We start from the raw sequence: 54792 nt of genomic DNA, 5'->3' as shown, positions 1-54792 counted from the left end.
TAAAGACGAGCACACCCGAGGGAAGAAGAGCACCACGATGGCCACCAACACGGCACGCACTGGCAGCAACAGTCGGAGCGCCCAGCGCCCGCTGGTCGCCGCCCGCAAGCCGCGACCCAAGACCATTGTGATCGATTCGATCGAGGAGGTCGAGGCTGCCGCTGTCGAGCGCCGGTTGGCTGCAAAGGTCGCGGCCGCAAACCGCAGCATTGGCTTGGTCGAGATCACCGACCTCAACGACGACGACACCTACAAGATGCTTTTCGGCGGATCGTGACCGACAAGACGCTCCCCGGAGCGGACCCCGGCGCCAACCTGGAGCCGTTGCAGGAGCCCCGGATCCGACCGACCACCCGCCGCGTCATGTATCTGCCGGATCTTGCCCCCGGGAAGCCGTCGTTCCAGACGTTCGGCAAACCGACCGAGGCTGACAAGCGCGCGGTCGTGGAGATCCTTCGCCGTATCCGCGCTGGAGAGCCGCTCGACCAGTTCTATCGCTCTGGCATCGACGACGGCGACGATGAACTGCTGGAGAAGTACGGCATCCTCCACCTCCACCTGGAGCATAAAGGCTCCAAGCACCTGCTCTACTTAGTCCAGTATGAGCATCCAGACGGTGATTACGTCGTCCTGCTGGAGATCAACGATCACAAGCATGTGAAAAAGCCGGTGGGTGAACTCATGCGCCGCCATCTGCCGGGGCTGAAGAAGCACCGCAAGGAGGCGATCGCTGCCGCTGTAACGATGACGACGACGCATGGGGTCGCGACGGGTGTCCAGGTAATCCATGTTCACGGGCCGACGGGCAGGCTCGTCGAGGTTGTTCGGGTAAAGCGTCGCAAGATGATCTACCGCAAGCCACCCGAGTAGCCTTTCATCCTGCCGCAGTCGGCGGCAGCGCCCCATACACCCGCAGCCCGTCCGACCTGTCCCTCATCGGCGCCCGGCCGGTGACGACCAGGCCGATCCCAGCCGCTTCCAGGGCCGCCACGGCGGCCTCGACCTCGGCCGCCGGCCCCATGAGCCGGATCTGGACGCCCTCGACGCCGCCGGCCGCCGGCTCCGTCTTGGAACGCCGGGAGCGGGCAGGGGAGCGCGCCGTCATGGCCGCCTCCCGAACACCGCCTGCCGGAAGCGCAGGGCCTGCAGCAGGGACGCCGCCGGCGTCACCGACCGCGCCTCTTCCAGGTCGGCCCGCCGGGTGAGGGCGGGCTTGCGCCGCTGCGCCGTCTTTCGGGCCTTCTTCATGGCGCCCACGGCCTCCTCCAACCCTTCCAGGTGGCGCAGCAGTTTCTTCGCGGCCTTGGCCTCGTCGCCGTTGAGGGCGCCGTTGGCGATGGCCGCTGCGGTCTTCTTCCGGAGATCGGCCAAGTAGGCCGCCTGGTTCTCGATGCTCGACCGTACCCGCCGGCGCTCCCCGTCCTGGCGGAGACCGAAGGCGGCCTCAAGGTCCTGCTGCCGGCGGCCACGCAGCACCCGTTGGCTTTCCTGGAAAGCCCAACTGCTCTCGTCCTGGCGGCGGCGCTCATCCGGCCACACGGTTCGCATGGCCCACTCCATCTCATCCTCCAGCCGCTCCGCCTCGCGCCGCGCCTCGATGGCGGCGATCTCCGTCTTGACCGCCGCGACGGCCGGCCCGCTCAGCCGCACCACGAGGTCATGCCGGCCACCGCCCGAACAGGCGCCGACGCACGCCTGGACGGCCACGCTGGCGTTGATCTGCGCCGAGAAGAGGGCCGCGTAGTCGTGCTCGCCCGTGCTGGCCGGCAGGTGGCCGAGCATCCACTCCGGTCTCGGGTCGCCGGCGAGGTCAGGCGGAATCGGCATCTCCGACGCGACCAGCGCCGCGGCGGTCAGCCAGATCTCCACGGCGTCTTCGTCGTATGGGTTCTCGGAGTTTCGCCGCAGCAGCAAAGGTATTCCCTGCGCCAGGCCGCCGTGAGCGGCCCAGAGCCGGTGATACTGCGTGCCCGCTGCCGTGATTTCGATTTCGTCGTCAAGAAAACATGTGGTCATAGCGCGTCTCATCGCCGGTCCATGCTGGACATACTAGGAGTCCGACGGCGGATTTGTCAACACATCGGAAGAGAAATACTTGAGGATTTCGGTTCTCGCGCACCCGATATTCGTTAGTTATTATTGTGCTACGCACAGGATAATGCAGAATTGCCCGGCGGTCCCCGCCATCCTATCCTGGCCGCAGCGGAAGCCCTTCCAGGAGGCGACGATGGCGCTCGACGATCTGCTCGATCCGTGGCGGGTGGACCTCGACGAAGAGGGCAGGGAACTCTACAGCGAGATGGTCGACGCCGAGCACGCTTGGGCTGCGGCGATCCCCGGCGTGCGTCTCTGGCAACTCTGGCGCTCCGACGCCGCCGGCGAGGGCGACGACTGGCGCCGCGTGTCGGTGCCAATGGGCTTCGGTGCCGGCGGCCGGCGCCGGCTCATCGCCGCCGTTCCGCCGGGAACGGTGCTGCCGGAGATGGCCGCCATGATGCAGTCCAGGGCATCCTTCGGCCGCCATGTCCGGGCGCGCGATCCCCGCGTCGGAAAGCAGTCGACCGCGGCGCCGAGCCTGGTCACGGTCGGCGGGCTGGTGTCCGTGGTGGAGGTCGACGACATTCCCGGGCCTGGCGCTCTGGCCGTGACATGGTCGTCGACGCAGGCGTGGCGGAGCGGCATCCTGACGATGGCCGAGGCCGAGATGGTGTTGGCGAAGCGCCTGGCCTCCCTGGAAAGCCACAGGGACACCGCGGAGCGCGCCCGGCAATGGACGCGTTACCGGGACGCCGAGAAGCGCATTGAGGAGGCCAGGGGCCACTTGGAGGCGCTGTGCGCCCTGCCTGGGAAGGGCAGCGATCTGGTTGGCCGGATTTCCAGTGGCACGGCCTGGACCCAGCGCGCCTGCTGGCCCCGCGACGTTGCGCTGCATGCGACGCCCTTCACCTGCCAGCATGTCGTCGTTCTGCCAGTTGTCGACGGTTTCGACGTCCTTCACGCGGCCAGCAGGAACCGCGCGGCCTTGAGGTGGGCCGAACCGTTGGCCGTGTTCGGATCGTTGGCGATCTTCAGGCGGCCAGCCGGCTGACCGGAACTTCATAGGCTATCCTGTTCGTAGTGGCGCACCTTCCAGGTGCTGGCCTTCAGCGTGCAATCACCCCCTCGGCTGGTGCATAAGCCGCCCAGAACAGGCATGCTTCGATGTCGTCGATCCGACCGAGGGCGATCTCGCCCGTGGCGGAAGGAAGCGGGAATGCATCCGCCGGGTCTCCGGGAGAGCGGCGTTCTTCGACGAGGTATGCCTTGACCGGATCCCTCCCGCCCATCGCCTTGAGCAGCCTCTGGCGCTTTACCAGCGGGGTGTATTTCCAAGTCGCGCCGGTGTCGGCAGTGCCCAGCCGAACGATGGTCATGATGACGTGCCGGCTCTTGACGCGTGGATGCTGGTACGCCTCCAGCCGTTCAAGGGTGCTCGTGATCTCTTCCTGAAGGCCGCGGTATGGAGGATGCTTCAATGCCCGGGCGCAGTCGAAATCGTAATACTGCTTGAGTTCAAAGAGGTGGAGCCCTTCGTCCTGGCAGGCCCCGCCGGCGATGGTGGCCTCTCCGTCGCATACCACAAGATCGACGTTCTGCTCACGGCCGTCGCCGGGACCGCGACCGCACTGCAGCCGCTTGAATGTGACCTCCCTGATGGCGCGGCGGCCCCGCAGGATGACGTTGATGCGGTCCCGGATCTTGGCGGCGATCAGCGCCTCAGCCTTGGTGTCGATGGCGTCGTACAGGATCTCGGCCCTTGAGGCGGCGTCGAGGGTGTCGATGGCTCTGGCGATGATGTCCAGCATCAGCGGGTCACCATGGCCGGCATGCCCGGCCACACCGCGCACGATGCGTGGGCGTGTGAAAGCAGGTAGCGCGCGGCCCATTGCTGGCGGCGGTGATCGTGCCAGCCGTATCCCATGCAGGAGGCGCCGCATTCGAGATCGAAGGCGGCCAGCATCGGGATTCCGTCGCCGCGCCAGACGCGGAACAGCAGGCAGTACCAGGGCGAGAGAAAGGGCTCGCGGCCGATCCGGACGAAGCGGGGCTCTTGCGTTTCGGAAACCCAGGAGAAGACGTCCAGCCGGTCGATGTCGGCCAGCATGATCTCCCTGTCGCCGGGGCGGATCGTGGCCAGCGTCTCGATGACGGCGATCGGCTCCACGTCGACGAGCACGGCATCAGGAGCGGAGAGGTCGTCTGAGCCGGCGTGCTGCAGGACGAGTTCGTCCCAATGTGCGTCGAGAAAGGCATCGCGCTCTGTGATGCTGGCGAAGTCGTCGACCGGCACGACGGGCGGCTTGGGGAGCAGGTTGGCTGCCGGGATGCGGCCGCTGTCGATGTGCTCGGCGGTGGCCATGGCACTCTCCACCGCGCCGAACATGTAACGCGTGTGGGCCGACATCAGGCCGCCGGAGACCGTGAACCAGCAGTTCACCTCCGTCGCGTTTTGGGTGACGGGCAGAACGTGGTAGGTGCGCTGCCGCCCCTTTACGGTCAGGCAACCGTGCTCATCATGGCGCCAGTCTTTAAGTGTCCAATTCTGTAGTGCGTCGTCGTCTGGCAGCGGCTGGGGCATGGTATCTCCTGGAAACGTATCTCGGATGCGAAACCCGGCACCGAGCGAACGGCACCGGTTTTGTCGGTGTGGTGGCTCAGTCGGCGGCGGTCGTCACCTGCTTACCCGGCCAAAGCAGCGCTTGACGCCGGTCGGCCGGATCGGCCTCGCGTCGCAACCAGCCGGTCTCGACCAGCACGTTGATGGCACGGGTGACGGCGGTTGCCTGCAACCCCGTCCGTCCTTCCAGGTCTGACCTCCTGACCGGCAGCACGGGCGCTGTCAGAACGGCGACGGCGACGATGAGCGCTTCCTGACCCAGCCAGCGTTCCGGCTTGCCCTCCGGAGCGAAGCGGTGCTGAAACAGCCGCATCAGCACGTCGGCCAGATCGAGGCCCTTCAGCGCGGGCGGAATGCGGGTGTGTTTCGTCATCAGCGTTCGCTCCCGGTGTTCGGAGACATTTTACTCCAGCGTAAATTAACGAACGGTCTCGGCAAAAGCCGAAACCGCTGCGATGGCTCGGTTTTCCGGATGGGATCGAGGAGGACGGCCGGCGAATTTATTTCGCTTGCCCGACGGGACGGCATTCCCGCGGCGCTCTCGCTTTGAGAAAATCGGCCTAGGCAATTTCATGGGCCGCCAGAACCCGCCAGAACAGGGAGTGAGACATGGACAGAACCACCATCTCCGCCGGCGACAAGGTTGCGGTGTACGGCCGCAAGGACGGCGAGATCGCGTTCCAGAACCGCGCCGTCGTGGCGCATGTGACGCCGAACCGCATCATCCTTACCAACGGCGCCGCCTACAGCGTGGAGACGTAAGGCGGCACCGGGCAATCGGCACCGTCTTCTCGATGGCGAAAATGAAAGGCCGGGCGATGAGCCCGGCCTTCGTGTTTTCACGATCAGCGCAGTCTCTCGATCTCGGTCCGCGTCGGCGCGTCCTTCGGGCCACGCTCGTAGCCCTCGATCCACTGGAGGCGACGCAGGCTGCCCCGAGGGCCGTGTGGCTGCATGCGGAAGAAGCCGTTCACGGTTGACCGCCAGCCCAGGCGCCAGGTCGTCTCGCCGGCCTGGCGCGGCCCGGAACGGCCGAAGCGGTCCTGCGGCGTCCGCAGATCGTGCGCGGAGAACAGCGACGCCTTCTTCACCCGCGCCTTCCAGTTGCGGTCGGCGAGCAGGGCCTTCGCCGGCGCCATCGGCACGTCCACGACCTGCGCCCTGTCGGCCACGGAGCGGTAGGCCACGACCAGCCTCACGAAGTCGCTCAACTGCCGCACAGCGGCCTCGGCATCGAACTCCGGCACCGGGGTGTTGAACAGCACCGCCGCGTTGGGATTGGTGAGGGACCAGCCCATCAGCGCCTCAATGCGGTTGGCGCCCGGCTTGGTGATGACCGCCAGGCCGAGAACCCCGCTCTGGTTCGGCGTCACGACCAGCGCCCGTGCCTGCAGCCCCTCGCCGATTATCAGGGAGCGCGGCGGCAGGTCGAGATACCACGACCCTGATGACAGCGCGTCTTCGACCTCAGGGGCCATTGGCGCCCGCGCATCCCGCAGATCGGCCACCAGCCCGGCGTCGATGCGCAGCGCCGCCGCGTCCCAGTAGGCATCGGGCATCGGCACGGTCTTCCGGGCGGTATCGACGCCGGCGCGGCTGGCCCGCGCCAGGAACGGGGCGATCGCCAGGTAGAGGTGGCCCAGCATCGTGTCGTAGCCGCGCGCCGTCTGCTCCGAAGCCGCCAGGATGTCCGCACCGGCGTGGAGCATCTGATCCAGGCTCAGAGAGACCAGCATGGGATCCCGGTCTTGCCACGCGTCGGCTATGGCCTTTCGGGCATTGTCCCGAAGGTCCCGCCCTAGGAAAGCCATGCTCTGCAGGGTCGACAGCATGACGAAATCGGCGACAGCGGCACCTCCGGCGCGTTGTGCCTCGGTGAGCAGGTCGAGCATCGCACGTTGCCGGTCCGTCAGGTACGGCTTGGCCTTCGGCGTGATGGCGACGGCGCGGAAGGTGTCCGCGCCGTCCTGGTACAGGGTGTTGACCGCCCAGTCGAGCCAGTTTTGCATGTCGGCATCCCGATCAGGCGTTCGTGCGGAGGGCAGCGTCGGCGCGGGCGGCCATCGCGCCCAGTTGCGCGTCGATGTACTCGGTCACCGCCTCAACCTCCTCGACCAGGTGAAGATCGCCACGGGGAATTGGAAAGATGTCGTCGGCCGAACACCCGAGCGCCGCGGCGATCTCGTCCACGGCCAGCCCGTTTTTCACCAGGTCTTTGGCCGCGGCCGCCACCACGTCGCTCCAGGAGGCGTCGGCGAAATCGCGGGCGTCGGCGACGGTGACGCGGCTTCGACCGGCATCGCGGGCGTTTTCGACCAGTACGTCCACATCATCCTGCGTGACGGCAGCGCGGCCGACAAAAGCGGCGTCGATGGACTTCTTGGCGGCGTGCTCGATGTCGGCGATGGTTTCCTCCAGGTGGGACAGGCGGCGGCGCAGTCCGTCGGCGGCGTTGCGAGCCTCCGGGATGAGTTCGACAAGGATGTTCTGCGGGACGGCGTGCCGGCCGGACGCCCAACGCTGCGCCGTCCGGAGGTCGACGGCGAACCGCTTGGCCATCGGCGTGATCCACTCGTCGCCGAAGATGGCGCTGCCGATCTCCCGCAGGCGCCGGCTCGGCTCGTCGATCAGGCGCTTCCGCCAGGACCAGTCTCCGAGGTTCTCCGCCATTTCAGCGGCGAGATCGACGGCCTTGGCCGACAGCCAGCCGCCCTCGTGGCCCTTGCGGGAAGCCGTGGCCGACCAGAGCGGCACGCCGCTCCCGTCGGACAGCCGAACGGCGCCGCGATCCTTGCCCTCGGCGTGCGCCCGCGCCATCACCACCAGGGCGTCGCGGTAGTCGTCCTCCTCGATCTTGGCCAGCGAGAAATACGGCGGCAACGGCCAGCCGGCTCGGTGCTCGGTGATCCACGCCTCCCAGGCCGCGCGGCGCTCGGCCTGCACCTTGGCGACATGATCGGGCTTCGCCTCGACGCAGGCGATGCCGTCTTCCGGGATCGGGGCGTTGATGAAGATCGGGGTGGTGATGGTGTTGGTCGTCATGCTCGGCCTCCTCGCCGTTTGCTGGATCGGCTGAGCCGATCCGTGTTCAACTATTGTCGTAATCTACGACATAGGATTGGCGACGTCAACGGGCCGGACCGATTTTCTGTCGATTTCGGCTGGCGTCAGTGCTTCCGCCCGGAAGATGAGGCCAAGCACCGTTAAGGGAGGACAGGTCAGGAGTTCGCCGCGTCGGCCGGGCGGGTCCAGGCCTGCAGGCGCCTGACGCTGACGGCGGCCAGGTCCAGGCTGGCGGCGATCTCCGATGTCGGCAGGCCGGAGTGGAGCAGCGCCACAACGTCGGGCGCCTGCCACCAGCCGGCCTCACGCTGGGTCTTGCCCAGGATCCGGATGCGGGCGACGGCGGCCGTGGCCTCCTTGACGCCGTGCTTGTCCGCAAATGCCGCGGCCGTCTTCCTGGCAGCCGCCCAGCCTTGCCGGCATTGCCGACGATCGCATAGCCTCCCGGGCGATGGCGGCAGAGTAGGTGGGGGCGATGACGGAGTTGGACGATCGCGCTCGGACCCTGGCCGACCCTGCTGTGCGCGACCAGCGCCGGGCCATGCTGGGCCTGTCGCACATGATCCCGCTGCGCGACTATGCCGCCGCCCTGCGGGAATCCACTGGGCTCGAGGTGCCGCACTTCGACCCGCTAGATGCTGGCACGGCGGCCGAAGTGCTGTTCCTCTTCGAAAAGCCCGGCCCCATGACGTCGGAGGCCGGCAGGAAAGCCGGGTCCGGATTTATATCCCGGGACAACGACGACCTGACAGCCCAGGCGACGCACCAGTTCATGCGGCGGGCGGAAATCCCGCGAAAATCGACCGTGATCTGGAATGTCATCCCCGCCTGGAACGGGACGCGCAAGATCACTCCCGCAGAGTGGCACCACGGCCTCTCCTGCGTGATGGATCTTGTCCGCCTGCTGCCGCACCTGCGGGCCGCCGTCCTGGTCGGACGGAGGGCAGGGCGGGCGAGGCCCGCTCTGGAACAGGCGGGTCTCGCCGTGATTGAGTCCGCTCATCCGTCCCCCATCGTTCGCGCCAGCAGGCCAGAACGGTGGAACGCCATCCCCGCGGAGTGGGCCAGGGTGCAGCCCTACCTGTCGCCCTGATGGAGCGACAGGAGGAAGCGACCCGAGATGCGGTTACAGTTTCCAACTGCCGCCGATCGACCGGCAGGCGTCCCCGATGGCATCTTCTTCCGTCCGGAACGGCCCATGAGTAGGAGGAGTGCCCGGTGCCCGATTGCCGTAGATGTGCTCCCACACCCAGCCATTGCCGGAAATCGTCGTCTGAACCGACTCCTCTTCGTAAATGGTGTTTCCGTTCTTGTCCGTGACGGCCACTTCAATCGTATGCACAGCCATGTCTTTATTCTCCAATTGGCTTGAGGTGAGGAAGAAAGCATACGGAAGTCATCTTCGAAAAGGCGAAATTCATGAGCATCAACCCTGCCATTAACTAAACGCATCGGATGCGGGATCGATTTATATTGACACTCCTGGCGCCGACACCGGTTCGCCGGCACCGAGACGTCGATGGCGTCGCCCCGCGATCGACCCTTCTGGAAACACGAAGGGCCACCCGGGGAGGCGGCCCTGTCGGGTTGAGGGCACGGTTGGAGTGGCCAGGCGGCGGCGATCTTGACAGTCATCCTGTCGGCGAACTGTCGTATCATCGTGTCCGGATCGCGTACCTTGGCCAGGATGCCGGATGCTGCAACGTGACAGGCGCCGGTCCCCGGCTGTCGCCAGTCATTTGCCCCCCGCCCGCCCTCGCGAGCACAATCTATACTAATATAGTGTGAGAGAGGACGCAGGAGATCACGAATGTTCGGAGGAGGTTCTGCAAGACCTGATGATTGTCGACGCCAATGCGTTCAAGATGCTGGAGCGTGCGCTGGACGTCTCGTGCTTGGGAGATGCCAGGACCATTTCTGGGATAAAGGGGGCGGCAGTCAAGCACGACTTGGACGCTGTGCGAGGGCCAAATATCCGCTCGAAGTTCTCTGCCACTCGAACTCTGTTCCAGTCTTTACGATAGCCGATAGAAATTCGAAGAATTCATCAGGCCACGCGGGAATTTTTCCATAGATTTGATCGGGTGGAACTTCACTCGGCAGCCCAAAGCCAGCGGCATGTCCTTGCAAAACCCACCTGAGCCATGCCGGCTTGACGAATACAGTCCATGGTATCTGCCGTTCGGCTTTTAGGGGGCCGCTCATTGGTGAACCGATCATCAGAATCCCGACTTCGCTGTCGTCTCCAATGTTTTGATCTTGGAGCATTGGAGTGAGGATCGACTTGTAAACAGGAGTCAGCGTTCGAATGATGACAAAGGCGTATTCCTGGGCAATTGATGAGGTTACTGGTTGAATCGAAGCCGAATTTCGAGGGACGCCTATCGAATTTCGTACGGATTCCTCATGGTTCCGCTTAATGCAATGAAGTTTTGTAGTTGTCCATTCGCTTCTGTCATCGTCGATTAACTTGGCATGGGTCTGGCAAAGCCAGATGGCATTCTCAATGCTTGAGCGCTGTTTAGGTGTCATCAAAATGTCATAGCGGGGACCCTTTTGCGAAGCAGCAGTAATGTGTGCAGCCACGCCGACGTTTACGACTGCGTTCGGCGCTTCAGCGCTCGCCCCAACTGTTACCGCCGAACAGATCGCGCATTGAAACGCTGAGCGCTTTGCCAACGCGGCGATAGTTTTCTCTGTGAAATTATCCCGGCGCCTGCCGGACCCGGAATTTTGAATTGTTTGACGTCGCACGTTTCTTTTTCCCTGTTGAATCTTGAGCATCCGAAAAATTTCGTAGCAGAAGTATAACCTATGGTCTGTTCCGACAAAGCGGGTATCTGATCACTTCCTTGTCGTCATCCCCTTTACCGCCGCATGGTCGGTGTCAAAATTAGCGACAACGTCCCCGTGTTCCGGTCGCGAAAGGGTGGGCTCGACGGTGAACAACACGGGTACAACGTCATCAAGGTGGCCGCGGTGCGCGCCGGCCCGAAGCCAAGCATCTCTATGCATTGGCTTCGTCACGCCCACGCCAGCCATGCGGTGAAACGGGCGCTGATCAACCTGATCCGCGGCAGCCTTGGCCACAGCAACGTCGCGGAAAGTGACGCCCATTTCGAAAACCATCCTTTCCGAGAGCGGCAGCGATTACTTGGCGCTGTGACCCTTGCGCGCGGCACCGTCACCCCTTGACCATCTTTACCACCCGGGCGAGCGTGCACGCCCGCAACCGCTGGTGACGTTAGGAGGATGGCATGGGGGACGATTGGAGTTCGCGCTGGCCAGGTCGTGTCGTGGGCGCTGTTACATGCTGGACGATGGTTTTCTTCATCTTTCAACAGTTGGGTCACGCGGGAGTTTACGATGGCGCAGATCCCGTTCATCGCCGCTTGCTGGAGGTGATGACACTCTGTGCGGTCACGATAGGTGCCGGTACGAAGCCTCCATACCCCTTCCTCATCGTCGTGATGACGGTTATGGCAACGATCGTCGCGGCTGCGGTTGTTGGTCTTTTCGAAGCCATGGGAGTTTACGTCCTGCATGGCTTCCAATGGCCCGATTTCCAGGTCACCGGGTTGGTGGCAACCATCTCCATCCCCATCCTCCTGGTCGCCATCATGATCATGATGCTCCGAGATGGATCGAAGAAACCGTCGATCCGCCGCCATCTGACTCGCATCTCGGCACTGTCGCTGGTCGTATCCGTTATCGGCCTGTTGATAACGGCGGCGCGCTACTGGACAACGCTTCAGCACAGCGGGGGCGGGTTGAGTATCCACTTTGGCGGCTGCGGGTAATTAGTTTCCTGTAGGATCGACAGCCGCACCACCCTGTGACCGCGTCGGTGCCGGCGGCCGTAGCGTCCGTCGGTTTTGAAACTGATCAACGGCGGAAGTGGCCTTGATGCACTGACTAATCCAGTCAGAGGCGGGTGTGATGCGGGAGCCGCTGTGCCGTCGTGCGACATTGACTACCACTGATTCTTTACGGAGAGGGCGGCCGCTTTGTCAGTATCCCGAACAAAAGAAGAACTGCGGCATTTCCCCATCGGGGAAATGCCGGCTCCGGCCCCGCTGTGAAAATTTGCACACCCTGAAAGTCAGTGCAGTTGCGGCGCTTCCAAGTCAGTTAACCTCCCGGCTTTTCCTATAGCCGGGGACCCTTCAGGCCCCTATGAACCCCTTCTTCGCCATGCATGCTTCTTTTGACGACTGCTCCTTGCTTCCATCCGGCAGATAGCAGGTTCCCTGGACCTGTAACGTTGTTCCCGCCGTCGGCGCCGAAACTAAACCAGGCGCCATGGGCGATGCGGCGCCGAAGGACGAGCCGCCCGCTGTCGGCGGTGTGATGGAGGCGATTGCTCCGGTCGCCGGTTGCTGCGGAGGACCGACATGGATCACCTTGCCGCCAGCCTCCTTGCACCACGTCTCATCACGGTATTCTTCCACCTTGCGGAGGCGGCAAAGGACGAGCGCCTGGGTAGGTGTGGGCGGTGCCGCGGAAACCATCGCTCCTGAGGCAGGTGCCGGTGATCCCGCCGGTGGCGACATCGCAACAACAACCTGGGCCGGATACTGGTATGCGGCTCCAGAGCCCATGTCGACTGCGGCACCAACGATCCCGCCGGCGATGATGTTGCCGAATGCTGCACCTGCCGTAGTCGAGTTGACCGATGACGATCCCGCATGCCCGACCTCACTCCGGCACTGCACCGACAGCGGGCCGTATGCCTTCGCGACCGTCGCCGCTCCGGGCGTCCGAATGACGGTCCATTGGCCCTTCTCGTTCTGCAGTGTGCAGGTGGCCTGCTGGACCGGTGTGGTGTCGACAGCGACGGACTGCGTGGTTCCGGTAGTGATGGATGCGCATGCCTGCATGCCGAGGCACAGCGCGAGCAGGGCGGCCGCCCGAAGGATCTTGGTCATGTGGGGTGCCTTCGGTTCAGCGGAACTGGCTCTTCAGGATCGGGTAAAAGCCCTGGTACTGCTCCTTCACCTGCTCTAGGAATTGCCGGCGCTTCGGATCCTTGGCAATGAGGTCCTTGTGCCAGGGGCTGCTGGCCCAGTTGCTCTCGCCGGCAGAAGAGAACCCGTAAAACTCTGCATTCAGCAATATTTCGTAGTTAATGTATGAATGCTCGTTTGCAACACGAAACAGTGTATCGATCATGACCTTGGGCATGTCGATGCCCTTTTCAGCCAATGCCTGCTGGATGTTCTTGCCATAAGTGGGAGTGTAGGTACCTGTTGGTGAAACAATGAAATGATTGATGCCCCAGCAGGCTTGCTCTCGCTGGTAGTCAGAATCGAACTGGAGGAAGTAGATGTCCTTACGGGAGCAGAATTTATGGGATTGCCAACCGTTTCGTCCGAGATCGACGTTCGTCGACACTGAGATGTACCCGAGCAGGCGCCCGTTGACGATGTTCGTCATCGTAACTGTGGCGTTGACGTTGAACTGATTATTGTTGCTCTCGTTAAGGGCCGTTACTGTCCATTTTCCTGGCGGCAAAGGAACCTGTGTCCGCGACACTTTGACGCTCCCCTCGTAGGTCGCGCCAATGGGCATCTCAGAGGCGATGCTGTCTGCAAAGGCTGGGGCGCTACTTCCTACCAGCGCAACCAGGGCGATAGTCCGCAGCGATTTCAGTAAGAAGTTCAATTTTTGTGTCCAATTCGCGGGGAAACCGGCCCAAAGGAGCCACTAACCAAACTTTTCCGCGAATTAGGGTGAAGTAAACACTATTTTGGTTACAAGGCTGAAACGGTGCTTTGATCAGCGATCTGGTACAGCACAATCAAAGATCGCCAAACCGTTAGGCCAGCACGACTGGGATCTCATCGTAACAGGTCGTTGGTATGGTGGCGACGCTCCCCCCGCGCTGGTCAGCGACCATCCTGGTCGGCAGCAACACGTCGGCGGAGGTGGCCGTGGACCTCTTTCAGGCTCTCCAGCCGGCCGCTGGCCATGCGCTCCAGCGGGCTTTGGCCGCCGAACGCTTCAGCCGGCGACCGCACCCAGGCCAGCACGTCGGCCGGATCGGCGAACAGCCGTCCTAGGTGATGGATGATGACGATGAGGGCGGTCAGCCGGGCGCTGATGCCGGGGTCGTCCAGCGCCATCTCGATGCCGATGCCGGAGCGCCAGCCGGCCAGAACACCATGCAGGCCGGCGCCGAGAATGGCTCTGGCCTGCTCATCCGTCGCGGCCCAAAAATCCAGGCCCTCAAGAGCCTTGGCCATGCTCTCGCGGGTGATCTCGAGATGCCGCGGCCGGGACGCGGCAACGATTTCCGCCGGCGTCGGGGCGCGATGCTCATGATCATCCCTCCACAGTTCGGCGAAGGTCGCGGCTTGGCTCTCGACCTCTTCGGCGGGCGGCATCGGCATCGGCAGGTCGGCGTTACCGAGCGCCACGAGCAGCGCGGCGTAGTCGCGCATCCCGAGGAGTCGGATGGCCTCGTCTCTGGCTAAGCGCCCCTGCGAGTACGCCTGCAACGCCGAACTACGGCGCAGGTCCCGGTCCTGATACAGCAGGCGGCCCTCCGTGACGGCGCGGTGAACCAGGGTGCCGCGCCGGCTCTGCTCGGCCAGGAAGGTCGACCACGAACACGGCACAACGTCGTGGCCGATACCACACGCGACCAGCGGCTCGGCCACGGCGCGGGGGCTGTAAGCCGACGCAGGGAAGCCATCTGGCATCACGGCACGATCCGGCAAGCCGTCGGGCAGGACCACCAGCAGGTCGAAGTCACTGTGCGGACCCGCGTCGCCGCGGGCGCGGCTGCCGAACAGCCAAATCATACGCGGCTTCAGCGTGGCGACCAGCCGGTCGCGGATGAAGGCAATTGCGGCCGCCTCATCGCGGAAAGGGCCGACCGGCGCGGCAGTAGCGCCGTCTTCTAGGCGCGCGGCGATCTCGGCCGCCAGCCTGTCGGCAATCCGCTGCATCAGGGTGTCTGGATTGGACACCTCCGCCAGGATGCCGCTCTCCAGCACCTCGCCAAGCGTGACCGGTTCCGCCCCCTGGTCGTCGACGTTGGAGGTCAGGATGACGTTGCGGATGATGTCGGTGATGCTGTTGCCGGCCATGTCCCCTCCCCGCCTCCTCGCGCGCGCGATCTATAATATGGAATGCGGGGCCGGCCGGAAGGCGACCATCCGCATCACTCCGCCGGCGCCGTCACGGCCGGTCCCACGGCCAGGGGCCGTAATACGAGACCCTCCGGCTGGCATCCAGCCGGGCGCCACCGATCGCGTCCACTTTGGACCGCAGCGTGTAGTCGGTCGCCTGCGGGTCGCTGTTCTGGACGATGGCCAGGGCATCGTCCGCATCGTTGGCGATCACGCGCCAGGCCACCGCCTGACAGGTGTCGTCGGGATGGCGGAAGCCGAGGACAGCGAATGTCGAATAGGGCGACGGCGTGACGGTCGCCTGCGGCCGAAGTCCACTGCTGCTCATGAATGCCTCATCCTCTTCGCCGACGGACATCGATCCCTCACCGCAGCATACGCCGCTGCGGTGTTCTCGGCCGTGCCTTCTTTTCACACCCCCTGCCCTGCCCGCTCCCGAAAATCTGGAAACGTAAACTGTGGAATCGGAGAGATGGTTTCGTTTCCGAATTGCTCGACGTGCCACTGACTGTAAATGCACATGGATGACGCGGGGAATGGTTGATGAAGCGGACGACCGAGAGAGCAAATCCCGTGCCAGCGAGTGCCATTTCCTGCCCACTCGGCTGTGAAATTTTATCCCTGAAAACCGTCCGGTTAAACGTTTGAGCGACACAAGAGAAGCCATGTTTTCTTGTGTTGCTCGACCATGCTACCGTGAACGTGGCCGGCGACCGGAAACTAAGAACTGTTCGCAACAAGGAGCCTTCCGTGAAGAGCAAAACCGTTGGCGCCGTCGACAATCACCAAGACCGCCTGTCCCGCGACCTCGCCGTCGCGATCCGCCGGGGCATGGCCTACGAAGGCATCCGCCTCACCATCGACCAGGTGCACACCGCCCTGCGCGATGAGGTTGACCTCATCCGGGCCATCGAGCAGCACAGCCTCGCGCATCCGGCCGCCATGCTGAGCATCCGCTTGGCCATCCAAAAGGCCATCGACGCCGGCGTCATCGAGGCGCGCGTCGGCATGCCGTCCTTCTGGACCCGCATCGGCTGGGCGGTGATGGATGTCTTCCGGTCACCGGAGCCAAGCGGAACTTTCGCCGTCGCCAACACGGTGATCGTCCCGAACCGCGCCTGGTGGAATTAAGCCTCAGAGGGGATCATGACCGCCACCGATCAGGACACCGGCGAGGTCATCGAGGCCGAGATCGTCACCGAAACGCCCGGCACCACGTCGGCCGGCACCGCGCTCACCGTCGCCGTGCCGGTCGCTACCGGCATTTCGACGACGCTCGCCGGTCAGGCCGACAACGACGACCACCTCGTTGACCTCTGGATCAACTCCAAGGGCAAGAAGAGCCGCCCCGGCTACGCGCGGGCGGCCCGCTTCTTCCGCGAGTTTCTGGCCGATCCCAGCCGGGAGGCGCCGGTTCACAGCCTCGCCCGCGTCCGTGTCGGCGATCTCCAGGCGTTCGTAGCGCACCTCGAAACCCGGCCGCCGGAGCACCCGAAACGGCCGGCCAAGCCCGGCGAGGTGCTCGGCGCCAACACCCGGAAGACCGTCGTCAACGCGGTGAAAAGCCTGCTGTCGTTCGGGCACCGCATCGGCTACCTGCCCTTCAACGTCGGCAGCGTGGTCAAGGGGCCGGGCACCGCCGCGACGGTCGACAAGCGAATCCTCTCCGTGGCCCAGGTCCACCGGCTGCTCGACGGCGGCCCGGAGGCGCGCAACCGCGCCATCCGCGCCCTGTGCCGCGTGCCGGGCATCCGCCTGTCGCACCTGACCGCGCTGACCTGGGGCAGCCTCACCGCCACAGACGGCGGCGGGCTGGCCTTCGTGAAAGGCCGTGGCCAGCGGCCGGTCGGCGCGCCGATCGACGAGGCGACCTGGAACCTCCTCATGGCACTCAAGGCCGAGACCCGCAACACCGGCGCCTACGATCCAGTCTTCCAGAACGAGCGCGGCGGCGCCTTGGAGACCGAGGAGGCCCGTCACCTGGTCGAGACGCAGCAAAGGGACGCCGCCCTGGTCAATCTTGCCTATGCGTGTGCAGGACGCATTTCCGAACTGGTCGGGTTGAAATACAAGGATCTCCGGGAACGCGACGGCGGTGCCGGCACCGTCCACCTGTTCGGCAAGGGCGGCAAGAGCCGCTGGGTCCGCCTGCCGAAGTCGACCTGGGTGGTGCTCATGGCGCTGCAGGAGGAAAACCGGTTGCGCGGCCATGATGTTGGCGACGAGGCGCCGGTGTTCCGAAGCAGGAAGGGCGGCCACCTGGACCCGAGCAGCGCCCATGCGGTCATCAAGGCCGCCGCGGCGCGCGCCGGGCTAAAGCCGGGGACCTCAATGCACTGGCTGCGCCATTCACACGCCAGCCACGCCCTGAAGCAGAAAGCCCCGGTCCACCTGGTCAAGGAAAGCCTGGGCCACAGCAACATCGCCACCACGGACGTCTACCTGCACATCGACACGGACGAGAGCAGCAGCGATTACCTCTCGCTGTAATGCCTATGAACTGGCGATCAGCACGTCAAAGACGTGCTCGACGTTGATCGCGGGCCGGTCATCCGCGATGATGGCGGCCCCGCCCGCCAGAGGAGCAGCCATGGTCGCCCTGAAGCATTCGGACCTGCTGGAGCAGCGCGGGATCCCCTACAACAGATCGGATCCTCTCCACAGTCACGTCGGGAAGTACGTCAAGGTCCTCCAGGCGGAGCGGGACCTGAAAGAGATGACGACTCAAATCATCAGGAACGCGATTGGCATATTCGACAAATTCAATCACATCCGGAACAACCGCTCCTTCGCCCACGACAACGATCTTCTCGATCAGGCGGAAGCGCGGTTCATCTACGATTCGGTGTCGGCTTTCCTGCGGTTCATCAAGGCGATCGAGCCGTCACGGTTTGGTGTCTGACCTCCGGATTGGGTGAGGACCAAGACACCTCAATCAGTCCGCTGGCAATCCGAGAGCCGCCATCTCTGCGCGTCGGCAGCGCTCCAGAAAACGGATGTAACGCCAACGCAGGGCAGGCTTCGACGGGTGCGCGGCCACATCCCGAGGCAGGCGGAGCGGCCGCATTTCCAGCATGGCGTATTCGGTACCAAGCAGGTCGCGGTGGACGCGGACGCCGAGATCGTCAGGATCGACGCCGAGCAAGTCGGCGTCGAACAGGGCGTGCAGGTCGGTGCGCAGCAGCAGGCCGTTCTGCACGATGTCGGTGGCGGCGCCCCGGTGCGGGACGATGTGCGCCGCCTCCAGGGTGACGGCGACGGTGGTGCCGGTGACGGTGCAGGCGCCGCCATAGGCAGCGATCAGCGCCGCTCCGAACCGCGCCTGCTGTGGCCGCACCGCGGTCACCTGTTCGACGAGCCGACGGGCGTCCTCCTCCGGCGGGATCCACTCCTCGCGAAGGTGCGGTTCGGGCAATGCCGGCGGAACTGGAACGTCGCGCTGGAGCGTGCCGGCGGCCGGCTGCTCACGAGGTTGACGAGGCATCTGTCGGTTGGCGGCCGGTGTCGTGCTCGTGGCCAGCGGAGTGGATGACGACCGCCCGCGTGTGATGCCGAGCGCCCGTCTGGCACGCCAGACCGATGCATCTGATCGTTTCGCCTCGCGCAGCACCACCTCGGCCTGCTGCAAAGCAGCCTTCCTCGTGGGTCGGGGACTGTTGCTCTGCGAAGCCATGACCTCACGAAGGCGTTGGTACACATAGACGGCGCCAAACAACTCTGGAAATCCGCGCAAAAGCCGGGCAGCGGCTGTCCAGCGACCGGCTTTGAGCAAATCGCCGTAGACGTTGCTGATGATCTCCAGGACATCCCTGGGGATCGGTGCCCGTTCGGCCGACGGCTCGGCGACCGGCGGCTCCTGGATGTGTGGTGCCGCTTCCCGACGCCGCATGTTGGACCTCACGTTATGCCGGCCATTTTCACCAGAATTCGTTTCCGGGAAATTTGATTCGCCAGGGACCGCCTCTATAGACTGATCTTCACGAACGATGAGGTCCCGTGCGATGCCCAACCCGCTTTTCGACCCGGCGGTCGTCCCTGCTGATGCGGCTTCTCCTGCTGGGGTGGCCGAGGTGAACGCCACCATCCAACAACTGCGCGATCGCCGTGTCGATCTCATCATCGTGCCCGAGCCGGGCAGCGGCTTCCGCCTTTCAAACATGATCCGCGCCTTCAACCAAGCCCAGATCCGGCGGTGTCTGCAACTGGTCGAGAGTGCTCACCGCAACGTCTACGCCGGTGCCGGCCTGACGGCGTTGATGGATGTTCGTGGCATCTACGAGACGGTGGCGGGTTTCCTGCACTTCGAAGCCAAACTCCAGGCTCTCCTTGAAGAAGGTGATCTTCAGAAGATTCATGACTTCGTGAGTGCTCGCTCATTCAGCACGCGCCTGGAGCATCTGATCGAGGTGGCTGGGACGAAGGACGTCCAGGCGACGTCTATCCTCACACAGGTCGATCGGATGGCAAAGGCCCGACCGGAATTCCGGAAGGAATATGATCATCTGTGCGAGTACACACACCCGAACTCGTTCGGCGCTTTTCTCTACTTCGCGCAGCCTAGCGACAGGGGCAGTGTCGTGACGTTCTCAGATGCTGGGCCGGATCCGAAGGAAGACTTGCGCTGGGTGCTGGTGGGTGGGCACCTGCTCTCCCACCTCGTCGAGGCCCTGGAGCGGATTGATGCCGCTCTCCCCGGTCTCAGCGATCGGGGTCGTGAACAGCGTCCTGGGCAGATCTGATGGACGCGATGACCGAGATCGTGGAGCCGCCGCCGAAGAAGCGCCGCGACACCTCGCTGGAGGCTGCCGGGGCGGAGTTCCTGGTCCTTGGGCATCTGCTCCTGGAACGCATTCCCGCCTACAAGACCTACACCAACTTCCCCGGCTACGATCTCGTCGCCACCAACCCGGAGCGCAACACCTCGGCCCGGGTACAGGTCAAAAGCCGGTTCGACACCGGGTTCGACGGCACCATCATCAAGAACTTCGACACTGACTTCGTCGTCCTCGCTGCCCTGAACCGAGGGTTCCGGACCGGCCCCAGAAAGGGCGACACCGGGGTCCGGCGCCCCGACTTCTACGTCTTCCCGATCGAGTACATCCTGCAGGTCCGCGACCCCAGCAACACCTGGGGGAAGATCGTGCGAAGCCGGCTGTCAGGGCTGGAGAACTACCGAGATCGGTGGGACCTCATTCGCGACTTCCTCGGCCGGTGATGATCGTGCTGATCGGCACCGACGACGATGATAGGTCATGCCGGCTTGAAGCCGCGCAGCACCCAGGCGATGGCCATGCCGACGACGAGCAGCACTGCTGGGGGGATGAACGCGAACAGGGTCACCGGCCACAGAGCAGAGGCGATCCGGCTCCACTTCGCCGCTTCGAACTTCGCGGCGATCTGTCGCACGTCGTCGGTCGAGCGCGGGTCGAGCAGGAAAATCGGTGGTCCATCCGGAATGGCGATGCTGGCCGGCACCGAGTTGCCGGTGGCTGGCGCGTTGTTCAAGCGCCGGATCGTCTCGACGTCCGGCTCTGGGCTGTAGTACGGCCGGTAGGCATCCTCATGTCGCACGTATATGTAGGAGCCGGCAAACGGCGGCCGTGCCAACGTGTCCGTCAGGTCCATGCTGCCGGCCAGCAGCACCCAGGCCGCCGATATGATCACCCACAGTCGCCAGAATCCCCGCCGCCACCGCATCCCAGACTCCTACGACAGTGCGGCGCCAACGTACCACCTGGGCGCGCAGTCGCGAAGATCCGGTCTAAGGAAGCGTTCACACGTCGTCGTGCTGATGGCGATGCCGATGACGAACAACACCATGGCCTGTACGATGATGCCGGCGTGACTACGGCACCAGGAGCCGCCATCATGACGATCTCGACACCGATCATCGGGGGCGAAGAGTCCCCGCGGGGCAACGCCCGTGACGTCAGTGAGCGAGGCCGTGCCATCATGCACCGGCTCAAAGCCCGTGCCGCGGCCAAGGGCCTGCCGACCCCCGATCTGACCAACGACCTCGACCTCCGGCGCCGCATCTATAAGGTGGCCCGGCGCATCGAAGACGCCCGAGCCCGGCGCGGTGACACGCGGCCCTACTTGCTGGACGAGGCCCCGGTGGTCACGGCTTTCCTCGGCCTGCCGGATCGCGACATCGCCGCCGGCAATGTCCAGCCCGCCGGTCCGCTGTTCGCCCGTATGCAGGGGCTGGTCGGCGACGCGCGCGTGGGTCTCGACGCGCCGCTGCCGGAAGAAGACGACGCTTAGGTTCAAACCGTGGCGACTTGATCAGGCCGTTGAACTGCATGTCGTCGTAGCAGCAGAGGCCCTTCGATCACGCAGTGCCCCGGCATCTGCTCGCCTCAGCGCCGCCCGTTCACCATAGGGAACAGCCGGTGTCGGCTCAGAACCGAGCCTTCATCGCGGCGATGCGACGCTCCGTCTCGGCCGCGCGGTACTCGCGGCGACGCTCAGCAATCTTTTCCAGAGACGGGGGACGACCGATGAACGGTCTTGAGACCGGCGCTCCGGCCAAGAAGGCGTAGTGCGGATCAGTTAGAAATGGGCTCACCTCGATGGTTTGTCCGTCGGATGACAGCGTAATCAGGTGCCTGTCGAGCAGACGGTGGACGTCCGAGCGTAACAGGACACCATTGTCGGGAGCGTTGTCATCATGGCCGTCGAGCACTTGAATGTGCGCTGCTTCGAGGGTTGCCCTGGTCATTGCTCCGGTGACCGCACAGGTGTGCTGGTAATGATTGAGCATCGTATTGCGAAAGCGCTCTTGCGCTGGTCGTCGCGTTCCCGTCGCCTTCACCCGTTCCGAGGTTCCCAGAGCATCCGCGGAAACCTCCCTGGGCTCAACCGTTTTCTCTCCGTCGGCGTCACCCACTTCGATGCCTGTCAGGTAGTCGGCCGCTTGGAGATCGACGGGAATCCACACGCGCGAACCGTTGAGCGCGAAACGGGCTCGCCCCTTGTCGATCTTCCGAATCCCGCCATTCGCGTCGCGGAAGATCCAGGGGACGTTCGGTCTTCCGAGATCCGCGACGATGTCGTCCAGCCGCTGCAGAAACGTATCCTGGTCATCAGAGTCCGCCGTCCCGTCACCGAAATCTTTGACGACATGAAAATGGTCGCGATTGACCACCTCCTCTGGATGGACTGTCCGGAAGCCGTTGTCCGCCTCCGGGATCGTAACGCGTGACAACTGGGGCACATGGTAGGTCCGAATCGATCCGTCCGCGAGGGAAGACAAAGCGTCCCGCATCACCGTTGAATGCGGGCTTCCGCGCAGCGGCGTTTTGAAGCGCCGGAAGTACGCAGCATACACCACGGCCTTGAGGTCGTAGAGACGCCCTTCCCAGAGGACGAAATGGCTGGACGCCCGATCTGCGCCAGCCGCCCGGTACTCGGCCAGGAACTGTTCTCGTCCGACTTTTCTGAACCAGTTTAGGACCCACTCGACGTTCGCAACTGTGAGGTCATGAATGTCTGGCATCGTTCATTCCAATTCTCGCACAACAACTATCCCCGCCGTCACCGCATATCCATCTCTCGGGGCAGTGCGACGCCACAGTACCACTTGGCCGCGCAACCGCGAAGTCCCGGACTGATCGGCGACGCTCGTGTGGACCTGACGCACCGCTGCCCGATGAGGACGACAGGGACGACGCTTAGGTTCTGCCCGCAATCGTCTCCCGCAGCCGGACGATGATGGCGTCGATCTCTCCGACCTCGTAGCAGCAGAGGCCCTTGAGCATTGCCCGCGCCGCGGCCTCGGCCTCCGGCACCAGGACGACGGCCGGCTCCCCAAGGGCGTATCGGCGTCCGTCATGCGCGATGGGCAACGCTCACCGCTCGACGGCCTGCCCGCTCGCTCCGGTGAGTGGCTTGACCTCCGCCATACCTACGCACCATAATCATGTCTATGGGGCACAGCATGTCGGTCAGTCAGGACAGCAAACCAAATGACCACGTGATCGACCGGGTGCGTCGAGTCCTCCGCAAAGGGCGGCGGAGCGTGTACGTGCTGACCGACTTCGCCGACTGCGGCACTCCCTCCGCGGTCCGCCGCGCCCTGCGCGACCTGGAACGGGGGGAGGAAGTGACGAAGGTTAGCCTGGGGGCTTGGGCAAAACTCCAGCCCTCGCGCTGGTTCTCGGGCGAGCGCATGCTGACCAAGGATCCTCACCGCATCGCCGTGGAGACGATGATGCGGTTCGGCTACAAACCGCGCCAGACCCCGGCCGAGCGAGACTACAACGAAGGCCGCAGCACCCAGGTGCCCACCGGACAGGTCATCGGGCTTGACCGACCGACGCGACGCAAGGTTGTCGTGGCCGGGATGACGCCCGCCTTCGTCGCCGTCCGGAAGGGCTGAGGCGCTTCCTGGACCCGCAATTGTCGCGCCAGACATGGGCCGTCTGCCGTACGACGGCCATGACCTGCTCATCGGGGTTGCTCACGCTCTCCTCCACCGCGCCTGCCCGTCGGCTGCGACATGCGTTATCATATCCAGGGTTTGATGGCGGAGAGGCAACGCAGGAGGACGTCATGCATCTGGACAGCGGCACGCCGGACAAGGCCACCCTGCGGGCGCTCCTGCTGACCGCCGTCGGCGCCGCGCGGGCACAGGGCATCAACGGCCGCGACGCCCTGCTCGACCACGCACAGGCCGCCGTCGCCCGTTGGGCGGATGAACACCGCCAGACCGTCGATCTGGCCCAGATCCGGCGCCGCATGCTGCACTTCGCCGGCGGGCCGAACGCCCGCTTCTGGGAGGAGCCAATCCCACCAGAGCAGGAGCCGCTGCCGAAAGGACTGGCGGCGCTGATCGACCACGCCTGGCGTTACCACGAGCCGGTGCTGTGGGCGGAAGACATCGATCGGGACGCTGATCCCCGTGCCGTCTGGCCGGCGGTCGCGAAGGCGGTGCGGGAGCGCGGAGCGCCCGATCCGAGGGCGATTTGGTTGGCCGACGCCATCGCGGCAGCCGCCATCGGGGAAGTGCGGCCGTGATACGGATCCAGATGACACTGGTACCCTTCGGGGACGACCGCCGACTCGGTGAGCATCCGTTGGTCACCGGCTCGATCTCGTCCACCACCGGCGCCGACGGTCTGCCGGCGCACGCGTACCGGATCGCCGTCCTCAATGCGGCCAAGCCGGCCCATGTCCTGGCCGGTGAGGTCGCCAAAGGCGCGTCCGGCCATCGGAATCCCTTGCACCTGCTGGCCGCCGTCGCGAAGGACATCGATCTCGCGACGCTGGGCAGCGAGTACGCCGCCACCCGGCTCGACTTGGCGTCCGACGATCCACGGCGCCTGAATGATCGCCGCCGGCGGATCGACGACGTGGCTACCGGCGCCATCGACGCCATCCGGACCCTGGCGGCTGCCGGCGGTTATGGCGCCGAGGCGCTCCGACGCATCGAGGCAGCGATGGCCGACGCCAGGGCTGGCCGGCTGGCGCCGCCGAACGGGCTGGTGACGGAGCCCGACATCATCGATGCGATCGCCGATGGCTACGCAACCGGCGCCGACGTTGCTGGAAGGAGATGGTGATGAAGGATCTGAGCAGTCTGATCCCGCGGCATCATCACATCAGCGTCGGCATCGCGTCCGAAGCCGAGATTGCTCGCATCATGGTGGACGTGATCGAAGAACCGCCGATCAGCGATCTCAATCTCTGGCGCCTGATCGCAATCCGCGGCCGAGATGAAGCCGGCAAACCAGTGGTGTCGCTCCGGTGCCTTGGTTTTGCGTATGGCGATTTCGCCGAGCCTTGGATCACGAGCGATGTCCTGGCGATCGCTCGCGATTTTTCAGCGATCCGGACGAGGCGTAGGGTGTATTCGCTCGGCAGGCCCGCCGCCTCTGGCGCGGAGATCCATCCAAGGCTCGTCGGCCTTGCTAAGCAGGCGCTTGCATCATGGGGATTCAGCGAGGCGCTGGGGCGGAGTGATCAATGACGGGGCATGATGAGCATCTCGGCCTCGTAGACCGCCTCCGGTACGTCGCTGACACCTTGCCGACCCCTGAAGAGGTGCGCCGCCGCGCTGTCAACACCGGCCTGGGCCTGGGCCTGCCACGCGTGTGGCTGCAGGCGCTGCCCACGATCAATCTGCTGCCCGAAGCGTACCGTGACGGTCCGGGCCTCGATGACCGGTACGGGCCGGACTCCTTCCTAAAGTTCAAGGGGCTGGAGCACGCCATCCGATCCGGTCGCATTGCCGATCTCAGCCTGGACGATCTTGATCTGATCGCGGAGGCACTGGAAAGCGAAAGCGCCGGCGATGGGCCCGGCTGGATGCGCGACCGGCTCCAGGACGTGCTGTTCTGTCTGGCGTGGCCGCGGCGCACATACAGCCTCAATGTCGACCTTCGGATCGCGGCCGAGGGCATCCTCGATGCGCTCGAAGGCTCGCCGTCGTCGCTGCTCTACGCTACCCCGCCCGACATCGAACAGGAGTGGCAGTCGACGATGCACCGGATCCTCACGCTCGATCCCGAAGTTGCGCTGCCGGAGACGTCGCCGTGGCCAGATCTGGCCGCTCTGCTGCGCGCCGCCGCTGAACGGATCGCTGAAGGACAGGAAATAGAGCGTGCCAGAACTTCCTGAAACCTCCGACATTGTAGGCCGGCATCGCGACTGGCGCCGCGGCGTCGACGTCACCGCCGACACAGATTTCCCCAATGGGGAAAAGCCGTAGTTCATGTATCGTTCTTTTTCATCCAGGAGCATGTCGATGAAGGTCGTCGTCATGTCGCAGCGGGCCGTTTTGGACGGCGCAGCCGAGGGCGCCGACGCAATCATTTCAATTCGCGGGACAGCGCCTGACGAAACGGTGCGGGACCTTGACCTTGCATGTCATCAGGCTGTCCTCGGTGATGTCGATGGTGTCCTCCGCCTGACATTTGAAGACACCGGGATCCCAACCTACGGGCTGTACACCGGTCCAACGATGAACGACGTGGTCACAGCCATTGATTTCGGTCGGCGGGTTCGGGACCAGCATCCAGAGGGGATGCTGGCGGTACATTGTCTCCATGGTCGGTCCCGGAGCACCGCCATCGCCCTGGCCCTCATCGCCGACACACTCGGACCGGGCCGAGAAGACGACGCCGTTCGCCTGCTGCTGGCGCAGGATGCCGAGAGTAGGATGCATCCCAACCCACTGATCGTGTCGATGGCCGACGCCGCGCTACTCCGGCTTGGCGCGTTGGATGAGGCGCTGTCGGCTGCATGTCCGCGGTATGTGACCTGGCGCGCTTTCTGGGCCGAAGCCCGGCTCGACCCTGAGGGGCACTGGGCCAAGACTCGCAAAGCGAAGTTCCGCAGGCGGGAGGAGCGGTGATGAAGCCACGCGATCGTGAACTCGCCGACCTGCTGTGGGAGGCTTTGCCGCTGGAAGGTCGGAAAGCATGGGCAGACATCTGCCAGATGCTCGGCCCGGATCGGCGCCAGGAAGAAGCGCATGATGTCGGCCGTGTCCTGAATGAAATTTCCCACGATGTCGCCGCAGAAGTTGGCGACTCTGCAGCGATCGCCCGTGCCGGCGAGAGGGACGATGCGCTTCGCCAAGCCGACGCGGCCGCTTTCCGCGGGGTGGACGCGCCGGAGGACGCCCGCGCCGCGGTGATCCGCGCAGCCATCGACGCCGGGTTGAGTGGCCTCCAGGCCGTCGCCTGGTATCGCGGCGCGGTCCTCGACAGCGGGCTGACGCCGGCGGAACTCGTCGCCCGCGGCCGTGTCGCGGAAGCCATTGCCGAGGCGGCTCGCACCAAGCCGGTCACTCCGTGACCGGCCTTCCACCACGACGCCCACCGCTGGAACTGCTGGCCGCTGCCGCCAGCACCCGCAGCGTCGACGTGGTAACGCCCGACGACCTGCGCGCCGCCTTCCAAGCGGTGCTGGCCGGCACCGCCGACGCCCTTGCGATCAGCCGCGTCCGCCGCGTCGTCGCTGACGGCGATCCACTCCTCCTCTATGTCCACCTCGGCCACCGTGAGACGGCTGTAGAGCGGTTGCTGGAGGCGCTGGTTCGGCTCGACCCGACGGCCGCCCGGCTCGCCGTCGTCGCCGGCATGCACCTCCGTCTAGCCCCCTCCCTGATCGCCGCCTGGGCGCGCCTGGGCGAAGGATCTTTGCCCAAAAAAAAACAATGAGAAATAGGCGAGGCCATCGCGCCAAGTCGTTGCCGCGCCAGCGTTTTTCGACACCGGAGAGACCAGATTTCCGAATTTATCTGTCGAAGAATTCTTCTGCAGTTCTGGCGTTCGCGCGATGTGCCGATGGGGCATTCGCGCGTTGTGCCGGAAGGTCAGCGGGCCTTGCGCGACGGCACGATCCGGAGCCGGGCACGCGACATGTCGAAGCCGGTGAACATGCTGTTGGCGCGCTGCAGTTCGGCCGGCGTGACGCGGCCTTCCGCAAGGGCGCGGTCGTCTTCATCGCGCCCGTGCTGCTTGCGCTCGTCGACACGCCGGATCTCGTCGTCTGAAGTGTCGCGGTAGGCCCGCATCTGCCCCTCCAGGTTGGCCAGGATGATGGTGGGCCGGCGCCGGCGGCCCGTCAACGACCGCCGGCGTCAGAACAGCGTGTACTGCCAGGAGGCTTCTTCGATTTCCTCGGCACGGCGCCGAGCCGCAGCCTCTGCCTGCTCCATCGCCATCGCCATCGTCGACGCCACGCCGTTGGCGATGTGCTCGCTGGCGCCATCGCCGACAACGGTGACGACCCATGCAAAGGAGTCGGATGAGGCCGCTGTGGCAGTGACAGTGAGCGTGCAGCCGTGGGCTGTTGTCCGTGCCGCCGTGTATGTCCACCGCACCCTCTTCGGCATCCTGCCCTCCGCTGTCATGCCCGCCAGCGGTGTTGTAGCGCAACCGCCGGATGGGAGGAATCCGGACGGTTGGAGCAAATCCTTAGCCCTGCCCCAGCATCGTGAACATTCCCTCCGTCGCTACGGTGATCTGGATGCCTGCCTCTACTGGCTTGCTGCTTGGCCGTCGTCGTCGGCCACCATCTGCTGGGCAGGTTGCGGCACCGTCGGGCGACGCGGGAGTTCCCGATCGAGGCCATGTCCCCGCCCGACCGGGAAAGGGTCTTTTTGGGGTGACACCGCCCTGCACGTCGCCGGCGGACTGATGCTGGGCGGCGGGATCAGCGGCACCGTCTTCGTCGCTGCCCTGTACGCGCTCTCCCGCTGACCGGCACCGGAGGCGCCGCCGCGATGGACGGCGCCCGCCGGCGACCGGTTAGGTCAGCGGACGGTCGGCGTTCGGATCCGATTCCGCTCCAGCCAGTCCAGGGCGTCTTCGATGCCGCTTCGGACGTCGGTCGGCTACCGGATGTTGACCGGCCCGTGGGCCAGACCCCGGACCCGTTCGGCCAGGGTGCGACGGTCCTCGGCCGACGCGTTCTGGAAGTCCCTGATGGCCTCCATAAGGGGGATGATGCGGTTCATCGTTCGTCACGCCTGCCGGAAGAAAAGCGCCGGTTCGCGGATCTGCCCATGCCGATCCAGGGGGAATATCAGGACGGTTTCGCGCGAATGGCGCCTCGCCGCCGGCACCGCTCAACGCGCGCATTGATGTCAGGGTTATCGACCGGGCCGGCGTACTTTTGGTAGCGCTTTCCTCCGCTTTCAGCGTCCGGGTTGTGGCCGTTGTAGTACCAGTATTCCCGCTCGCCCTTGACCCATTTTGCGAAGGAATCGTTCAGCGGGAACGCCTCGTCGAAATCGGCGTCAAGGGACCGCTGCTCCAGTTCGGCGAACATGGTCTGCAACTGCAGCCCAAACGGTCTCGGCTTCATGCGGTATTACCGCGATTTACATGTATTCTGTCATTTTGTATGTAAACCGCGGTGGTTGCAATACATCGCAAAGGGGATGCAGGGCTCCGAAATCAGGTTAATTTTTGCGAGCGGATTGTGAACGTCCCGGCCGTGATCAAGCGAATCAACAACCCTGAGGAATGCTGGTTCGCAGTGGGACTGGCACGGCTCGCTTCTTCGGTGTGACCCGTTAACCTGGGTTCGGAACCCTGTGAGGGAATGTCGTGGTTAGATCGTTCATTCCAACCCAACAGAGGGAAGAACAACCAAAGAGGGTTACATGTAAAATACCGCTTTGCATGTAAGAGCGCCGCATCTGAGCGGCGCCAGCGTGATTAAGTGGCGCTCAGCGCTCGTCACTATGATCGCCAACTTGCCCCGATGATGATCCTGAAAGTCGCTACTTTAACATTTCCGGCACCCGTTCATGATGTAATCGGCAAATGTCATTCAAGGGTCCAATGGTCAGGAGCAGTGTCCGACCAACACCCTTCAGGTGATCAGGTTCCGTGTCCCATTCGCGATTGACGATGATGCGGCGTAGCGTTTTCAGGGCACCTTTCCGTGCAAAAGCGAAGCGGTACTCGCTCTGGTCGGCGAAGTCAGAATGCTTCAGAAAAGGGATGTTCGCTCCGACCGATACGTCGACCTCGCAGGGCGCGTTCGGCCGGAAGTAGGTCACTGGTCCGTGCAGGAGTCCGAGTGGATCGATGAAGTTCAGCCGTCGAACAGCCGCCCGGATCCGCCTTGCGAAGGCGCCTATGTCAAGGATTTCAACGCAGCGATCAGCGCCGAAAGCCTGGTACAGCCCCTCGTCGTATGCACGCGCTGTGCAGTAGACGAAGACCTTTTCGTCGCGCACCGAATTCCGAAATGAGAACGGTCCTGAAAATGACCTACCGGTGGTGAGATTGGTCAGGACTACGTCATTGTCGGGATTATCGACATGGCATCCTTCGAGGACGTCTCCGCGGGCCTCGTGCTCCATCTGCTTGAACCGTGTCAAGTTGCTGAACAGCAGTTCGCCACGCTCCAACATAGAGCGGGCATGGATGGCAGGCAGGTACTTGTAAAGGCTGTTGTCGCTCATGGTGGCGCTCCAGTCTTCTCCGTGTTGGCGAAACTTCGGCCGACCATGCCCGTCCGCGTGTTTCTCCACAAGAGCGCGCTACCTTTAAGCGCGTCAAGTCGGCGCAACGCTCTGACATTGAGAATAAGGAGGACCTGCCCTAGCCTGCGCCTGTCGCGGTGGTCGGAGTAGAGCATGTCGACGACAGCAGAGATGGCGGTGGCTGAGACTCGGGGCGCTGGCGAGCCGCCCACTATCGAGCGGCTCCACGCGCTCGCCAGCCACGGGTACCGGCCGGACCTCGGCGCGACGGACACGCCCGACGTGATCTGGCTGGACCACCCAATCTCGGGGCAGCCCAGGATCATCGTCTATGGCGACGGCAAGATCGCCGTGCTGCCGCACGGCGCGGATTCGATGCAGATCCGTCCCGACGACAACGCCGGCTTCCGGAGATTCGTTTCCGGCGTGCCGGTTCCATCCTGGTGGCAGCGGGGCGCCGACACCAGGATCGGGGTCCTCTTCTACGCGGGGCTGGTCCTGGCCTGGGTCATGCTCTACGCCACGGGGGCCTGGGTATGGGATGTCGCACGGAGCCTGCTGTGAGCCCTACGCTCAACGACGGAACCGTCCTCGCCGCGCGCCGTGCCGTGGAAGACTGCCGTAATCGGCTCGGCCCAGAAATCCTCGCCTACAAGGGCGAGTTCGTGAACTCTCACCTCGGATCGATCCGCTCGGCACCGATCTACTTCCTCGGCCTGGATCCCGGGCCCATCCCGGATTTTCCAAACCTCGAGGCGCAAACAGTCGGACAGGACATCGAGGCGCTGCTGGCCGGAGCGCCACACAAATACCGCGCCGAGCAGTGGGGAAAGGGAAGGCAGAGCGATCTGCAGGATCAGGTCCCGGAGGCGATCCGTCGCGTCCTCAGCCTGCTCGACGGTCGGTTGGTGGACCTTGACGAGGCGTACGAGATCCCGATCAGCAACCTGTGCTTCAAGCGATACTGGAACGAGATCGCCGGCTCCAAGGCTCGATACATCGACCTTGCCCGACGGTGTTGGATGGCTCATCTTCGGCTTCTGGACGTCATCCGCCCGGTTGCCATCGTGGCACTCGGAACAGGGCAACGCACAAGCGCAGCCGCCTTCTTCGAGGCGCAGGCCCGCGAAGACGGACTGTTCTCGCGGACGCATGTGTTCCAGGGTGGAGCCGCCCGGAAATACGAGGTCGCGGTTCAAGGCACCCCGACGCCGGTTTTGTGCTTCCCGCACTTCAGTCGTGGCAGGGGCATTCCGCCGACGGAAGTGTTGGAGTGGGCCGTTGGTCAGGTGGCGCATTCCGCTGGCGGCTGAAGGTGCGGGGAGAGGAAGAAATGTGCGGCCCGCCACTGTTGTTCGTTCCTTTCCATCATATCCTGCGGCCGGAACCAGGAGATTCGGTCGTGGACGACAACGGGGAACGCGAAATCGACATCCGCCTGCACACCGGCGGGCCCCCTCTCCGCCCACCACGTCCTCCTTGGCTTGGCCCGAGAGCACCGCGTCGCGCTCCACGGGTCGCTGACGACAGCGACCACACCGACCTGGCGGTCGAGGCTCTGGAGATCTGGCAGACGACAGCAGCCATGGACGGCTCCCGGTGGCGATGGCTCCTGCTGTTCCGCGGTCACTTGATCAAGGAGCACCCTGTGATCCGCACTGGATGACCATGAGCATTGTGGGCAAAGTCATGGCGTCGGCGCAGGCACTCCGGTCTCGATCAGAATGCTGGGGTGGAACTGGTCGTCCATCCACGCCAAGGCGACCATCCGGGTGCCGCTGGAGGTACGCACTGTAAAGTCCGCTGGCCTGTAGACGGCGTGCTCCAGCGGCGAGCCCGGCTTGCGTCTGTACGCGTCGATCAGCAAAACGATAGAAAAACCAAGGATGCGGAGGTCGGCGCCCTTGACGGCCCCGGTCTCGGCATCGAAAAGCGGCCGCAACTCGATGTCGGCTGTTGTAGGAAAAACGTCGCCCTCCCGATGCACCAACCACAACCCGGCGCCGGGTGCCCATGACCGGGGATCTTCCAGGAGATGGGGCAGGTCGCCCGGCAGGCCAGCCGTTTCGACGCGCTGACCCTCCAGCATCAGGTTCTTCGACACCGTCAGGGCGACCAGGCTCTTGAGCAGCCATCGTTCAATGTCGTGACCGCTGACCACCTCATGATGGTTTCCACCTACACCGATCGCCTTCATTGCTGTGATAAAGCGGGTGGCGGCTTGGTCCAGTGGCGACAGAGCGCTGTTATGAACCCGGCACAGCACATTCGTGGTCAGGCTCTGGATGCCCACCGTCTTCGTCTCGCCCTTGAGCCAAGGAAACCCGCTGACCTGGATCTTGGGGCCTAGAGCGTCGAGAACGCCGCGGCTGATGTAGTGCTCGCTGCTCAGCGCCGTATGACAGGATCCCAGGTCATGCAGGTAGCAACCGTCTCGGTGCCCTTGCTGTCCGGTGTTTCGGACGCGAACTTCTGACCCGGGAAGGCGCCAATGGTTCGTGCCGCGCAGGCAGCAACGCTTCGCCTTTTTGCCTGACCCGCACAGGCAAGGTGCTTCTCGCATGATCGTTGGTCATCTCTGCTTGGTCTGGAGGCATGCTATCCGGTCTCCATCCGCATATGGGGGCACCGCAATCATTGATCCAGACGGCAGCCGGAGATGGGCGTTCAGCCGAAAAGCCCCTCAGCCATCGTGCCGGTCACGCGCTTGCCGCCGAACAGGATCTGACGGGCGTTCCGTGCCAGCATCTTGCCGCCGGTCACGTCGGTGGCGGCAAACAGGTTGATGTAGGGCCGGCGTGCGACGATCGCGTCCTCCGTGTGCAACGCCAGACCCTCCTGGTAGACGCACAGTTCCGAAAACCGGCCATCCTTGTAGAAGATGTACTTGATGAATTCGTTCGGCTTCAGGCTGGGAACCGGCAGGCGTCGGCCGCGGTCGAGCACCAGGCGCAACTGCTGTGCCAGATCGGGGCGCCGGAAGCCGAGCGCCTCCATCTTCTGCAACCAGAACGGATCGGAAAGTGCCACTTGAGGCAGTGTGCGGCCGCCGTGCGCGCCGAACGCGTCGGGCAGTGCGGATCAGGTCGTCAAGCCCAGCCCTCCTTGACGTAGCCTTGCGGTTTTACGGTCACCTTCACCACCGTGCCGCCGATCCGCTTGAACATCCAGATGCGACCGTAGGGTCGGCGGCCGAGGGCCGTCCGTGCTCGCCAGACGATGAACCCCTTGGCCGCGTACTCCTTCACCGCCCTGGTTATCGGTTGTCCGCCATGGCTTCCCCACGAGAACCACCGCAGGCGGAATTGCGCATAGAGACCGGTTTGGCGCAAAAAGCCTCTTTTGTTGCGCATAAAGGGACTTTGGCGTATAGATGGCTTTTTGTTGCGCATAGAGGCTAAGCGCAACAACGTATTTGCGCATAAAGAGGCGCCCATGCCAAAGAAGATTTCTGAGCAAGAGCAAGCAGAGATCGAAGATGTTCTGCGTGCCTATCCTGATGGCGCAACGTTGCAGGAGATAACATCCGCCATCCGCTTCAAAGCATTGCCTAAACGTACGCTCCAGCATCGCCTCAAGCAACTTGCTGGAGACGGGCGTATTATTAAAGAAGGCGATCGGCGTTGGACAAAGTACAGGCTACCGCCGAAAGATGGGAACCAGTCGATAGAATCGACATCAAAAAGCCTCGATCAAATACAAAGGGAGAGCGGCGGCGAATTCAGCATTCCGATCTCATCAGATGCGTCCATCATCCGGAGGCGTCTCCGCGCGCCAATCGCAGCCAGGACGCCAGTGGGTTACAATCGCGGCTTTCTTGAGCAGTATCGCCCAAATGACACTGATTATTTGACTCATACAGAGCAAGAACATTTGAGGAAGATCGGTCGTCCTGACTTTGCCGATCAGCCGGCTGGAACCTACGCGAAGCAGATCATGAGTCGCTTACTGATCGATCTGTCATGGAATTCCAGCCGTCTTGAGGGCAACACTTATTCTCTGCTCGACACGAAACGCCTGATTGAGTTCGGCGCAGAAGCAGAAGGAAGGAATCGTCTTGAGGCTCAGATGATCCTGAATCACAAGGATGCAATTGAATTCCTTGTGAATGAGGCGGAGTTGATTGGCTTCAACCGATACACTTTCCTGAATTTGCATGGAATGCTTGCAAACAACCTCCTTCCCGATGAAGCCGCCGCTGGACGGCTGAGGCTGATACCCGTTGGGATCGACTCGTCCGTTTACCATCCGCTGGCGGTCCCTCAACTAATCGAGGAATGCTTCGATCAAATCATGGCGACAGCATCAGCCATTGCTGATCCTTTCGAGCAGGCTTTGTTTGCAATGGTCCAGTTGCCGTATTTGCAGCCTTTTGACGATGTGAACAAGAGAGTATCGAGAATCGGAGCAAATATCCCGTTTATCAAAGACAATCTTTGCCCATTGGCCTTCACGGACGTCCCAAAGTCCGATTACACTGACGCCATGCTTGCCGTCTATGAGTTCAATGAGGTCAAGTTGCTAAAAGAGGTGTTCATCTGGGCGTATGAACGATCAGCACAACGCTACGCTGCAATGCGCCAATCGCTCGGAGAACCAGATCCATTCCGAATGAAACATAGAGACAATTTACGCCACGTTATTTCTGAAATAATACGAAACAAGATGGGCAGAAAAGTTGCCGTTGAATACATTGCAAATTGGGCAATGTCTAACGTCGATGAAGAAGATGCGGAAAAATTCCGAGAAGTTTCTGAACGAGAAATTCTTGGCCTTCATGAGGGAAACTTCGCTCGCTACCGGGTCAGGCCATCGGAGTTCTCCGCGTGGCAGGAGGTCTGGCGTCAGCATTAACCGATGTTTATCTCATCGATCGAACTTGGCATCAGCCGGCTTTCTGAACTCAAGGACTAAGGACTGTCGCACGGGCTCGGCAGATCAACCTATCCTGCCTGCTCGCTTTGCTATCAGCAAGTCGACGACTTGGAATTCCATGGGACTAACTCTCGGAACCTGTTGGAAGAGGCTATACAGAGAATCGCGACCGTTTATTTCTCCAATTTCTATGAGCAATTCGGCCAGACGTTCGACGAAATTCCAAACATGTCCTAGTCCAAGGAAATGGTGGGCAACAGCGACATAGGCCGTGAACTGTCCATCGTGTCCTAATTCATGAAGATGAACTGAAGCATTATTCTGATCTCCAAAGTAGCCTTCTGAGTCTTCCTTGTGAGCGACGCCGAGTTTTTCTGCGTGTAGACGATCGGCAGCCAAGCCGGCGGCCGCGACCAGAGCCCCGCCTCTGTGTGATTCCATCGTCGGAGGATTGGGGACCTCATACTCCGTGCGTCCCTGGCTGTCGGCGTTCGTGACGCAGGTGACCCTGGTCACCCTGAAGCCGTTTGCCATCGCCATCACCGCGTGACCGGCCTCGTGATAGGCTATGATGGCCTTTTGCTCTCTCGACATGGGAACTCTCCGGTGAACGCTGGTTGTGGGGGCATCAGTTGACGGGATTGCCGGGTTCGAAAGGCATCAGCCGGCTTCCTGCGCAGCAACCGTGAACCACTGCTCAAGGGGCATGCGCTCGCGGGATGGCCGGCCAGGCACCGTCAACGGTCCGCCCAGGATTGCCTCTCCCCGGCGAACCCAGCGATGTACCCTGAAGGTGGCCTGGCCGGAACCGATCCCGGGCCCCACCCAGTGCCGTTGCAACGTTTCCGCCGACAGCGTCGGCACGAGAACGCTTCCGCACCGGCTGCAGGTCTGCACCGCCACGCCATTGCGAACCTGGAACCATGGCAGTGGCAAACGTCGCTCGGCGCTGCGGCGAAGCGAGTCCGCGATGTCGAGCGGAAGGAGCCCCGCACCATCTTGCCTCGTGCCGAGGATCCGGGCGAAGGCGGGAGCCGGCCGGTCGGCCGCGGTCGCGGCACACCAAGGGGCGATGACCGAAGCGGCGCCGCAGTGGCTGCAGAAGACCCGTTCCAGCACCAGGGTCAGGGAGAAGGTCTGATCGGCGATGAATTCCCAGCCGCCTTCCAGGATGTCCTGGACAAAGTGATCGAGCGGAACGGAATCGTCAGGCGCCGGCAGAGCATAGGCGGCGTCTTCCAGCCACCCCAGCAGAATGGCACGACGCCTCTGGCCGTGTGGCAGAGGCGGGTCCGGTATCGTGGACAGCCAGACGGCCGTCTCGACGCCGGCCTCCTTCATTGCGGCGCTCGCGCTCTTGATCTCTGTCTCCTGCCGGCCGGCCGCCTCCGGCCCCGGCAGGCTCGTCAGAACGGCAATCGCCTTGCGGGCTGACTGGCTGTTCACCAGGACGATCCCGTCGTCGCACCGGCTTGCGTCCACCGGCCATCCCGTGGCAGCCGCACCACGGATGACGCTGTCGATCGCGGCCTTGCGCTTGCGAACGGCATCCCCGTCGGGTGGTGGCGACAGGGCCATGATGCGGCTCTTCCAATCGTCGGGCGTCGAAAGGCGACGCCCTTTGGCCAGACCGATGGCATTCGGCAGGCGCGGGAGGTCTCCCCGACGCAGCAGGGGGCCGACGGGGACCTGCCATCGCCCATGGCGCACCTGCAGGTCGCCGCAGGCATCCAGCACGCCTTCAGGTCCACCGGTCAACAGCGACGTTCCGCAGACGCACTCCGTCTCCCAGTTCCTTCCGATCCCGTATCGGGTCGCGACCGACTCCACGTCATCCTGGGACCAGGCTCTCGGCGCCGGCACAACAGCGATTCCGCGGCCGAGAAGACCATCCTCCTCCTCTCCAAGATGCAGCGCCGCTAGGCTTCCACCCATGCAATGCGGCCGCAGGAGGGGCAGGAGGCAGGCACCGGCAACAGCGTGTAGGGGAGGAGGGCTGATGTCCTCACGACGAGCGAGCCTCGCGTGAGGTCCGCAACGAAACGGGTGAGTGTCATCATCTCGCCGTTGACGGGGGGCGAGTAGCAGAGGAACGGAAAGCCTAGGTAAGCCCGGTCAGCGTCTCGGTGGGGTCTACACCGCCCCCGAGAGCCGTCTCGGAACGCCGAATGGAACCCTATCGAGGCGCTAAAAGCGTCTCATCGCCTCGCTTCGCTGGGGTCTAACCCAATGGAGCGACCAAGATAATAGAATGTTTCAAAATGTTATGGACCTCCTTGAAATGGCATAAATCCAAGCAGACATGACGGCTTGGGTTCCAAGAGCGGAGCTCAACATTCCAGAAACATTCTGGGTTATCAAGCTTAGGAGATTGCAATGTTTGGACTTTTTGGCGGTGGAATTGCATATTTCGGCGGAAAGCACCCAGCGGGAACGGCGGAAAGCGCCCGGGCAGAACGGTGAAAGCGCCCAGCCGTTTGACGCTGTCGGGCGCCATCGGCGGCAGCGACGGCCTGACCAAGACGGGCAGCGGCACGCTGACCCTGTCGGGCACCAGCTCCTACGCCGGACCGACCACCGTGTCGGTGGGGACCCTGCTGGTGACCGGGGCGCTCGGCGGCACCAGCGCCGTCTCGGTGGCGTCGGGGGCGACGCTGGGAGGCACCGGCTCGATCTTCGCCGCCAGCTCGTCCAACACGCTGACGGTCGCGTCCGGCGCCACCCTGGCGCCCGGCATCGCCGGGACCGGCAACGGCATCGGCAGCCTGACCGTCAACGGCAACCTGTCGCTGAGCGGCACCCTGGCGGTCGAGATCGCCGGCACCACCACCGCCGGCACCGACTACGACCAGGTGATCGTCAGCGGCGGCGTCACGCTGTCCAGCGGCTCCAGCGCCGTCACCGTCCTGCGGGTCAACGGTTTCGCCGCCGTCAACGCCGCCACCTACAAGGTGATCGACCAGACCGGCGTCGGGGCGGTGTCCAGCACCCTGTCGGGGCTGGCGCAGGGCGCCACGCTGAGCAGCAACGACGACCTCTACACGGTCGACTACGCCGGCGGCACCGGCAACGACCTCGTCCTGACCTCGCTGGTCAACCCGACCGTCTCGTCGGTCAGCGCCAGCACCGCCGACGGCAGCTACAAGGCCGGCGACACCATCACGATCACCGTCACCTTCAACCGGGCGGTGACGGTGACCGGCACGCCGACGCTGGCGTTGGGCAACAACAGCCGGACCGCGACCTACGCCAGCGGGTCGGGCACCACCACGCTGAGCTTCACCTACACCGTGCAGGCCGGCGATACCTCCGCCGACCTCGACTACGCCTCCACCGCGGCACTGGCGCTGAGCGGCGGCACCATCATCGACAGCTCCACCAGCCTCGCCGCGATCCTGACGCTGGCGACGCCGGGGGCGGCCAACTCGCTGGGGGCCAACAAGGCGATCATCATCGACACCACGGCGCCCGGCGCGCCGAGCGCGGCCGACATGACCGCCGGCACCGACACCGGCACGTCCAGCACCGACGACATCACCGGCAACGCCACCCCGACCTTCACCGGCACGGCGGAGCCGAACAGCACGGTCCGGCTGTACGACACCGACGGCACCACGCTGATCGGCACCGGCACGGCGGACGGCAGCGGCAACTGGTCGATCACGGTCTCCACCCTGACGCCGGGCAGCCACACCATCACCGCCAAGGCGACCGACGCCGCCGGCAACACCTCGACCGCCTCGACCGGTCTGCCGATCACCATCGACACCGCGGCGCCGGCCGCGCCGGGCACACCGGTCCTGGCGACGGGCAGCGACACCGGCACGTCGAGCAGCGACAACATCACCCGGACCGCCACCCCGACCGTCACCGGCACGGCGGAGGCGGGATCCACGGTGACGCTGTACGACACCGACGGCACCACCGTGCTGGGCACGACGACCGCCGACGGTTCGGGCAACTGGACCATCACCAGCTCCACCCTGGCGGAGGGCACGCACAGCCTCAGCGTCAAGGCGACCGACACCGCCGGCAACACCTCCACCGCCTCGTCCGCCCTGTCGGTGACGGTCGACACCACGGCGCCAACGGTGTCGTCGGTGACCGCCTCGACCGCCAACGGCACCTACAAGGCCGGCGACACCGTGTCGATCCAGGTCGTCTTCTCCGAAGCGGTGACGGTGACCGGCACGCCGACCCTGGCGCTGGGCACCGGCCGGACCGCGACCTACGCCAGCGGGTCGGGCGGCACGACGCTGACCTTCACCTACGTCGTGCAGGCCGGCGACACCGCGACGGACCTCGACTATGCCTCCACCGCGGCGCTGTCGGGCACCATCGCCGACATCGCCGGCAACAGCGCGACGCTGACCCTGCCGGCGACCGGCAGCGGGTCGTCGCTGGCCGGGACCAAGGACATCGCCATCGACACCACGGCCCCGACGGTCACCGCCGTCTCGGCGGTGAACGGCATCTACCGGGCCGGCGAGACCCTCGACGTCACCGTCACCTTCTCCGAAGCGGTCACCGTCACGGGAGCGCCCAGCTTCGGCATCACGCTGGACAACGGCACGGTGGTGCAGGCGACCTACCTGTCGGGCTCGGGCGGCACAGCACTGACCTTCCGCTACACCGTCGGCAGCAATCTGGTCGATGCCGACGGCATCGGCATCGGCGGCTCGATCAGCGGCGGCAGCATCGCCGATCTGGTCGGCAACAGCGCCATCCGCACGCTGAGCGGCATCGCCAGCATGGCGGGCGTGCGCATCGACAGCGTCCCTCCCACCGTCATCAACGTCACCTCCAGCACCGACAACGGCACCTACACCACCGGCCAGACCATCTCGATCCAGGTGACCTTCAGCGAGGCAATGGCCGTCAGCGGCACGCCGACGCTGGCGCTGAACACCGGCCGCACCGCCGCCTATAGCAGCGGGGCCGGCACCAGCACGCTGACCTTCACCTACACGGTGCAGGCCGGCGACACCGCCGCCGACCTGGACGCCATCGGCACCTCGGCCCTGACGGGATCGATCACGGACATCGCCGGCAACGCCGGCATCCTGACCCTGACGATGCCGGGCGACGTGCGGTCGCTGGGGCTGAACAAGGACATCGCCATCGACACCACGGCGCCGACCATCCGCAGCGTCGTCGTGCCCAACGACGGCGTGTACGGCCTCGGCAAGACACTGAGCTTCTACATCCAGGCCAGCGAGGTGGTGATCGTCAACGGCACCCCGACGATCACGCTGGACATCGGCGGCCAGACCCGCCAGGCGGTCTACACCCCCGCGGGCAGCAGCGGGACGATCCTGCGCTTCGACTATGTGGTGCAGGCGGGCGACAGCGACGGCGACGGCATCGCCGTCACCGGGCTGAACCTCAACGGCGGCAGCATCACCGACAAGGCCCGCCTCCCGCTGCCCACGGCGCTGAGCGGCGTGCCGGGCCTGCAGAACGTCCTGGTCGACACCGTGGCGCCGGACACCCCCTCTGCCCCGGTGCTGGCATCCGGGCAGGACACCGGCACCTCCGCCACCGACGGGGTGACCAACCTCAACCGCCCGACCCTGGGCGGCACGGCGGAAGCCGGAGCCACCGTCACCGTCCTGGTCGACGGCGTGGCGGTCGGCACCACCATCGCCGGCTCCGACGGCAGCTGGAGCTTCACGCCGGCCACCCCGCTGGCCGACGGCACCCATGCCGTCACCAGCCGGGCGACCGACCGCGCCGGCAACAGCAGCGGCACTTCTGCGGCGCTGACGCTGACCATCGACGCCACGGCGCCGGTGCTGTCGACCCCGGCCCTCTCCGGCGTCGACAACACGGCCAACGTCATCGCCACCGGCCGTCCGACCCTGACCGGCAGCGCCGATCCGAACAGCACGGTCACGGTCATCGTCGATGGCGTCGCCGTCGGCACGGCAACGACTGGCAGCGACGGCCGCTGGAGCTTCGCCGTCACCACCCCGCTGGCCGACGGCAGCCACAGCGTGGTCACCACCGCCACCGACCGCGCCGGCAACATCGGCCGCTCGGGCACGCTGAGCCTGACGGTCGACACCCAGGCCCCGACGGTGTCCGGCGGCACCAATCCGACGCTGACCGCCGGTGGCACGGCGACGCTGGGAACCGCGGTGTCGCTGTCGGACGCCAGCTCGCTGAACCGGGTGACGGTCACCCTGACCGACGCCCGCAGCGGCGACGAGCTGGTGATCGGCGCCCTGCCGGCCGGCATCACCGCGACCCGCGTCGGCGCCGGCATCGTGCTGACCGGCGTGGCGTCGGCCGCCGACTATCAGGCGGCGGTGCGGGCGATCGGGTTGCGGTCGAGCGCCAGCGACCCGAGCTTCGCCGGCACGGCGACCAGCCGGTCGATCAGCATCCAGGCCCGCGACCTCGTCGGCAACAGCTCCGCCGCGACCACGGTGACGGTCGCGGTGGCCCGCGTCACGACGACGACCACATCCCCCACCAACACGACCAACACCCCGGTGACCACCACGCCGGTCACCAGCAGCGGCAACGGTCCGTCGCAGTCCAGCAGCTCCGTGCTCGGTTCCTCGTCGAACGGCCCGTCCTCCAACGGCTCGTCCTCCGGCAGCGTGCTGGGCGGCAGCGGGCTGGGCGGCGCCGGCGGATCCGGGCCGAGCCTGCCGGGCGGTGGCAGCAGCGGCAGCGCCGGCATCCCCGGCAGCGCGTCCAGCACGGATGCCGGCCGGTCGGTGACGTTGGGCAGCGTCAGCGGCAGCTCGTCCAGCACGGACACCGGCCGGTCGGTGACGCTGGGCAGCGTCAGCGGCAGCTCGTCCAGCACGGATGCCGGCCGGTCGGTGACGCTCAACAGCATCGGCGGCAGCTCCTCCGGCTCCGGCGGTTCCAGCAGCGGACTGGGGGGAAGCAGCCTCGGCGGCGGTTTGGGCGGCGGGCTGGGCGGTGGCCTCGGTGGCGGTCTTGGTGGCGGTCTGGGCAGCGGCATTGGCGGCGGCAGCCTGGGCGGCACGGGCCTCGCCGGCACCGGCGGCACGCCCGGAGGGACCGGCACGGGGACCGGAAGCAACACGGGAACCGCCACCGGCGGCACCACGACCGGCACGGGCGGCACGACCCGCACCGGCACCACCGGCCAGGGCATTCCCGGCCAGACCGGCACCCAGGGCAGCGGCCAGAACAACGGCCAGGGCCAGGGCCAGCTTCAGGGGCAAGGCCAGGACCGGGGGACCGGCCTCGGCACCGGTCAGGGCCGCGGCCCGACGGCCGGACAGCCGGGGAACCAGGGCCAACAGGGTCAGCAAGGCCAGGGTCAGCAAAACCAGGGCCAGGGCGAGCAGCAGGGCCAGCCGCAAAACCAGGGTGCTCCCCAGGATGGCGGCGGCACCCCGGCGGACGGCAGCGGCCGTCCGGCAGAGCGCGGAGCGGACACCCGTGCCGAGGTCATGCCGGCCTCCCCCGGCTTCGCCCGTCAGGTCGCCCGTGCCCATGGCGGCCCGGCCGGCGCCGCCGACCTGCTGGCCGCACTCGCCAGCCACGTCCTGCCCGACAGCTGGGCCGCCTGACGGCGGCCCGGTTCCCCATCCGTCTCACCCGGGGTCCTTCCCGCCGTCCTTCCCATTCCCGCGTCGCTTTTCCCTCATCCAATCCTTTTCCGCCGAACGGAATTGCTCCCACCATGAAGACTTCGACCGCTCACCTCCGCCGCCGCTTGCTTTCTTCGGTGGTTCCCGTCGCCGTTCTGACGGCATCCCTGCTGGCCGCAGGCTGCGCGGTCAAACCCGAGCCGCTGACAGCCGAGGAAAATCTGGCGCGCGTCCGCAAGGATCTGGGCGTCGTGCTGACCCCGCAGGAGCCGCTGACCAAGGCGGTCTCGATGGACGAGGCGATGGCGCGGGCCATCAAGTACAACCTCGATGAACGCGTGAAGCTGATGGAGGTGGCGGTCGCCACCGACCAGCTGGACCTGTCGCGCTATGACATGCTGCCGCGCGTGGTGGCGGCGGCCGGCTATGTCGGGCGCAACAACGACGCCGGGTCGGAGAGCCTGAACCTCGCCACCGGCCGGCGGACGGGCGAGAGCACCACCGCCACCGACAGGCACCGCCGCACCGGCGACCTCGCCTTCACCTGGAATGTGCTCGACTTCGGCGTCAGCTATCTGCGGGCGCGGCAGAACGCCAATCTGGTGCTGATCGCCGACGAGCGCCGCCGCCGCGTCGTCCAGGGCATCATGCAGGACGTGCGCACCGCCTATTGGCGCGCCGTCGCCGCCGAGCGGCTGCTGAAGCGTCTAGCGCCGCTGGAGAAGCGGGTCGAGGGCGCCCGCCGCGACGCCCGCACGCTGGAGGCGCTGCGCGTCCAGGCGCCGTTGCAGGCGCTGAACTATACCCGCACCCTGGTCGAGACGCTGCGCCAGCTGCAGTCGCTGCGCCGCGAGCTGGTGTCGTCGAAGTCGCAGCTGGGCGCGCTGATGGGCCTGCCGCCGGGCGAGCCATTCGAGATCGAGATGCCGGCGGCCAGCGTCATGCAGTCGCCGCCCAAGCTGGACGTCGGGCCTGAGGCGCTGGAGACCTACGCCCTGCTGAACCGGCCGGAGCTGCTGGAGGAAAGCTACAACCAGCGCATCTCCGCCGACGAGACCTGGCGATCGCTGCTGAAGCTGCTGCCGGGCATCGACGTCAACGCCGCCCTGCGCTACGACAGCAACAGCTTCCTGCTGAACCAGCGCTGGGCCGATTACGGCGCGCGGATCAGCTGGAACCTGATCAATCTGGTCTCCGCCCCCGCCACCAAATCCTATGCCGAGGCGCAGGAGGAACTGGTCGCCTTCCGCCGCCAGGCGCTGAGCATGGCGGTGCTGAGCCAGGTGCATGTGGCGGTGCTCCAGTACCGCGAACTGAAGCAGGAATTTGCCCTGACCGCCGAGCAGGCCGACCTCGACACCCGCATCCGCTCGCAATACACCAACGTCGGCGAGGCCGGGCAGGTGGGCGAGCTTGGCGTGATCCAGTCGGAGGTGACGGCGCTGCTGTCCGACCTGCGCCGCGATCTGGTGCTGGCCGACCTGCACAACGCCTATTCCCGCGTGATGGTGTCGGCCGGCGTTGACCCGCTGCCCGAGACGATGGCGGCCGACGACCTGCCGACCCTGACCCAGGCGGTGAGCCGGGGCCTGTCCTCCTGGCAGGAGCGCGCCAACAGCGTGATGCGCGTCAAGGATCTGATGGCTGCGCCCAAGACCGCCGCCCAGGATGCCCCGAAGGACAGCAGGGCCGAAGCGGCGAAGCCGGAAGCCCCCAAGCCGGAGCCGGTCAACAAGCCGGTTCCGGTCGCGGCCGCCCCTGTCCCCACTGCGGTCCCCGCCCCTGCCCCCGCCGCAGCCGAGCCGGCTCCGAAGGCCTCCTCCGCATCGCCGGTGCCTGCGTCCTCTCCCGCTCCTGCCCCGGTGCCGGTTCCCGCTCCGGTTCAGGTCGCCGCTCCGGCTCCTGCACCGGCGGCACAAACCGCCGCTCCGGTCGCCGCTCCGGTTGCGACGGCCTCCTTCTCTCCCGTCATCCAGGCCGAACTCGGGGCTTACGCAAGCCACAGGCTTGCCGAGAAGGAATGGGGTATCATCGCCAAACGCCTGGGAACGGAGGGCAACGGGGTTGGCGCCCTGTATGTCGCCACCCGGCGCAGCGAGGACGGCAAGACCATCGTCCAGCTGCGCGCAGGCGGCTTTGCCGACCGCACCGCGGCCGAACGGTTCTGCCATCGTGTGAAGGATAGTCAGCGGGAATGCACTGTTCGTACCCTTTCGGCCCAAGAGCAGCAGTCCGACAGCCAGACCGCCGATCGGCTCGCGTCGCTGTGATCCGTTCCGATGTCCGGCCCGGCATTGCCGCCGGCGCCGCTTTCCTGATCGCGCTGCTGGGTGGGGGCCTCGCCTCCACCCCGGCGGCGGCCCAGGACGCTTCGCAGGGGCAGGTTCGCGCCCTGATCGAGGCCCGGCGGCACGCCGTCCTCTCTTCCGAAATCCCCGGCCGCATCGCCCGCATGAGCGTCGATGCCGGCCAGAGCTTCAAGGCCGGCGAGCTGCTGGTCGGCTTCGACTGTTCCAGCTATCAGGCGGAGCTGGACGGTGCCCGCGCCCAGCTGAACGCGGCCGAGGTGACGGCGCGGGTCAACCGGCGCCTGAACAGCCTGCGCTCCATCGGCGAGGCGGAGGTGCAGCTGGCCGAGGCCAAGGCCCAGGTCGCCCGCGCCGACGTCCGCAAGGCCGAGGTGCAGGCCCGGCGCTGCGACATCAAGGCGCCCTTCGACGGCCGGGTGGTCGAACGCCGCATCCAGGAGCATGAGTCGGTCGCCGCCGGCGCGCCGCTGCTGGAGATCCTGTCCGACCGCGACCTGAAGGTGGAGCTGATCGTCCCCTCCTCCTGGCTGGTGTGGCTGAGGCCGGGACAGCGCTTCGACCTGCGCGTCGACGAAACCGGCGCCACCCTGCCCGGCGAGGTCGTGCTGCCCGGTGCCAAGGTCGATCCGGCCAGCCAGTCGGTGAAGGTCACCGCCAAGCTAACCGGCGAGGGCGTTCCGTCCGGCATGATCGCCGGTATGAGCGGCACCGCCATCTTCCCCGAACCGGCGGTGTCTTCCCTGCCGGCTGGAAGCCAGGGGGCCGGAAATCAGGGGGGCACCCCCAAGCCCGGAACTGCGAAGCCATGAGCGCCGCCATGGCACAGACTTCATCACCCCAGACCCCGCCCCAGCAGGCTGCTCCGCCGCAGGGAAGCGCGCAGCCCGTCAACGGCCTGCTGATGCTGCTGGAATTGCAGCGGCAGGCCTGGCGGCAGGCGGCGGCGCCGGAGCTGCGCTATCACATCGTCAACCAGACCCGCCGGCTGATCGCCTATCGCCAGGCGGCCTTCCTGGCGGTGGGCGAGCGCGGACGGGCGACGCTGGAGGCGGTGTCCAACATCGCGGTGCTGGAGCCGAACGCCCCCTTCGCCCAATGGCTGGAGGAGGCGGTGCGCTCCGTCGCCACCGGGGACGACGCCAACAGCGTCCATGTCGTCGATCCCGCCACCCTGCCCGCCGCCGTGCGCAGCGCCTGGGGGGAATGGGGACCGGCGCAGGTGCTGTGGTGCCCGCTGCGCAAGCCGCAATCCCCCCAGGAGGCGCCCCGGGAGGCCCCCGAGGGGGCAGCGCCCGGCGCCGCGGCGGAAAGCCGGGCCAAGGCCGCGCCGCCGCTGGCCGGCCTGTGGCTCGGCCGCGACGAGCCCTGGACCGACGGCGAAATCCTGCTGCTGAGCCATCTGGCCGAAGGCTACGGCCATGCCTGGTGGGCGTTGTCGGGCAAGCGGGCGAAGCGGCACGGACTGCGCCGGGCCCTGCTGCCGCTGCTGGTGCTGCTGGCCGTCGCCGGTGCGCTCGCCATCCCGGTGCCGATGTCGACCCTGGCCCCGGCCGAGATCCAGACCAGCAACCCGGTGATCGTCGCCGCCCCGCTGGACGGCGTGATCGAGCGCTTTCATGTGCAGCCGAACCAGCCGGTGGCGGCCGGCCAGCCCCTGTTCAGCTTCGAGTCCACCGTCCTGCGCAGCCGCTTCGAGGTGGCGCGCAAGGGGCTGACCCAGGCGGAGGCCGAACTGCTGACCGCCTCGCAGGCCGCCTTCGCCGACCCGCAGACCAAGGCGCGCGTTGCCCAGCTCCGCGCCCAGGTAGAGTTGCGCCGGGCCGAGATGGCGCTCGCCCGCGACCTGCTGGAGCGGGTGACGGTGAAGGCCGAGCGTGCCGGCATCGCCGTCTTCACCGACGTCAACGACTGGCTGGGCAAGCCGGTTTCGGTGGGCGAGCGCGTGCTGACTCTGGCCGACCCGCAGGCGCCGGAGATCGACATCATGGTGCCGGTCGGCGACGCCCTGGTGCTGGAGCCGGGTTCCCCGGTGGAGCTGTTCCTGAACGTCGATCCGCTCCATCCCCTGCAGGCGCGGCTGACCCATGCCAGCTACGAAGCAGGCCTGTCGGCCGCCGGCGTGCTGTCCTACCGGGTCAAGGCGGCGCTGGACGCGGGAGAGGCTCCGCCCCGCATCGGCCTGCGCGGCACCGCCAAGATCCTGGGCGACCGCGTGCCGCTGGCGCTTTACCTGTTCCGCCGCCCGCTGGCCCTGCTGCGCCAGTCGCTGGGCATCTGAGGGCTGCTCCAAAGCAGCTTCCAAGGCAAACCGACGGCAAATCCGAGGACTCCCGTGTCCATCGCCCTCCCCCCCACCGGCACCCCCGCCGCCTCCCTTGCCGGTCCCCGTGCCGTCGATGCCGCCCCGGCCGACCCGCTGGCATCCGTGCGGCTGCCGGGGTTGCGCGACGATCTGGCCCTGCTGCCGGCGCCGGCGGGACAGGACGGGGCGCCGGGCTGGACCATCCACGACCCGGTGCGCAACCGCTATTTCCGCATCGGGCCGGAAGGCTTCGCGCTGATCGCCCACTGGCACCATGCCAACCCGCGTGCCATCGCCGCGGCGGTGGCGGAGCAGAGCCTGTTCGAGCCGACGGCCGAGGACGTCATCGGCTTCTACCGGTTCCTGGCGGCCAACAACCTGACCGTCGCCACCGACACCGCCTTTCTGGCGCGCCAGGCGGCGGCGCGGCACACCGGCTGGTTCTGGTGGCTGATCCACAACTACCTGTTCTTCCGCATCCCGCTGGTGCGGCCGGACCGTTTCCTGTCGGCGACGGTGGGGTTGGTGGCGCCGCTCTACAGCCGGGCCTGGATGATCGCGGTGCTGCTGACCGCGCTCCTGGCCGGGCTGCTGGTGGCGCGGCAATGGGATGCCTTCCTGCACACCTTCCAGCATTTCTTCTCGCCCGAAGGGCTGGCGCTCTACGGCGTCACCCTGCTGGGCACCAAGATCTGCCACGAGCTTGGCCATGCCTACACCGCCAAGCGCTTCGGCTGCCGGGTGCCGACCATGGGGGTGGCCTTCCTGGTGATGTGGCCGGTGCTCTATACCGACACCACCGACGCCTGGAGGCTGGTGTCGCGCCGGCAGCGGCTGGCGGTGGGGGCCGCCGGCATGGCCACCGAACTGACGATCGCCGTCTTCGCCACGCTGGCCTGGAGCTTCCTGCCCGACGGACCGCTGCGCAGCGCCGCCTATTTCCTGGCGACGGTCAGCTGGGTCACCACACTGGCGATCAACCTCAGCCCCTTCATGCGCTTCGACGGCTATTACCTGCTGTCCGACGCGCTGGACGTGCCCAACCTGCAGGAGCGCGCCTTCGCCATGGCGCGCTGGAAGCTGCGGGAATGGCTGTTCGGCCTCGGCATGGCTCCGCCGGAGGAGATGCCGGCGGGGCGGCGCCGCATCCTGCTGGCCTATTCCTACGTCACCTGGGTCTACCGGCTGGTGCTGTTCCTCGGCATCGCGCTGCTGGTCTACCACGTCGCCATCAAGGTTCTGGGGATCCTGTTGTTCGCCATCGAGATCGGCTGGTTCGTCGCACGCCCCTTCCTGACCGAAGCCAAGGCCTGGTGGTCTCTGCGCGACCGTTTCCATGTGAACCTGCGCACAGGGCTGACGCTGGCCGGGCTGGCGGCGGCGGTCGGGCTGACCCTGCTGCCGGTGACCGCCACCGTGTCGGTGCCGGTGGTCTGGCGGGCGTCGGGATTCGCCACCGTCTACGCCCCCTTTCCCGCCCGGCTGGAGGAGACGCTGGTCGCCCGCGGCCAGAGCGTGGTGGAGGGCGAACCGCTGTTCCGCCTGACCGCCCCCGACCTGGAGGGCAAGCTGCGGCAGGCCGAACTGCGCATCGACTGGATGCAGGAGCAGATCGCCCGCATGACAGCCAGCCGCGAGCAGCTCGACCGCGTGCGGGCGATGGAGGAGGATCTGGCCGCCGCCCTGGCCGAGCGGCAGGGCATTCTCGACAGCCGCGACCGGCTGGTGGTGCGATCCCCCCTGTCGGGCACCGTGCGCGACATGGAGGATGCGCTGATCCCCGGCCGCTGGATCGGTCCGAAACTGCCGCTGGCGATGGTGGTGGCGCCGGGCAGCGGCGAGCTGGTCGGCTATGTCGGCGAAGGCGATTTCGACCGGCTGAGCCCGGGAGCGGAGGCGCAGTTCCACCCCGACGATCCGCTGGCCCCCCGGCGCGCGGCGAAGGTGCGCGCGGTCGATCCGGTCGCCGTCTCGGTTCTGGACGTGCCGGCGCTCGCCTCGGTCAATGGCGGGCCGGTGGCGGTCGAGGGGCAGGCGGGGCCCCAGCCGGGACAGCAGCCCCATGGCGGTTCCGCCCGCAGCGCGCTCGCCCCGGTGGAGGCGGTCTACCGCATCACCCTGGACGTAGAAGCAGCGAGTATCAGGCCGGCGAATGGCGGGCAGGAGGGGCCGGAGCGCGTCACCCGCGGCATCGTCCGCGTGGCGGGCGAGGCCCGCAGCATCGCCGAACGTTTCTGGCGCATGGCCGCATCGGTGCTGATCCGCGAGACGGGATTCTGACCGGGCCGGAGGACATCCGCCTCCTGGGAGCCTCCCGGATCACCCCAGCCCCGCCGCCAGCAGCCCGTCGCTCGCCATGGCGAATCCGGCCGTGGCCGGGCGGACATAGCCGATCGGGTTGGGGCGCGGCTCGTTGCGGCCATACTGGATGAAATGGACCAGCGCCTGCTGCTGGTCGCTGCCGAAAGCGCGCTGGAGGTCTGGGTTGGCCATCAGATAGGCAAGCGCGTTGAATTGGGTCGGCCGCCCGGCCGCCTGTCCGATCGACTGGTAATGGGCGGTGGCGGCGGCGGTGTCGGTGCCGAAGGTTGCCGCCAGATCCGGGTTGGCGGCCAGATAGCTCAGCGCGTCGAAGCCGGCGGCATCGCGCCGCGGCGTGTTGCCGTAGAGCACGACATAGAGCTTCACCTGCTGCTCGCTGCCCGAAAAGATGCTCAGCAGGTCCGGATTGGCCAGCAGATAGTCATGGGCGTTGAAGCTGGTGCTGCGGTTCTCCAGCCGGCCGTAGCGGATGTAATGCTCCTCCGCCCGCACGGGATCGTTGCCGATGACGGCGGCGAGGTCGCGGTTGGCCGCCAGATAGGAGAGCGCGTCGAAGCTGGTGCTGCGCCCCTCCCGCCGGCCGCTGGACAGGTAATGGCCGGCCGCCCGCGCGGTGTCGGTGCCGAAGGCGGCGGCGAGGTCGGGGTTGGCCGCCAGATAGGCCAGGCTGTCGAAGGTGATGCCGCGCCCCTCGGCCCGGCCGGAGGTCACGTAATGGCGGGCCGCCGCCGCCGGGTCCAGCCCGAAGGCAGTCGCCAGATCCGGGTTCGACACCAGATAGCCGTAGCCGTCGAACCGGGTGCTGCGCCCCTCCCGCTGGCCGCTGGACAGATAATGGCGGGTGGCGGCCGTGGTGTCGGTGCCGAAGACGGCGGCGAGGTCGGGGTTGGCCGCCAGATAGGCCAACGGGTCGAAGCTGCCAGCCGACCGCCCTTCCCGGCGGCCCAGGGTCAGATAATGGCGGCTCGCCGCAGCGAGGTCGTAGCCGAAGGCCGCCACCAGATCGGGATTGGCGGCGAGGTAGGAGAGCGGGTCGAAGGACCGGGCCGCCCGCCCCTCCGCCCTGCCGGCGCGCAGGTAATGCTCGCGCGCCGCCGCGGTGTCGGTGCCGAAGACGGCGGCAAGGTCGGGGTTGGAGGCGAGATAGGCCAGCGGGTCGAAGCCGGCCATCGTCTCGGCCAGCGTGGTCACCCGCAGGGTCACGGTCTGGCCGCTGACCGCCCCTTGGCTGTCGGTGACGGTGTAGGCGAAGGACCCCGGCGACGCCGGGGTGCCGGTTGGCGCCTGATAGGTCAGGCCGGCCAGATCGGCCACCCCCAGCGTCATCCCGGCCGTGACGGCGGTACCGTTGGCGAGCCGGAGCGTGCCGGCGGACGGCAGGCGGGCCAGCGTCACCGTCATGCTGTCGCCTTCGTCCGGGTCGCTCGGCCGGTCGATGCCGAGAGCGATGGCCGGCCCGGCCTCCAGGGCGGTCAGGGTCTTGTCGCCCTGGACGGCCGGCGGCCGGTTGGCCGGTCGCGAGGCGATGGTGAAGCCGATCCAGCGGCTCCACGCCACGCCGTTGTAGGCGCGCACCGACAGCTCGTCGATGCCGGCCAGGGTGGAGGCGGCGAAGGTGACGCCGGCGAAGGCCGCCGCGGTCAGCGGCACCACCGCGCCGGCACCTTGGGCCGTCCCGCCGACCATGATGGAGCCGGCGCCGCTGGTGTTGTCGACCAGCTCATACTGGGTGACGAGGCCGCCGGCCGGATCGGTCGCCGTGATCAGGCTGGCGATGGCGATGGAGGAGCCGATGGAAACCCGGCCGGCCCTGGCGGCGACCGCCGGAGGCAGCAGGCTGATGCGGGTGTCGGCGAACAGGGCGTATTCGACGTCGGTCAGCGTGTCGGTGCCCTCGCCGCCGCCGGAAATGGTGGCGCCGTCGGAGGTGACGGTGACGGTGTAGGAGGACCGGCTGCCGTTGTAGACCGCGGTGTCGGTTCCGCCGTTGCCTTGCAGCGTGTCGTCGCCGGCCCCGCCGGTCAGCGTGTCGTCGCCCGCCCCGCCGGTCAGCAGGTTGCTGGCGCCGTTGCCGATCAGGATGTCGTTGCCGCTGCCGCCGATGGCGTTCTCGATGGTGACGCCGGTGGCGATCGACACATTGCCCACCGCCAGCCCGCCCGACCCGTTCGGGCCGATGGAGCTGAAGGCTCCGGGGGTCAGGTCGATGCTGACGGCCGATGCCTGGCCGCCGGCATCGATGGTGTCGGTGCCGCCGGCGTCCCAGATGGACTGGCTGACCGCGACCGTGTTGCTGGCGAAGGCATAGCGGTCGTCGCCGATGCGGGTGTTGGTGTTGGCGCCGTACAGGTACTGCGCCGCCGCGATGTCGTACAGCGCCGGCCCCGTTGCCAGCCCGTTCAGCCCCAGGCTGGGGTGCCTGTTGTAGGACATGAGGGTGTAGCGGTAATTGTCCTCGGTCGAGGACAGGTAGGGCGGTTCGCCCCCGCCGCCGGTGGCGTTGTAGTTGCCGGGATGCTTCAGCCCGATGGCATGCCCGATCTCGTGCAGGATGGTCAGGTAGCCGTAGGTTCCCGGCGTCGGGCTGGTGTTGGCGGCACTGCTGTTGGACAGGTAGATGTCGCCGCCGCCGTCATAGAGCGAGCCGCTCGGATAATAGGCGTAGGCGGCGCTGGAGCTTTGCCGGTTGGTGCCGAGGCGGATCGACCCGCCCTGCCCGCTGTTGGCGCTGTCGGAGGTCTCGACGAAGAAGATGTTGGCGACGGCGCTCCAGGCGGCCAATGCCTGGCGCACCGCGTCGCGCTGGGTGGCGGACAGCGGCGCGAAGCCTGTCCCGTCCGAGACGGTGGCGTAGGACGGCAGCTGCTCCATGAAGCTGTAGGTGACGGTTGCCCCGGTGCCGACGCCGCCGCTGCCCCAGCGCGGCGTCCCCGTCGCCAGCAGTGTCGAGACGGTGGCGGAGGCGGCGCCCTGCGGAACCGAACCCTGCGGGTCCGGCGTTGCGGCAATCGGCGCGGCACTCCAGCCGGCGGCATTGCACAGCAGGCAGGAACAGGCAGGCACGGTGCCGGCCAGGGCATCGGGCAGGTCGGAGATGGTGGTCGCCATGGACGGGAACTGATCCGCGCCGCGGATTTGCGGCTCCGTCATCCTACAACCTTCCCTTCCTCAATCGAAAGGGGAGGCCGACCCGGACCTTTTTTCTCACCGGGCGCTCACCGGATGACGCGCCAAGACTTATACCCGCTCATCCCCTCTGCACGATCAGCTCCTCGAACACCGCCTCGATCCGGTCGACCGACCGGGCGACGGTGAAGTCGCGGGCGCGGTCGCGGCCGGACAGGGCCATGCGCAGCCAGGCATCGCGGTCCTTGACCAGGCTGCGCAGGCGGCCGGCAAGCGCCTCATGGTCCTCCGCCTTGAACAGCAGGCCGTCCACGCCGTCGCGCAGCACCTCGCCGCTGCCGCCGGTGCCGCTGCCGACCACGGTCAGGCCGGCGGCCATCGCCTCCACCTGCGAGATGCCGAAGGGCTCCTGGAAGACGCTTGGGAAGACCAGAACGTTGCAGCGCGCGAACAGGGCGGACAGGCCGCGGCGGTCGAGGAAGCCGGTGAAGCGCACCTTGCCGGCCATGCCGTGGCGTTCGATGAAGTCGCGGCAGCGGGCCGCCAGATCGGCGTCCGGCGCCTCTCCGGCGAAAGTGCAGTCGAAGTCGATGCCCTCGCGGTGCAGGATCGCAAGCGCGTTGATCAGCGTCTGCGGTCCCTTGTAGTTGACGAACAGGCTGGCGAAGGCGATGCGCAGCCGGTCGGTCGAGGGCATCGCCGCGCGGTGGAAGTAATCGACGCGGGCGCCCGGATGGATCACCGTGGCAGGCAGGCCGTAGCCACCGGCGGCAAGCCGCTCCGCCACCCAGCCGCTGGCCGGTCCGGCGCGGTAGAGGGGGGAGCGGGGAGCCGTCTCCGGCGCATAGCCGGGATGCTGGTTGCCCAGGCAGTGCAGCACCGGTACGCCCATCTGCCGGGTCAGCGGGTCGAGAAACTCGGTTCCCACCAGATCGAGGTTGCCGACCAGACAGGCGTCGGCGCGGAAGTCGCGGGCGGTCTCCAGCACGCGGCGGATGTTGGCGCGGATCAGCGCGGCGCACTGGGCCGGGTCGTCGTGGACGAAGGCGCGGCCGTCCTTCCAGGTGCCGTAGAGGGTCAGCGAACGGTCGACATGCGCCTCGATATCCTCGGTTCCGGCCATGCCGGGCCGGGCGAGTTCGGGCACGTCGGCGGTCAGCACCCTCACCGCATGGCCGCGGCGGATCAGCTCTGCCGAGAACTCCCACAGCTTGCGGCCATAGCCGCCGAACTCCTGCGGCGGGAACAGGTTGGTGACCACCAGGATGCGGCGCGGCCGGCCGGTCGACGGGGCGGTCGCCTGCCGGAACAGGCCGAGGTAGCGCTCCAGCCCCGGATGGCCGCCGGCGGCGGCGGCGAAGACGGCGGCGTCCAAATCCGGAGCCGGGTCTGCGGTTCCGGCGAGACGGGCGGCACGCCGGGCCTCGCCGAGATAGACGAATGCCTCCAGCGCGCGTCCCGCCGCCGCGCACAGGCGGGCCAGCCCGGCGAGCGCATCCGGCTGCTGGCGGTCCAGCCCGACGGCGCCCAGCAGAAACCGTTCCGCCAGGGTGTTCTCGCCGAAGCGGGCGGCCAGACGGGCGGCGCCGACCATCTGGTCGGCGGTCCGCAGCATCGGCTCCAGCGCCGCGAGGCGCGCGCGCCGCAGATCCGGCGCCAGTCCCGCCGCCAGATCCGGATCGGACAGCGAGCGTCCGGCATAGCGCAGGGCGTCGGCGCACTGGAACAGGATGCCGCCGGGTTCGGTGGGCACGAAGCCCCAGCCGGCCAGATGGGCGGATGCCGCGGCATGGTCGCGCGCCGAGGCGGTGGGGCAGAGGACGAAGGCGCCGGACAGCCGGGCCATCCGGCGGTCGGCTTCGGCCCTGTCGGGAGCGGCACCCGGCCAGGGCAGCAGCGTCACCGCATCGTCCCGCACCCGGTCGGGGGATGGCGGCAACGGCAGGGCAACCGGGTCGGCCTCGGCGTCCGGTGCGGCACCCAATGCGGCGAAGGCAACCCGCGGCAGATCGCGGGCCATGAGGCGCAGGTCGGCGGCGAAGCCGTCCTCCGCGGCGGCATGGACGGTCAGCCGCGACGCGGTCAGCTGGAGCCGCTGCAATGCCTCGTAGGCGGCGAGGCGGCAGCGGAAGCCGGCGCTCCGGGCCGGCAGGGCCGACAGTCCGCGCCGCTCCCCGCGCACCTCCAGCGCCGGATCGACGCGGTCGTCCAGCACCGCGGCGTAGAACTGGGCGCATTTGACCCGCGGGCTGTGGAACTCCAGCAGATGCGCCTGTCCGGCCCGGCGGATCGCCATCGCCTGATCCGGGTGGTCGAGGTAATGGCGGGCCATCTCCACCAGCTCGCCGGGCGACCGGTAGGTCGCGAGATGGCGGCCGGGGGTGAAGCAGCGCTCCAGACCGGCGTCGGCCGACAGCGCGTCGGTCAGCAGGAAGCCGCCGGCGCCCAGCGCCTCGAAGACGCGCAGGTTGA

Annotated in this window: 58 protein-coding genes (1 of these 58 cut by a window edge); 29 read left to right on the top strand and 29 right to left on the bottom strand. The window is 66.2% G+C overall.

Annotation, left to right across the window (positions count from 1 at the left end):
• The first annotated feature begins 37 nt into the window (after window positions 1-37).
• Both CRT60_RS01065 and CRT60_RS01060 read left to right on the top strand, forming a co-directional pair.
• The gene (locus tag CRT60_RS01065; RefSeq protein ID WP_098734604.1) at window positions 38-277 is read left to right on the top strand and encodes a hypothetical protein; all 240 of its coding nucleotides are present in this window, start codon (window positions 38-40) and stop codon (window positions 275-277) included.
• Window positions 274-870, top strand: coding sequence for a hypothetical protein (locus CRT60_RS01060; protein WP_098734603.1), 597 nt, complete (start codon window positions 274-276; stop codon window positions 868-870). Before CRT60_RS01065 ends, CRT60_RS01060 begins: the two co-directional genes overlap by 4 nt.
• Window positions 871-874: 4 nt before the next feature.
• On the opposite strand, the gene CRT60_RS01055 is transcribed toward CRT60_RS01060, so the two are convergent.
• Window positions 875-1105 carry a hypothetical protein gene (locus CRT60_RS01055; RefSeq protein ID WP_098734602.1) on the bottom strand — a complete coding sequence of 77 codons (231 nt, stop codon included), beginning with the start codon at window positions 1103-1105 and terminating at the stop codon, window positions 875-877.
• Window positions 1102-2016 carry a hypothetical protein gene (locus CRT60_RS01050; protein ID WP_143272987.1) on the bottom strand — a complete coding sequence of 305 codons (915 nt, stop codon included), beginning with the start codon at window positions 2014-2016 and terminating at the stop codon, window positions 1102-1104. Before CRT60_RS01050 ends, CRT60_RS01055 begins: the two co-directional genes overlap by 4 nt.
• Before the next feature lie 211 nt (window positions 2017-2227).
• On the opposite strand from CRT60_RS01050, the gene CRT60_RS01045 reads away from it, so the two are divergent.
• Window positions 2228-3088 (top strand): hypothetical protein, encoded by an 861-nt coding sequence (locus CRT60_RS01045; RefSeq protein WP_143272985.1) that lies wholly within the window; start codon window positions 2228-2230, stop codon window positions 3086-3088.
• 55 nt (window positions 3089-3143) lie between these two features.
• On the opposite strand, the gene CRT60_RS01040 is transcribed toward CRT60_RS01045, so the two are convergent.
• The 3 genes from CRT60_RS01040 to CRT60_RS01030 all read right to left on the bottom strand — a co-directional run bounded on the left by CRT60_RS01040 (window position 3144) and on the right by CRT60_RS01030 (window position 5030).
• A complete protein-coding gene (locus CRT60_RS01040) occupies window positions 3144-3845 on the bottom strand; it encodes a hypothetical protein (RefSeq protein ID WP_098734599.1) in 702 nt (233 codons plus the stop codon).
• Window positions 3845-4618 carry a hypothetical protein gene (locus tag CRT60_RS01035; RefSeq protein ID WP_143272983.1) on the bottom strand — a complete coding sequence of 258 codons (774 nt, stop codon included), beginning with the start codon at window positions 4616-4618 and terminating at the stop codon, window positions 3845-3847. The genes CRT60_RS01040 and CRT60_RS01035 overlap by 1 nt, the downstream gene beginning before the upstream one ends.
• Window positions 4619-4694: 76 nt before the next feature.
• A complete protein-coding gene (locus tag CRT60_RS01030) occupies window positions 4695-5030 on the bottom strand; it encodes a MarR family transcriptional regulator (RefSeq protein ID WP_098734597.1) in 336 nt (111 codons plus the stop codon).
• Window positions 5031-5266: 236 nt separating this feature from the next.
• Here CRT60_RS01030 and CRT60_RS36060 point away from each other — a divergent pair, with 236 nt between their 5' ends.
• Window positions 5267-5419 (top strand): hypothetical protein, encoded by a 153-nt coding sequence (locus CRT60_RS36060; protein ID WP_161957940.1) that lies wholly within the window; start codon window positions 5267-5269, stop codon window positions 5417-5419.
• Window positions 5420-5502: 83 nt separating this feature from the next.
• On the opposite strand, the gene CRT60_RS01025 is transcribed toward CRT60_RS36060, so the two are convergent.
• Together CRT60_RS01025 and CRT60_RS01020 are read right to left on the bottom strand one after the other, a co-directional pair.
• On the bottom strand, window positions 5503-6666 hold the full coding sequence (locus CRT60_RS01025; RefSeq protein WP_098734596.1) for a hypothetical protein: 1164 nt from the start codon (window positions 6664-6666) through the stop codon (window positions 5503-5505).
• A 13-nt stretch (window positions 6667-6679) separates the two neighbouring features.
• Complete coding sequence (locus tag CRT60_RS01020; RefSeq protein WP_098734595.1) at window positions 6680-7699, bottom strand: hypothetical protein; 1020 nt, start codon at window positions 7697-7699, stop codon at window positions 6680-6682.
• A gap of 496 nt (window positions 7700-8195) precedes the next feature.
• Here CRT60_RS01020 and CRT60_RS01015 point away from each other — a divergent pair, with 496 nt between their 5' ends.
• Entirely contained in the window at window positions 8196-8813 is a 618-nt protein-coding gene (locus CRT60_RS01015) for a uracil-DNA glycosylase (protein WP_204561542.1), read from the top strand.
• A 33-nt stretch (window positions 8814-8846) separates the two neighbouring features.
• Here the strand turns inward: CRT60_RS01015 and CRT60_RS01010 are convergent, their stop codons facing one another.
• Window positions 8847-9068 (bottom strand): hypothetical protein, encoded by a 222-nt coding sequence (locus CRT60_RS01010; RefSeq protein WP_098734594.1) that lies wholly within the window; start codon window positions 9066-9068, stop codon window positions 8847-8849.
• Window positions 9069-9658: 590 nt separating this feature from the next.
• Window positions 9659-10504, bottom strand: coding sequence for a hypothetical protein (locus tag CRT60_RS35395; protein ID WP_143272981.1), 846 nt, complete (start codon window positions 10502-10504; stop codon window positions 9659-9661).
• 93 nt (window positions 10505-10597) lie between these two features.
• Between CRT60_RS35395 and CRT60_RS35390 the strand changes: the two genes are divergently transcribed.
• Both CRT60_RS35390 and CRT60_RS01000 read left to right on the top strand, forming a co-directional pair.
• Complete coding sequence (locus tag CRT60_RS35390; RefSeq protein WP_143272979.1) at window positions 10598-10915, top strand: site-specific integrase; 318 nt, start codon at window positions 10598-10600, stop codon at window positions 10913-10915.
• A 62-nt stretch (window positions 10916-10977) separates the two neighbouring features.
• Entirely contained in the window at window positions 10978-11520 is a 543-nt protein-coding gene (locus tag CRT60_RS01000; RefSeq protein ID WP_098734592.1) for a hypothetical protein, read from the top strand.
• A gap of 366 nt (window positions 11521-11886) precedes the next feature.
• Here the strand turns inward: CRT60_RS01000 and CRT60_RS35385 are convergent, their stop codons facing one another.
• The 4 genes from CRT60_RS35385 to CRT60_RS00980 form a co-directional block, all read right to left on the bottom strand.
• Window positions 11887-12648 carry a hypothetical protein gene (locus CRT60_RS35385; protein ID WP_143272977.1) on the bottom strand — a complete coding sequence of 254 codons (762 nt, stop codon included), beginning with the start codon at window positions 12646-12648 and terminating at the stop codon, window positions 11887-11889.
• Between the two features lie 16 nt (window positions 12649-12664).
• Window positions 12665-13384, bottom strand: coding sequence for a hypothetical protein (locus tag CRT60_RS00995; RefSeq protein ID WP_143272975.1), 720 nt, complete (start codon window positions 13382-13384; stop codon window positions 12665-12667).
• 224 nt (window positions 13385-13608) lie between these two features.
• Window positions 13609-14814, bottom strand: coding sequence for a nucleotidyltransferase domain-containing protein (locus tag CRT60_RS36055; RefSeq protein ID WP_161957939.1), 1206 nt, complete (start codon window positions 14812-14814; stop codon window positions 13609-13611).
• A gap of 91 nt (window positions 14815-14905) precedes the next feature.
• Window positions 14906-15184: a hypothetical protein gene (locus tag CRT60_RS00980; RefSeq protein ID WP_143272973.1), complete on the bottom strand. Its 279-nt coding sequence runs from the start codon at window positions 15182-15184 to the stop codon at window positions 14906-14908.
• 422 nt (window positions 15185-15606) lie between these two features.
• Between CRT60_RS00980 and CRT60_RS00975 the strand changes: the two genes are divergently transcribed.
• The 3 genes from CRT60_RS00975 (at window position 15607) to CRT60_RS00965 (ending at window position 17758) form a co-directional block, all read left to right on the top strand.
• Complete coding sequence (locus CRT60_RS00975) at window positions 15607-15987, top strand: hypothetical protein (protein WP_098734589.1); 381 nt, start codon at window positions 15607-15609, stop codon at window positions 15985-15987.
• 15 nt (window positions 15988-16002) lie between these two features.
• Window positions 16003-17346, top strand: coding sequence for a tyrosine-type recombinase/integrase (locus CRT60_RS00970; RefSeq protein WP_098734588.1), 1344 nt, complete (start codon window positions 16003-16005; stop codon window positions 17344-17346).
• A gap of 100 nt (window positions 17347-17446) precedes the next feature.
• On the top strand, window positions 17447-17758 hold the full coding sequence (locus CRT60_RS00965; RefSeq protein ID WP_161957938.1) for an abortive infection family protein: 312 nt from the start codon (window positions 17447-17449) through the stop codon (window positions 17756-17758).
• Window positions 17759-17791: 33 nt separating this feature from the next.
• On the opposite strand, the gene CRT60_RS00960 is transcribed toward CRT60_RS00965, so the two are convergent.
• The gene (locus CRT60_RS00960) at window positions 17792-18865 is read right to left on the bottom strand and encodes an HNH endonuclease (protein ID WP_161957937.1); all 1074 of its coding nucleotides are present in this window, start codon (window positions 18863-18865) and stop codon (window positions 17792-17794) included.
• On the opposite strand from CRT60_RS00960, the gene CRT60_RS00955 reads away from it, so the two are divergent.
• Window positions 18858-19595, top strand: coding sequence for a hypothetical protein (locus CRT60_RS00955; RefSeq protein ID WP_161957936.1), 738 nt, complete (start codon window positions 18858-18860; stop codon window positions 19593-19595). The genes CRT60_RS00960 and CRT60_RS00955 overlap by 8 nt on opposite strands.
• Window positions 19595-20071, top strand: coding sequence for a hypothetical protein (locus tag CRT60_RS00950; protein ID WP_204561539.1), 477 nt, complete (start codon window positions 19595-19597; stop codon window positions 20069-20071). Before CRT60_RS00955 ends, CRT60_RS00950 begins: the two co-directional genes overlap by 1 nt.
• A 35-nt stretch (window positions 20072-20106) precedes the next feature.
• Here the strand turns inward: CRT60_RS00950 and CRT60_RS00945 are convergent, their stop codons facing one another.
• Window positions 20107-20553 carry a hypothetical protein gene (locus tag CRT60_RS00945; protein WP_143272970.1) on the bottom strand — a complete coding sequence of 149 codons (447 nt, stop codon included), beginning with the start codon at window positions 20551-20553 and terminating at the stop codon, window positions 20107-20109.
• A gap of 171 nt (window positions 20554-20724) precedes the next feature.
• On the opposite strand from CRT60_RS00945, the gene CRT60_RS00940 reads away from it, so the two are divergent.
• On the top strand, window positions 20725-21120 hold the full coding sequence (locus tag CRT60_RS00940; protein ID WP_098734583.1) for an AbrB/MazE/SpoVT family DNA-binding domain-containing protein: 396 nt from the start codon (window positions 20725-20727) through the stop codon (window positions 21118-21120).
• Window positions 21121-21256: 136 nt separating this feature from the next.
• Here CRT60_RS00940 and CRT60_RS00935 read toward each other — a convergent pair whose 3' ends face one another.
• A complete protein-coding gene (locus CRT60_RS00935; RefSeq protein ID WP_098734582.1) occupies window positions 21257-22354 on the bottom strand; it encodes an HNH endonuclease in 1098 nt (365 codons plus the stop codon).
• 175 nt (window positions 22355-22529) lie between these two features.
• On the bottom strand, window positions 22530-22703 hold the full coding sequence (locus CRT60_RS36050; protein ID WP_161957935.1) for a hypothetical protein: 174 nt from the start codon (window positions 22701-22703) through the stop codon (window positions 22530-22532).
• A gap of 92 nt (window positions 22704-22795) precedes the next feature.
• On the opposite strand from CRT60_RS36050, the gene CRT60_RS00930 reads away from it, so the two are divergent.
• From CRT60_RS00930 to CRT60_RS00895, 8 genes are all read left to right on the top strand, one after another.
• Window positions 22796-23236, top strand: coding sequence for a hypothetical protein (locus tag CRT60_RS00930; protein ID WP_143272968.1), 441 nt, complete (start codon window positions 22796-22798; stop codon window positions 23234-23236).
• A gap of 173 nt (window positions 23237-23409) precedes the next feature.
• A complete protein-coding gene (locus CRT60_RS00925; RefSeq protein ID WP_098734580.1) occupies window positions 23410-23874 on the top strand; it encodes a hypothetical protein in 465 nt (154 codons plus the stop codon).
• An 11-nt stretch (window positions 23875-23885) separates the two neighbouring features.
• Window positions 23886-24419, top strand: coding sequence for a hypothetical protein (locus CRT60_RS00920; RefSeq protein WP_143272966.1), 534 nt, complete (start codon window positions 23886-23888; stop codon window positions 24417-24419).
• Window positions 24419-24826 carry a hypothetical protein gene (locus tag CRT60_RS00915; RefSeq protein WP_098734578.1) on the top strand — a complete coding sequence of 136 codons (408 nt, stop codon included), beginning with the start codon at window positions 24419-24421 and terminating at the stop codon, window positions 24824-24826. The genes CRT60_RS00920 and CRT60_RS00915 overlap by 1 nt, the downstream gene beginning before the upstream one ends.
• Window positions 24823-25476, top strand: a complete 654-nt coding sequence (locus CRT60_RS00910) for a hypothetical protein (RefSeq protein ID WP_098734577.1) — start codon at window positions 24823-24825, stop codon at window positions 25474-25476. The genes CRT60_RS00915 and CRT60_RS00910 overlap by 4 nt, the downstream gene beginning before the upstream one ends.
• Before the next feature lie 127 nt (window positions 25477-25603).
• Window positions 25604-26212 (top strand): hypothetical protein, encoded by a 609-nt coding sequence (locus tag CRT60_RS00905; RefSeq protein WP_143272964.1) that lies wholly within the window; start codon window positions 25604-25606, stop codon window positions 26210-26212.
• Window positions 26212-26658 (top strand): hypothetical protein, encoded by a 447-nt coding sequence (locus CRT60_RS00900; RefSeq protein WP_098734575.1) that lies wholly within the window; start codon window positions 26212-26214, stop codon window positions 26656-26658. Before CRT60_RS00905 ends, CRT60_RS00900 begins: the two co-directional genes overlap by 1 nt.
• Complete coding sequence (locus CRT60_RS00895) at window positions 26655-27023, top strand: hypothetical protein (protein WP_143272963.1); 369 nt, start codon at window positions 26655-26657, stop codon at window positions 27021-27023. The genes CRT60_RS00900 and CRT60_RS00895 overlap by 4 nt, the downstream gene beginning before the upstream one ends.
• Before the next feature lie 155 nt (window positions 27024-27178).
• On the opposite strand, the gene CRT60_RS00890 is transcribed toward CRT60_RS00895, so the two are convergent.
• From CRT60_RS00890 to CRT60_RS00875, 5 genes are all read right to left on the bottom strand, one after another.
• Window positions 27179-27379, bottom strand: coding sequence for a hypothetical protein (locus CRT60_RS00890; protein WP_143272961.1), 201 nt, complete (start codon window positions 27377-27379; stop codon window positions 27179-27181).
• A gap of 66 nt (window positions 27380-27445) precedes the next feature.
• Window positions 27446-27700: a hypothetical protein gene (locus tag CRT60_RS00885; RefSeq protein ID WP_098734572.1), complete on the bottom strand. Its 255-nt coding sequence runs from the start codon at window positions 27698-27700 to the stop codon at window positions 27446-27448.
• A 501-nt stretch (window positions 27701-28201) separates the two neighbouring features.
• Window positions 28202-28324 (bottom strand): hypothetical protein, encoded by a 123-nt coding sequence (locus CRT60_RS37430; RefSeq protein WP_280177183.1) that lies wholly within the window; start codon window positions 28322-28324, stop codon window positions 28202-28204.
• Window positions 28325-28392: 68 nt separating this feature from the next.
• Window positions 28393-28638, bottom strand: a complete 246-nt coding sequence (locus tag CRT60_RS00880) for a nucleotidyltransferase family protein (protein ID WP_143272959.1) — start codon at window positions 28636-28638, stop codon at window positions 28393-28395.
• A 457-nt stretch (window positions 28639-29095) separates the two neighbouring features.
• Complete coding sequence (locus CRT60_RS00875) at window positions 29096-29785, bottom strand: hypothetical protein (protein ID WP_098734570.1); 690 nt, start codon at window positions 29783-29785, stop codon at window positions 29096-29098.
• Window positions 29786-29959: 174 nt separating this feature from the next.
• On the opposite strand from CRT60_RS00875, the gene CRT60_RS00870 reads away from it, so the two are divergent.
• On the top strand, window positions 29960-30370 hold the full coding sequence (locus CRT60_RS00870; RefSeq protein ID WP_098734569.1) for a hypothetical protein: 411 nt from the start codon (window positions 29960-29962) through the stop codon (window positions 30368-30370).
• On the top strand, window positions 30367-31119 hold the full coding sequence (locus CRT60_RS00865) for a hypothetical protein (protein ID WP_098734568.1): 753 nt from the start codon (window positions 30367-30369) through the stop codon (window positions 31117-31119). The genes CRT60_RS00870 and CRT60_RS00865 overlap by 4 nt, the downstream gene beginning before the upstream one ends.
• A gap of 374 nt (window positions 31120-31493) precedes the next feature.
• Here CRT60_RS00865 and CRT60_RS00860 read toward each other — a convergent pair whose 3' ends face one another.
• The 3 genes from CRT60_RS00860 to CRT60_RS35375 all read right to left on the bottom strand — a co-directional run bounded on the left by CRT60_RS00860 (window position 31494) and on the right by CRT60_RS35375 (window position 33159).
• Window positions 31494-32369 (bottom strand): YecA family protein, encoded by an 876-nt coding sequence (locus CRT60_RS00860; RefSeq protein WP_098734567.1) that lies wholly within the window; start codon window positions 32367-32369, stop codon window positions 31494-31496.
• A 104-nt stretch (window positions 32370-32473) separates the two neighbouring features.
• A complete protein-coding gene (locus CRT60_RS00855; RefSeq protein ID WP_143272958.1) occupies window positions 32474-32803 on the bottom strand; it encodes a hypothetical protein in 330 nt (109 codons plus the stop codon).
• A gap of 92 nt (window positions 32804-32895) precedes the next feature.
• Complete coding sequence (locus CRT60_RS35375; protein WP_143272956.1) at window positions 32896-33159, bottom strand: hypothetical protein; 264 nt, start codon at window positions 33157-33159, stop codon at window positions 32896-32898.
• Between the two features lie 82 nt (window positions 33160-33241).
• On the opposite strand from CRT60_RS35375, the gene CRT60_RS00850 reads away from it, so the two are divergent.
• Window positions 33242-34660 (top strand): Fic family protein, encoded by a 1419-nt coding sequence (locus tag CRT60_RS00850; RefSeq protein ID WP_098734565.1) that lies wholly within the window; start codon window positions 33242-33244, stop codon window positions 34658-34660.
• Window positions 34661-34744: 84 nt separating this feature from the next.
• Here CRT60_RS00850 and CRT60_RS00845 read toward each other — a convergent pair whose 3' ends face one another.
• Complete coding sequence (locus CRT60_RS00845) at window positions 34745-35275, bottom strand: hypothetical protein (protein WP_098734564.1); 531 nt, start codon at window positions 35273-35275, stop codon at window positions 34745-34747.
• A 66-nt stretch (window positions 35276-35341) separates the two neighbouring features.
• Complete coding sequence (locus CRT60_RS00840) at window positions 35342-36439, bottom strand: hypothetical protein (RefSeq protein WP_143272954.1); 1098 nt, start codon at window positions 36437-36439, stop codon at window positions 35342-35344.
• Between the two features lie 701 nt (window positions 36440-37140).
• On the opposite strand from CRT60_RS00840, the gene CRT60_RS00835 reads away from it, so the two are divergent.
• From CRT60_RS00835 to CRT60_RS00815, 5 genes are all read left to right on the top strand, one after another.
• Window positions 37141-42240: a beta strand repeat-containing protein gene (locus CRT60_RS00835; protein WP_244592199.1), complete on the top strand. Its 5100-nt coding sequence runs from the start codon at window positions 37141-37143 to the stop codon at window positions 42238-42240.
• A gap of 113 nt (window positions 42241-42353) precedes the next feature.
• On the top strand, window positions 42354-44531 hold the full coding sequence (locus CRT60_RS00830) for a TolC family protein (RefSeq protein ID WP_244592198.1): 2178 nt from the start codon (window positions 42354-42356) through the stop codon (window positions 44529-44531).
• Window positions 44528-45379 (top strand): efflux RND transporter periplasmic adaptor subunit, encoded by an 852-nt coding sequence (locus CRT60_RS00825; protein ID WP_244592197.1) that lies wholly within the window; start codon window positions 44528-44530, stop codon window positions 45377-45379. Before CRT60_RS00830 ends, CRT60_RS00825 begins: the two co-directional genes overlap by 4 nt.
• Window positions 45376-46848, top strand: coding sequence for an efflux RND transporter periplasmic adaptor subunit (locus CRT60_RS00820; protein ID WP_098734561.1), 1473 nt, complete (start codon window positions 45376-45378; stop codon window positions 46846-46848). The genes CRT60_RS00825 and CRT60_RS00820 overlap by 4 nt, the downstream gene beginning before the upstream one ends.
• 54 nt (window positions 46849-46902) lie before the next feature.
• Window positions 46903-49152, top strand: a complete 2250-nt coding sequence (locus CRT60_RS00815) for a biotin/lipoyl-binding protein (RefSeq protein ID WP_098734560.1) — start codon at window positions 46903-46905, stop codon at window positions 49150-49152.
• 39 nt (window positions 49153-49191) lie between these two features.
• Here CRT60_RS00815 and CRT60_RS00810 read toward each other — a convergent pair whose 3' ends face one another.
• Window positions 49192-52344 (bottom strand): M10 family metallopeptidase C-terminal domain-containing protein, encoded by a 3153-nt coding sequence (locus CRT60_RS00810; RefSeq protein ID WP_244592196.1) that lies wholly within the window; start codon window positions 52342-52344, stop codon window positions 49192-49194.
• A gap of 97 nt (window positions 52345-52441) precedes the next feature.
• Window positions 52442-54792: the 3' portion of a glycosyltransferase family protein gene (locus CRT60_RS00805; protein ID WP_098734559.1), read on the bottom strand. It continues 703 nt past the right edge of the window; only the last 2351 of its 3054 coding nucleotides appear in the window; the start codon falls outside the window, past its right edge; it ends in the stop codon at window positions 52442-52444.

Origin of the sequence: Azospirillum palustre (genome assembly GCF_002573965.1) — a bacterium.
GTDB classification, from domain to species: Bacteria; Pseudomonadota; Alphaproteobacteria; order Azospirillales; family Azospirillaceae; genus Azospirillum; species Azospirillum palustre.
Note: the sequence above shows the minus strand (reverse complement) of the source record. Positions and strands in the feature narration are given on the sequence as shown.

What these genes read in the sequence shown, in the direction of transcription:
- CRT60_RS35375 (WP_143272956.1), bottom strand. Translation starts at nt 33,159, where the DNA reads ATGCGCAACAAAAGAGGCTTTTTGCGCCAAACCGGTCTCTATGCGCAA.
- CRT60_RS35390 (WP_143272979.1), top strand. Translation starts at nt 10,598, where the DNA reads ATGGTCGGTGTCAAAATTAGCGACAACGTCCCCGTGTTCCGGTCGCGA.
- CRT60_RS00980 (WP_143272973.1), bottom strand. Translation starts at nt 15,184, where the DNA reads ATGAGCAGCAGTGGACTTCGGCCGCAGGCGACCGTCACGCCGTCGCCC.
- CRT60_RS00910 (WP_098734577.1), top strand. Translation starts at nt 24,823, where the DNA reads ATGACGGGGCATGATGAGCATCTCGGCCTCGTAGACCGCCTCCGGTAC.
- CRT60_RS01000 (WP_098734592.1), top strand. Translation starts at nt 10,978, where the DNA reads ATGGGGGACGATTGGAGTTCGCGCTGGCCAGGTCGTGTCGTGGGCGCT.
- CRT60_RS01045 (WP_143272985.1), top strand. Translation starts at nt 2,228, where the DNA reads ATGGCGCTCGACGATCTGCTCGATCCGTGGCGGGTGGACCTCGACGAA.
- CRT60_RS00950 (WP_204561539.1), top strand. Translation starts at nt 19,595, where the DNA reads ATGGACGCGATGACCGAGATCGTGGAGCCGCCGCCGAAGAAGCGCCGC.
- CRT60_RS00915 (WP_098734578.1), top strand. Translation starts at nt 24,419, where the DNA reads ATGAAGGATCTGAGCAGTCTGATCCCGCGGCATCATCACATCAGCGTC.
- CRT60_RS01055 (WP_098734602.1), bottom strand. Translation starts at nt 1,105, where the DNA reads ATGACGGCGCGCTCCCCTGCCCGCTCCCGGCGTTCCAAGACGGAGCCG.
- CRT60_RS00905 (WP_143272964.1), top strand. Translation starts at nt 25,604, where the DNA reads ATGAAGGTCGTCGTCATGTCGCAGCGGGCCGTTTTGGACGGCGCAGCC.
- CRT60_RS01040 (WP_098734599.1), bottom strand. Translation starts at nt 3,845, where the DNA reads ATGCTGGACATCATCGCCAGAGCCATCGACACCCTCGACGCCGCCTCA.
- CRT60_RS01020 (WP_098734595.1), bottom strand. Translation starts at nt 7,699, where the DNA reads ATGACGACCAACACCATCACCACCCCGATCTTCATCAACGCCCCGATC.
- CRT60_RS00845 (WP_098734564.1), bottom strand. Translation starts at nt 35,275, where the DNA reads ATGTCGAGAGAGCAAAAGGCCATCATAGCCTATCACGAGGCCGGTCAC.
- CRT60_RS00855 (WP_143272958.1), bottom strand. Translation starts at nt 32,803, where the DNA reads ATGGAGGCGCTCGGCTTCCGGCGCCCCGATCTGGCACAGCAGTTGCGC.
- CRT60_RS00925 (WP_098734580.1), top strand. Translation starts at nt 23,410, where the DNA reads ATGCATCTGGACAGCGGCACGCCGGACAAGGCCACCCTGCGGGCGCTC.
- CRT60_RS00890 (WP_143272961.1), bottom strand. Translation starts at nt 27,379, where the DNA reads ATGCGGGCCTACCGCGACACTTCAGACGACGAGATCCGGCGTGTCGAC.
- CRT60_RS01015 (WP_204561542.1), top strand. Translation starts at nt 8,196, where the DNA reads ATGACGGAGTTGGACGATCGCGCTCGGACCCTGGCCGACCCTGCTGTG.
- CRT60_RS00965 (WP_161957938.1), top strand. Translation starts at nt 17,447, where the DNA reads ATGGTCGCCCTGAAGCATTCGGACCTGCTGGAGCAGCGCGGGATCCCC.
- CRT60_RS00850 (WP_098734565.1), top strand. Translation starts at nt 33,242, where the DNA reads ATGCCAAAGAAGATTTCTGAGCAAGAGCAAGCAGAGATCGAAGATGTT.
- CRT60_RS00870 (WP_098734569.1), top strand. Translation starts at nt 29,960, where the DNA reads ATGTCGACGACAGCAGAGATGGCGGTGGCTGAGACTCGGGGCGCTGGC.
- CRT60_RS01065 (WP_098734604.1), top strand. Translation starts at nt 38, where the DNA reads ATGGCCACCAACACGGCACGCACTGGCAGCAACAGTCGGAGCGCCCAG.
- CRT60_RS00940 (WP_098734583.1), top strand. Translation starts at nt 20,725, where the DNA reads ATGACGATCTCGACACCGATCATCGGGGGCGAAGAGTCCCCGCGGGGC.
- CRT60_RS00875 (WP_098734570.1), bottom strand. Translation starts at nt 29,785, where the DNA reads ATGAGCGACAACAGCCTTTACAAGTACCTGCCTGCCATCCATGCCCGC.
- CRT60_RS01050 (WP_143272987.1), bottom strand. Translation starts at nt 2,016, where the DNA reads ATGACCACATGTTTTCTTGACGACGAAATCGAAATCACGGCAGCGGGC.
- CRT60_RS37430 (WP_280177183.1), bottom strand. Translation starts at nt 28,324, where the DNA reads ATGAACCGCATCATCCCCCTTATGGAGGCCATCAGGGACTTCCAGAAC.
- CRT60_RS00935 (WP_098734582.1), bottom strand. Translation starts at nt 22,354, where the DNA reads ATGCCAGACATTCATGACCTCACAGTTGCGAACGTCGAGTGGGTCCTA.
- CRT60_RS00810 (WP_244592196.1), bottom strand. Translation starts at nt 52,344, where the DNA reads ATGACGGAGCCGCAAATCCGCGGCGCGGATCAGTTCCCGTCCATGGCG.
- CRT60_RS00820 (WP_098734561.1), top strand. Translation starts at nt 45,376, where the DNA reads ATGAGCGCCGCCATGGCACAGACTTCATCACCCCAGACCCCGCCCCAG.
- CRT60_RS00830 (WP_244592198.1), top strand. Translation starts at nt 42,354, where the DNA reads ATGAAGACTTCGACCGCTCACCTCCGCCGCCGCTTGCTTTCTTCGGTG.
- CRT60_RS36060 (WP_161957940.1), top strand. Translation starts at nt 5,267, where the DNA reads ATGGACAGAACCACCATCTCCGCCGGCGACAAGGTTGCGGTGTACGGC.
- CRT60_RS00900 (WP_098734575.1), top strand. Translation starts at nt 26,212, where the DNA reads ATGAAGCCACGCGATCGTGAACTCGCCGACCTGCTGTGGGAGGCTTTG.
- CRT60_RS00945 (WP_143272970.1), bottom strand. Translation starts at nt 20,553, where the DNA reads ATGCGGTGGCGGCGGGGATTCTGGCGACTGTGGGTGATCATATCGGCG.
- CRT60_RS00860 (WP_098734567.1), bottom strand. Translation starts at nt 32,369, where the DNA reads ATGCGAGAAGCACCTTGCCTGTGCGGGTCAGGCAAAAAGGCGAAGCGT.
- CRT60_RS00970 (WP_098734588.1), top strand. Translation starts at nt 16,003, where the DNA reads ATGACCGCCACCGATCAGGACACCGGCGAGGTCATCGAGGCCGAGATC.
- CRT60_RS36055 (WP_161957939.1), bottom strand. Translation starts at nt 14,814, where the DNA reads ATGGCCGGCAACAGCATCACCGACATCATCCGCAACGTCATCCTGACC.
- CRT60_RS00885 (WP_098734572.1), bottom strand. Translation starts at nt 27,700, where the DNA reads ATGCCGAAGAGGGTGCGGTGGACATACACGGCGGCACGGACAACAGCC.
- CRT60_RS00955 (WP_161957936.1), top strand. Translation starts at nt 18,858, where the DNA reads ATGCCCAACCCGCTTTTCGACCCGGCGGTCGTCCCTGCTGATGCGGCT.
- CRT60_RS00920 (WP_143272966.1), top strand. Translation starts at nt 23,886, where the DNA reads ATGACACTGGTACCCTTCGGGGACGACCGCCGACTCGGTGAGCATCCG.
- CRT60_RS35395 (WP_143272981.1), bottom strand. Translation starts at nt 10,504, where the DNA reads ATGCTCAAGATTCAACAGGGAAAAAGAAACGTGCGACGTCAAACAATT.
- CRT60_RS01025 (WP_098734596.1), bottom strand. Translation starts at nt 6,666, where the DNA reads ATGCAAAACTGGCTCGACTGGGCGGTCAACACCCTGTACCAGGACGGC.
- CRT60_RS01030 (WP_098734597.1), bottom strand. Translation starts at nt 5,030, where the DNA reads ATGACGAAACACACCCGCATTCCGCCCGCGCTGAAGGGCCTCGATCTG.
- CRT60_RS01035 (WP_143272983.1), bottom strand. Translation starts at nt 4,618, where the DNA reads ATGCCCCAGCCGCTGCCAGACGACGACGCACTACAGAATTGGACACTT.
- CRT60_RS00930 (WP_143272968.1), top strand. Translation starts at nt 22,796, where the DNA reads ATGTCGGTCAGTCAGGACAGCAAACCAAATGACCACGTGATCGACCGG.
- CRT60_RS01010 (WP_098734594.1), bottom strand. Translation starts at nt 9,068, where the DNA reads ATGGCTGTGCATACGATTGAAGTGGCCGTCACGGACAAGAACGGAAAC.
- CRT60_RS00880 (WP_143272959.1), bottom strand. Translation starts at nt 28,638, where the DNA reads ATGTTCGCCGAACTGGAGCAGCGGTCCCTTGACGCCGATTTCGACGAG.
- CRT60_RS35385 (WP_143272977.1), bottom strand. Translation starts at nt 12,648, where the DNA reads ATGACCAAGATCCTTCGGGCGGCCGCCCTGCTCGCGCTGTGCCTCGGC.